Origin of the sequence: Exiguobacterium sp. s152, assembly GCF_018618335.1 — a bacterium.
Taxonomy (GTDB): domain Bacteria; phylum Bacillota; class Bacilli; order Exiguobacteriales; family Exiguobacteriaceae; genus Exiguobacterium; species Exiguobacterium chiriqhucha.
In genome coordinates this window covers 227174-283859 of the sequence record NZ_JACSLX010000003.1, presented here as the reverse complement: position 1 = coordinate 283859, position 56686 = coordinate 227174, and the positions used below count along the sequence as shown (strand labels likewise).

Here is a 56686-nt window from a genome sequence, read left to right as displayed (position 1 = left end):
ATACGAATGAGTCGACGATGTTCAAATTGACGCCAGAGTTGCTCGAGGCGGCCATCACGGAACGGACGAAAGCGGTCATCTTGAACAGTCCGTCGAACCCGACCGGTATGATTTATACCGAGGCCGAACTGTCGGCACTCGCGGACGTCATCAAACGACACGATTTGCTCGTCGTCAGTGACGAGATTTATGAGAAACTCGTCTACGGCGATGCGGAGTTCGTCTCAATCGCGACGCTTCCAGGGATGTTGGAGCGGACAATCATCATCAATGGCGTCTCGAAGTCACACGCGATGACCGGATGGCGCATCGGTTATGCGGTCGGCGATAAGACGATTATTGAGGCGATGACGAACCTCGCATCGCACTCGACATCGAACCCGACGTCAATCGCCCAAGCGGCGGCGGTCGAAGCGTATAACGGACCACAAGACGACGTCGAGATGATGCGTGTCTCATTCGCGGAACGACTCGAGATCGTTTATGAGCGTTTGATTGCCATCCCAGGCATCACATGCTTGAAGCCGCAAGGCGCATTTTACTTATATGCCAACGCCAAAGAGGCGGCATTGATGAGCGGATATGACTCGGTCGACGCATGGTGTGAGGCCGTACTCGGCGAAGCGTTTGTCGCCCTCGTTCCAGGCTCAGGTTTCGGACAGGACGACTACGTCCGCTTGTCTTATGCAACAGAATTGAAACGGGTATTAGAAGCGCTCGATCGAGTAGAAGACTTCATTACACGTAAAGCTCGATAAGCGAAAGGATGGATATGGATATGACAACTATTTCAATCAGCCAATTTAAAGATTACGAAGGCCAGACGGTCCGCGTCGGAGCCTGGATCGCCAACAAACGTTCGAGTGGAAAGATCGCTTTCCTTCAACTTCGTGACGGGAGCGGTTTCGCTCAAGCCGTCGTCGTCAAAGCCGATGTAGCCGAAGCGTTGTTCGCGCTCGCTAAAGGCGTGACGCAAGAAACTTCGGTCTGGGTCACCGGTACGGTCAAATCGGACGGCGGGCGCACGCCGCTCGGCTTCGAGCTCGAAGTGACGGCGATGGAAGTGATTGCAGAATCAATCGACTATCCGATCACACCGAAAGAGCACGGTACCGAGTTCTTGATGGACAACCGTCACCTTTGGCTCCGTTCGCGTCGCCAGCACGCGATCATGAAAGTTCGTAACGAATTGATTCGGGCGACGTATGAGTTCTACAACCAAGAAGGTTTCGTGAAAATCGATCCACCAATCATCACGTCGAGTGCACCGGAAGGAACGACTGAGTTGTTCGAGACAGATTACTTCGGACAACCGGCCTACTTGTCACAAACGGGCCAGCTATACATGGAAGCTGCCGCGATGGCACTTGGCAAAGTTTTCTCGTTCGGACCGACGTTCCGGGCCGAGAAATCGAAGACGCGCCGCCACTTGATCGAGTTCTGGATGATCGAGCCGGAGATGGCATTCTTCGACCACGACATGAGCCTCGAGCTCCAAGAGCGCTACGTCTCGTATATCGCCAAATCGGCGCTCGAAAACTGCCGCAACGAATTGGAACTGCTCGGACGCGACTTGTCGAAACTTGAGAAAGTCCAAGCACCGTTCCCGCGTGTCCGTTACACCGATGCGATCAAGTTCTTAAAAGACGAAGGCTTCGACGACATCGAGTACGGCGACGATTTCGGTGCCCCGCACGAGACGGCCATCGCCAACGCGCATGACCTCCCGGTGTTCATCACACATTGGCCGAAAGACATCAAGCCGTTCTATATGAAAGTCGATTCGGAAAACCCGGAACTCGTCCTCTGTGCCGACTTGATCGCACCGGAAGGCTACGGCGAGATTATCGGCGGTTCGCAACGTGAAGACGATTACGACCGGTTGAAAGAAGAAATCATCAAAGAAGGTCTCGATGAGACGGACGCGTACGACTGGTACCTCGAACTTCGCAAATACGGATCGGTCCCGCACTCTGGCTTCGGTCTTGGTCTTGAGCGTACGGTCGCCTGGATTAGCGGTATCGAGCATATCCGCGAAGCGATTCCGTTCCCACGCCTCTTGAACCGCATTCACCCATAATCGCCAATCGGGGATGACTTCGTCTTCCCCGATTGATTTGTCTAGAAAGGATGTGCGACATGGATGCACATAATCTAATCAAGCTGTTCGAACAAAATCCAGTCGTCGTTCCGAGAAAACTGTTCACGGAGGCGCGTCGCCTCAACTTGAGTCCGGTCGAGTTCAATCTCGTCATCCACTTGCTTGAGATGACAGGGGAAGGTATTGAGATGCCGCTTCCGAGCGAACTCGGAGACCGAATGAACGTGGCCGAAAGCGAGGCTCGTTCCGTTTTGCTCGGCTTGCTCCAAAAAGAGTTGATCGCCATCGATGCGTCGACCGAGGTTGAACGATACAGTCTGCTCCCGTTGTTCCTTGCGCTCGAAGAAGGGGCGACACCTGAAAAATCGGCTCATTCGTTAAATGAGAACATCATTCATACGTTTGAGCGCGAATTCGGGACGATCACTCCGTTCGAGATCGAACAGATTGTCGGTTGGTTGACCGAGGACGGCTTCAGTGAAGAGCTGATTATGGCCGCGCTTCGGGAAGCAAAGCTTCGCAACGTACGCAACTTTAAATATATGGACAAGATTCTCAGAGTGTGGCAAGACCACAACGTCGAGTCACTCGAGGACCTCGTCGATTATCAACGGAGGAAAAAGTGATGTTGACGAGAGCCCAATTGACCGAAGTGTCTGACACGATGCGTCGCATGTTCCCGGACGCCCACTGTGAGTTGACGCACCGTAATCCGTTCGAGCTTGTCGTGGCCGTGGCGTTATCGGCGCAGGCGACCGATGCACTCGTCAACAAAGTGACGCCTGGTCTGTTCGAGACCTATCCGACCGTCGAATCGATGGCCGCTGCTGACGTCGCCGACATTGAGGCGTTAATCAAGCGCATCGGTCTGTATCGGAACAAGGCGAAAAACATGAAGGCGCTCTCGATGCAAATCGTAGAACGTCACGACGGGATCGTCCCGTCGGATCGCGAATCGCTCGAGGCGTTGCCTGGCGTCGGACGGAAGACGGCGAACGTCGTCTTGTCCGTCGCATTTCACGAACCGGCATTCGCCGTCGACACGCACGTCGAGCGTGTCTCGAAACGTCTCGGTATCTGTCGTTGGAAAGATAACGTCCGTCAAGTCGAGGACACGCTCATGAAGAAGTTCCCGCGCGAAGAATGGTCACAGCTCCATCACCAGTTCATCTTCTTCGGCCGGTATCACTGCAAAGCGCAACGTCCTGCTTGCGAGACATGTCCGCTGCTCGATATGTGCCGCGAAGGGAAAAAACGAATGAAGTCCAAGCAAGCGACCGGACAATGAACGAAAAAACTGCCTTGCCGAATAATCGGCAAGGCAGTTTTTAGTGGTTCCACGGATGGTCGCTCCATTCGCGGCGCTTTTTCGTAATCGGTACTTTTTTGAATCCCCAGTTGCGGAAATCTTGGTCAGGACTTTCTTTACGAATGTAAATCTTGTCCTTGATGGCTTTGAAGATGCGGTTCTCATCCCCATAATGGACGAACCGTGGTTTTACTTCGATGACGCCGCGACGCACGCGCGAGAGCGGGAGGCAGACGAGGTCAGCGATTTCGAGACCCGACTGATACACCGTGTTCTGCTTCTCTGAAAAGATGAAGCCTTTGATTTTTTGACGGCTCTTCTCGACGTCGAGATGGACCGTCCCCGAATTGAAGATATCGAAGAACGCTTTTTGGATGAGCAAGTTCTGATAGTCATCCCGTGACTCCAAGACGACGCGGGCGCTGACGGCTTCCGTCTCTTCCAAGAACGCATAAAACGACTTCATCAAGTGAGCGAACGCGACGACGTACGGGTCTTTCGGTGTCGAGTAGAAGTCATGAAGTTTTTGTTTATCGACCTCGACGCTGACGATCGTGCAGTCGATATCGCGCAAGAAATCAGGCAACTTGTTCCAGAAATCACGGAGCATATCGATTGTGATGCCATCCTCTTTCCCGTAAGGGTGCTCAGCCTTTAAAATCTCTTTTAAATGGAGCGGGATATTTTCTGTCTTGAACACGTCGCGTTTGAAGGCATGTAACCGACGCTTCAATTCGCAAGGCATGCCAGCCTCGTCGGCATCAATCGCATATTTATATTCCATCAATACACCGGTCAGGTTGAATTGCGTGTTTCCCTTTGGCGTCCCCGTCTCGTCGACGAACATGACATACTTCTTTTGTGTTTCCATCTTACTCCTCCAACCATGGCTCTACTGCTTATAAAAGCGGGCCTGCTAATTGTTTATCAACCTTGGTTTACACTATTTATTGCACACTTTTTAGAAACTTCCGTCAATCTGCGTTTACTCCGCCCTGATTATGGCTAATAAGTAGAAGACTTATTTCAGAAAAATAAATAGCTTCTCCGTAACAAGGTCGTGTCAATTTGACTACACAATGCACTACATACTAGTTTAACATACGGGAGTTTGGTACGATATGGATTGCGGAAAATCCACACAGGAGTCGAGCGACAGAACTCGACAATCAGACTTCAGACGGAAGGAACGGCTGGGCGAACCTGTTAAACTAGATATTAGGGGTGACGACATTGTTCCACTATCCAAACGGAAAAAAGCCGAAACCTTCGGCTGGACCGGCCCGCTCGAATCCGCAGACGTATGCGAACCGAGGGATGAACCTCGAGACGCTGCTGAACGACACGAACGAGTTTTATCGGCTCCACAGTCGGGCGGTCATCCATAAGAAACCGACGCCGCTGCAAATCGTGAAAGTCGATTATCCGAAACGGAGTGCGGCAAAAGTGACCGAGGCGTATTTCAAGCAAGCATCGACGACCGATTATAATGGGGTGTATCGCGGCAAGTATATCGATTTCGAAGCGAAAGAGACGAACAATAAAACGTCGTTTCCGCTCGGAAACTTCCACGACCACCAAATCCACCACATGCGTGAGTGTGAGCGGCATGGAGGGATTTGTTTTGTCATCATTCGGTTTAGCCGCTATAATACGCAATATGTGTTATCAACGGAGCAATTATTAGTTTGGTGGGAACAGCGCGAATCGGGACGCAAGTCGATTCCGCTCTCCTATATCGAGCAAGAAGCAATTGAAGTTCCAACCCGAGCGATGCCGGCCATCGATTATTTGACGGCGATTGAAGCATGGCTCGATTGAAATAGAAGGAGTGAAGCATGAATGGAACGAAGTCGGATGGCACGTCGGCAAGACACGACGACCAATAAACGTAAACCAGCGGCTAAAAAGCCGAAACTAAAAGCGAAGAAGTCGAAGTTTCGACGCATCATAACGATTTTAGGGATTTTATTCATCATCGGCGTCATCGCCGGCGGCGCATACACCGCGTATGCGATTGCGACAGCACCACCGCTCGATGAAGAGAAATTGGTCGATACGTACCCGATTCAGCTGTTATCGGCTGAAGGTGAGCCGCTTGAAGGCAGCGGTCAAATTCGTGAGTACGTCTCGATTGACGATATCTCGGAAGTGATGCAACAAGCGGTCATCTCGATTGAGGACCGTCGTTTCTATGAGCATAACGGGGTCGACTTGCGTCGCATCGGTGGCGCCGTGCTCGCGAACGTGACCGACGGCTTCGGGGCCGAAGGTGGTTCGACGATCACGCAACAGCTCGTCAAACAATCGTTCTTGTCGACCGACAAGAAATTGAAGCGCAAGCTGCAAGAGCAGTGGCTCGCCATCAAGCTTGAACGCGAGTACACGAAAGAACAGATTTTAGAGATGTACTTGAATAAGAACTACTACGGTTCAGGTGGATATGGGGTCCAAACGGCTTCGAAACGATACTTCAATAAACCGGTATCGGAAGTGAACTATCAAGAGGCGGCCATTTTGGCCGGTCTCCCGCAACGTCCGAGTGCCTACGACCCGATTAACGGGGACCAGGAGCTCACGCGTTACCGTCAAGAGCAAGTGCTCTCGGCGATGAAGCGTGACGGTCACATCACGGAAGAACAATACAACCAGGCGCTTGACGTCGAGATCGCCGACGTCATCTCGCCTGGTGAAGAAACAGAAGAAGAGACGTATACTCGTTCGATTTACGCCCGCGTCCAAGCCGAGCTCGAAGAAGACTACGGTCTCGAGCAGGCAGATATTTACGGGACTGGCTTGAAAGTGTACACGTCAATCAATAAAGACTTGCACACGAAGTTCAATAGCGACATTAAGAACGATAACGTAAACCTTCCGAATGGTGCGTTCCCAGAAGATCTCCGCATGGGGGCGACGGTGTTGAACACGAAGACGGGTGAAATCGTCGCCGTCATCGACAGTGAACAAGCGAAACAAGGCGATAAAACCTACCGCGATTATTCACGGGAGAAACGCCAAATCGGTTCGACGGCGAAGCCGTTCTTCGATTACGGTCCAGGGATCGAGAACGCACAATGGTCGACCGGGAAAGTGTTAATCGATAAAGCGTTTGACGACAGCGATAACTATAAACCTATAAACTATTACACAGGATTCCGCGGTGCCAATACGATGCGCTACTACTTGACGATTTCCGGTAACACACCGGCCGTCCGTGCCTTCTATGAAGTGCGGGACGAGTTCGGTCAAGAAGCGATTCAATCGTTCGTCGAGAACGTCGGCATCGAGCCATCGATGTCAGGCGACGAGATGAACGCCTCGAACGCACTCGGAACGGCGGAAGCAAGTACGACGCAAATGGCAGCCGCTTACGCTGCGCTCGGCACGAACGGGATGTACACGAAGCCGCACTTGATTCAAAAAATCGAGTTCAACGACGGCTCGACGATCAATTCGCCGATCAAGGCGAAGCAGGCGATGGAAGACTATACGGCGTATATGTTGACGGACATGCTCCGTGACGTCGTCAGCGGTTCGAACGGGACGTATGAGCCTGGCGCGTTCCCATGGGACGTCGCCGGTAAGACCGGAACGACGAACGATGATAAAGGCGACGAGAAGGATAAATGGTTCACCGGCTATACGACTGATTACTCGATTTCGGTATGGACGGGCCGTGCAAATGACGTACCAGTATCGTTGTTTAAACCGAACTACGCCCAGTACTACTTCGAGTATATGATGCAGCAAGTGACGAACGCGACGGGTCAACCGGACCGCTTCCAGCAACCGGAGTCGGTGCTCTCGCTCGGCAACGAGCTGTACGTCAAAGGAACGAAACCGAAAGACTTACAGCCGGATAAATTGGCCGCTCCGACCGGCGCATCGATTGACTATGATGTGCCTGCTGGAACGGGTACACTCTCGTGGTCGTATGACACTCAAGGGGTGCAGGCTGCAGGTTACCAAGGACTTTCGTTCACGGTGACCGAAAAACGTCCGGACGGAAGCGAGCGTGTCGTCGGGACAACCGAGGACACGAGCATCGCCATCGCTGATCTCGCTTCAGGGCAGACGACGTTCACGATTGTCGCCAACGCGACGAACGCGCTCGTCGGCGATCAACAATCGAGCCCGCTTCAGACTACGTATACCGTCGAACGAAGCGAGGAGCCTCCGGCCGAAGAGGAAGAAGAGCCAGCCACGGAAGAGACGTCGCCTGAAGAAGAAGGCGATCAAACCGATGGTCAAAATAATGAGAACAACGATAATAATGGCAATAACGGTAATAACAATAATGGTAACAATGAGAATAACGGGAACGACACGAACACCGAAGACGAGAACACGGAACCACCGACCGAAGAAGAACCGCCAGCAGATGAGACTGATGGCGAAACGGATTCGAACGGAGACGTCAGCCGTCAATCGACAGACTCGAATGGCCGAGGTAACGGCAACGGGAATGGCAACGGTGGTCGTGACTAAAACAGATTCACAGGAAACAGGGCGACATCAGCGCCCTGTTTTTCTGTTTCGTTTGCTATAATGAAAAGAAAGCGAATAGGATGGTGACACATGGTACAACTCTCACTGAAACGCAAGATGAAAGTGTTGTTTGTGATCGACCGACTGCAAGACGATGATTTAGGTATTCCGTTACACGGTATCAACGGCTTGAAAATGAGCCGATTGCTCGTCGAGGAGTCGATTCCGTTCGGACGTTTGATTGATGATCAAGCGATAGCCGAGGCCAGTGGCCATCCTTATTTGAAACGAATCGGCGTCGAGACGATGTTCCTCGGCGACGAACCATTCTATCCAGAACTTCTGCGAGGCAAGCGTCAAGCGCTCGCAACGCATGAAGACTACCATAAAGCGGTGCAGCGTTACACGAAACATTTGCAAGCCGTCCATTCGAAATGCACAAAGCTACATACCATCGTCTTGTTCGGACGGTCGACGCAACGGTTGTATGACGATGCGATCATTCGTCTCGAAGAAGAGAATGGACATGTCGCCGACGCCTTCAAAGAAATGGCTGTGCTGCGCTTACCTGCTGTCCATCGGCTCGTACGCGATGAACGAATCGGCGAAGTGAAAGCTATCGTGGAGCGACTCGCACCTTCGAAATCGTAAAGAAGGTGAACCTCATGCGGAAAAAACGTTCCGTGGAAGAAATGATCCATACGCTCAAGACCGACCCGGGCTTTTCTCAAAACGTGACACATTGGCATACGGTCGAGGCGAAACCGGCCCGCTACGCACCGATTCCGTCGAGTCTGCCGCCAGATCTCGTCCGGGTGCTGCATGGCCGGGGAATTGAACAACTGTACACTCATCAAGCCGAAGCAATCGAGCAGACGTCGCGTGGGAACTCGACGGTCATCGTCACACCGACCGCATCCGGGAAGACGCTCTGTTACAACCTGCCCGTCCTGTCGAAAATGATTGAACAACCGAACGCCCGGGCGCTCTATTTGTATCCGACGAAGGCGCTCGCGCAAGACCAAAACAGCGATTTGATGGAGATGGTCGAAGCGCTCGAGGGCGACTTGCGTTGCTTCACCTATGATGGCGACACGGCACCGGCAGCCCGAACGAAAGTACGGGACGCCGGCAATATCGTCATCACGAATCCAGATATGCTACATTCCGGCATCTTGCCGCACCATACGAAATGGATTCGCTTGTTCGAGAATTTAGAGTATATCGTTGTCGATGAGCTTCATACGTATCGCGGCGTGTTCGGCAGCCATGTCGCCAACGTCTTCCGCCGCCTGAAACGGATTTGCGCCTATTACGGGAGTCATCCGAAATGGATTATGACGTCGGCGACGATTGCCAACCCGGTCAAGCTGGCTGAACTGTTGACGGAAGAAGACGTCGTCCTCGTCGACAATAACGGGGCGCCACAAGGCAAGAAGCATTTGATTTTCTATAACCCGCCCGTCGTCAATGAAGCGCTCGGTATTCGCCGGAGTGCCACGCTCGAGACGAAGCGTATCGCTTCCAAACTGGTCGAGGCGGACATCCAGACGATCGTCTTCGCCCGCTCACGCGTCAGGGTCGAAGTGTTGTTGACGTATTTACAAGAATTGACGCGGCGCGAGCTTGGTCCTAAATCGATTGTCGGATACCGGGGTGGTTATTTGCCATCGGAGCGTCGCGAAATCGAACGCCGGCTCCGTAACGGGGAGATTAAGGCCGTCGTCTCGACGAATGCGCTTGAACTCGGCGTCGATATCGGCCAATTGCAAGCGTGTGTGTTGAACGGTTATCCGGGCACGGTCGCCTCGATGTGGCAACAAGCCGGCCGGGCCGGACGCCGTCATTCCGAGGCGCTCGTCATCTTCGTCGCCTCATCGTCATCGCTCGACCAACTCGTCGTCGAACAACCCGATTTGATTTTAGACCGGTCTCCGGAAGCGGCTCGTCTCGACCCGAACAATTTAATCATCCTCGTCGACCATATGAAATGTGCCGCCTTCGAACTGCCTTTCCAGAAAGGGGAGCGGTTCGGCACAGTCGAGACGGAAGAGATTCTCGATTTCTTGACGGACGCCCACATTTTGCACGAACGGGCCGATAAATATTATTGGATGACCGATGCGTTCCCCGCCCATGACATCTCGCTTCGGACGAGTGACCAAGAGAACGTCGTCATCGTCGATCAAACCGCGAAGAACCAAGTCATCGGTGAGATGGATACGTTCAGCGCGATGACATTGCTCCACGACGAAGCCATCTATTTACATGGCGCCGAGCAGTATCAAGTCGAACGTCTCGACTTCGAAGAGAAGAAAGCGTACGTCCGACGCGTCGACGTCGACTACTATACGGACGCCAATTTGGCAGTCGAACTGAAAGTGTTGGAAGAGAACAAGACGACCGGCGTGAAGACGTTTGGGGAAGTGTCGGTCATCGCGATGGCGACCCTGTTCAAGAAAATCAAGTTCGGGACGCATGAGAATATCGGTTCCGGACCGATTCACTTGCCGGAGCGGGAACTTCATACGACCGCGACATGGTTTACGCTCGACGAACGGTTCGCCTATTCAGAGGCCGACATGGAAGACCAGCTCGAGGCGGTCAGCGATCTGTTGCGACGCCTGGCCCCGCTCTATTTGATGTGTGACACGCTTGATCTGTTCACGACGATTCAAATGAAAGCGACCCATACGAATAAACCGACCGTTTATTTATATGACCGTTATCCGGGCGGCATCGGGCTGAGCGAAGCGCTTTATCGCGACGCCGATGAGGTCTTGGATGCGGCCATTCGAACGGTCGACGATTGTCCGTGCGAGAGCGGTTGTCCGCGCTGTGTCGGAATGATTGGCTACGGTGACTTTAAACAGCAGGTCGTCAGACAGTTGCAAGCATTGAAAGGAACGATATGAAAGCAAAACTATCACGACTCATTAAAACGAATGAACCGAAACAGGTGACCGTGACGCCGGACGACGTCGAGCAAGCGAAATGGCGGGCCCGAGGCGGAGAGATTTTGACGTTCGAACAAGAGTGGTGCGTCCGCTTGAAACAGATTTATCCACTCGATGAGACGTATCATGATTATACGTTCGGAGAGGCGAAAGCCTCGCTCGCGACATCGACCCATCCGTTCTTTCAAGTCGATGTGCCATCCGAACAGGTATTGTTCATGGACACCGAGACGACCGGGCTTCGCGGCTCCGGCACCTCAATCTTTTTAATCGGCTTCGCGCGCTTCCAAGACGATCATCTGGAGATGATTCAGTACGTGTTGCCGCACCCGGCATTCGAGACCGCGTTCTACTATCACTTCTTGAATGACATCGGCGACGAGGTTCGTTTCGTGACGTATAACGGCAAGTCGTTCGACTGGCCCCAAATCAAAACAAGGCATACGTTCGTCCGTTCGAAAGTGAAGGCGCTCCCGGCCGTCGGCCACGTCGATTTGTTGCATGCCTCACGTCGTCTGTTGAAACCGACGCTTGAATCGGTCTCGCTCAAAGCGGTCGAGGCCCATTTCGGTCATGCCCGGACGGACGACATGCCCGGCTTTTTGGCGCCGATGCACTATTTTCAATACGTGAAAGAACGGGAACCGGATATCATCCAGCCCGTCATCGAACACCACCATGCCGACTGTTTGAGTCTCGTCTCGCTCTATAAACGGCTCTGTCATCTCGTCGAAGCTGATGAGACGCCGTTCGGGGAAGAGCGGGCCCACTGGTTGAACGATCTCGGTAATGCCGAGGCGGCGCTTCAAGAATATGAGCGGCTTGAACAGCCGACGAAACGTGCCTTGATGCGTCAAGCCCTGCTGTTGAAACGGACCGGCCAGATGGAGCAGGCGTTGCCGCTGTTCGAACAGGTCGGTACGGTCGAGGCATTCGTCGAGCTCGCGAAATATGCCGAACATCATCAAAAAGACATCAACCGAGCCATCACGTTCACCGAGCAGGCGCTGACGCTCTCGGAACGTAAAGAGACGGTACTTCGACAGACCGCCTTGACCGAGATGCGGGCACTCCGTCATCGGATGAATCGGTTAGAAAGGAAGCGGTCATGAAAGTTGTCGCCATCACAGGATATCGTCCACATGAGCTCGGCATCTTCAAAGCCGACCATCCTGGCATCGATATCATCAAAGAAGCTTACGAGCGAAAAATAATGGAAGCAATCGAGCGTGGGGCCGAATGGTTCATCTTTAGTGGCACGAACGGTTGTGAATTGTGGGCTGGAGAAGTATTGTTAGAGTTAAGAGAATCTTATCCAATCAAAATTGCCGTGTTTCCACCTTTTTTACAGATGGAAGAGAAGTACAAGCCGTTTGAACAAGAACTGTTCATCCGCTTGCAGCTCGAGGCTGACTTTTTTGAACCGCTGACCCAACGTCCGTACGAGGACCCGAGCCAATTGCGCGCAAAAACTGCCTTCTTTTTGGACAAAGCAGCAGGATTAATCACGCTGTATGACGAAGAGACGGGGGGAAGCCCTCGTTTTCTCGTCGAAGGGGCTAAACGAAAACACCAGATGGAGTTATTCTTGATTACGCCGGAAGAGTTACGTGTAATCGAAGAAGAAAAACAATGGGAACAACATTGGGAGTGAAAATCATGCAGACCGAACTAACAGCTGAAGCCATTTATAAACAAGAATTCAAGACCGCCCTCCGTGGCTACTCACAAGAAGAAGTCGACCAGTTTTTGGACGTCGTCATCCGCGATTACGAGAAGATGACGAAAGAAATCGAACGGTTGCGCCAAGAGAACGAGTCGCTTCGTCGCGGTTCGAACGAACAAGCAGCAGAACCGGTCAAACCGGCCCAGCCTGTCGCGTCGAACTATGACATGTTGCGACGCATCTCGAATTTAGAAAAGGCCGTCTTCGGAAAACAGGTCGGTCCAAGCGAATAAAGGGAGGAGGTGGAGTAGATGTTACAAGTATTGACGGCCGTCAAGAAAGAACCTGAGAAACGACAGACGAAAGGCTTGTTCCGCACGAAAGAAGAAGTCATCGCACCACCGAAATCGTACACGGACGAGATCGTTGAGATCATTCGTCATACGTGTCGCTTTGATTGGATGATGATTGAACACGTCCAGCTCGGCGATGACGTTCTCGATTATGTGTTGGTCGGACCGAAAGGCGTCTTTTTAGTCCGCATCAACCGGACGACGTCGGCCGTCCATATGACGAACCGGGATTGTCGTCTCGAGACACCGCTCGGTTGGAAAAACATCTATCCGCATCCGATGGAAGAGCTTGAGCGGATGACGAAGCATGCCCGGAGCGTCTTGAAGAGGCAATGCGGACAAGCTGTCCCCGTCACGTCATTTTTAATATTCCCGGAGACACCACGTCTCAAAGTGGAACGCATCAAAGCGAACTGTGCCGAGACATTCGATGTGATTGACGACGTCATCACGAAGACGAAGCTCGAGCTGTTGTCTGAGGCGACGATTAAACACATCGCCTACTATTGCTCGGAGCGGCAAGTACATAAATGAAAATGGCGCTGAAGAGTCAGCGCCGTTTTCATTGTAGGAGGTTTTCTGAATGTTATCTTGGCTGGGGATGACGAAGGGAGAGAAGAAGGGACGTCAATTTTTTGGGAGCACGCAGAAGAGAACGGTGACCCTTGTTCTGCTTACGTCCCTGATGGTGCTGTTCGGTGTGAAATCTCTATTGACTTCCTTAATCCCAGTAGCATATCTGGCTGACTCCATTATTGCTGTTCTGCCAGGTACGTTGGGAATCCTGGTTGCTTTGGTCTACGTATTAATTTTAGAACGATTACTGGAGGACAAAGCCGACAACAAAAAGTTATAGGAAGCGAGAAAGTGGTAAAAATACAAACTCCTTGTGCCCGGTCGGACAAATACAAAGGCTGCAGACGATGTTTATGTCTACAGCCTGACAAAACGGCGCTGTAGTTTCAGCGTCGTTTTCATTTCAATAATTGTCGAGCCTTCTGTTCGTCTTTGCGATGGACGAACAAGGCGACCCGGTCGTCCAAGTTTTTGGCGAGCGGGCGGAACAGGCGGCCGGTCGGCAAACCGTGCTCGACGCGACACGTGATGCCTTGTTCTGTTAAGTACGTATAGTCGTCCAGCAGCGCCTCGCCTTGTTTGCCAAACGCCTCACCGAAGCGGACCCACTGCAAGTTGCGGACGGCGCGGATTGAGACGAGCACAACGAATGTGATGCCTAAGACGATAATTAAAATAGTTTCCAAATTCAAAGCGTTCAACCCCTTCTTTACATAATTTTAAGGGCGCAACCGCTTGAAAGCAACAACGATGGACCGGTATACTCAAAAGAAAGTGGGGGATGACTATGAAAACAACGATTCAATCGCGTCGCGAAGCCGTGACGCTGCTAGAAGACAAGCACGTGCTCTACATCCGCATCCATAATGGACAGACCGGGATGATCAAACAAACCGATGATGGCATCATCGTTGCAATCCCGAATGAAGAGACGGACAAAGTTGATTTTCGCAAGTTGGAAGATATCGAAGCGTTCGAGGCGTTTTATGACTTGACGCTGTCGAAACCAGGGACGCTTTATTACAATCAAGCGTAAACAAAAGCTCCACTCAAATCCGAGTGGAGCTTTTGTCATAGGGACGGCAACCATGCTGCCATTGTCGCTTGTAGCGCTTCCGGGCGAAGATGCCGCTGCTTGTGGAGCAGATAACCGTCCGGACGGATGACGAGGACGCCGCGTTTCATGAACAGCGATTTCGCGAGCTCGTTGCCTTGATCGAAGAAGGGACGGCTCGTCTTCGACAGCGTGATGATTTGGAAGAACGATTGATGATCGTTCAAATAGTCATACAACGCGCTCGCATCCCGTTTATCGTCGTCGAGCACGAGCACTTGGAAGCGACCGTCGGCGACTTCTGAAATCTTCGTGCGGAGTCCGTCGTCCGTCCGGATAATCTCGATCTCCGGGAAGATCTTGCCTTCGGTGACGCGTAAAAACGGGACGCGGGAATGTCCAGGATACGACAAGTGTAGCTGGGCAATCCGTTCCGTGATTTTTTGGTTGATGAGATTGACGCGCGTGAAGACGTCGGCGCCGAGTGCTTGGAACGGCAGGAGGACTGGGAGCGTTGTCTGTAACACTTCGGTCGCCACGTTCGTCGTCTGCAGGACGTTACGGGCCACATGCTCGCGCTCATCGCGATACGAATCGACGACGCGGAACGGGGCACCCGCCTTCAAATGAAGCCACAGCTTCCAGCCGAGGTTGAACGAATCGGCGATGCCGGTATTCATCCCTTGTCCGCCGACAGGTGAATTGATATGGGCGGCGTCACCCATGAGAATGACGCGATTGTGAATGAATGAGTCAACCATGCGGTTATGGACCCGGAACAATGAGAACCATTCGACCTCGTCGATTTCGACATCCATATGGCTGCGCTGTTCGATTAACTCACGCAATTCCGCCTCGCTGAACGACTCATCGCTCGCGAGATTGCCGGTGATGCGAATCGTGTCGTCCGTGAGCGGGAAGACTTCCAATACACCGCGGTCCGAAAAGAAAATATGCACCTCTTCACGCGAGATGTTCCATTTGGCTTTCATGTCGGCGAGCACCCACGATTCCTTGAACGATTTTCCGCTGAACGGCAGAGCGAGCATGCGTCGAATCGAACTGTTCGCTCCGTCGGCCGCCACGACATATTTGGCCTCGATTGTCCGGTTTGAGTCTGACTCCAAATGTGCGAGCACACGAGACGGGTAATGAGTCAGTGACACGAGCGCTTCGCCACGCTGTACGTAATGCCCGTGCTCGTTTAACGCCGCCTCGAGAATTGCTTCGGTCTCGTTTTGACGGAGCAACGTCACGAACGGATAGGGCGTGACGAGACGGGAGAATTCGAGCTTGGCCGTCCATTGTCCTGAAAAATATAGATTTCCTTTCTCGATGGTCCGCGCCCGGTCGAGCACTTCTTTGGCGACATCGAGACGAGAGAAGACTTCAATCGTCCGAGGTTGAATCCCGATGGCGCGGGAGTTGTTCGACGGTGTCGTCTTGCGATCGATGATTTCAAATGAGATTCCATATCTGGCTAACGTCAGCGCGAGCGTGAGTCCGGTCGGGCCCGCCCCGACAATCAATACATCAACTTGTTTGTCCACCACATCTACCATCTCCTATCATTAATAATGATATTTCCGACATTTGATGCGTTTAAACGAGGGGACAACGGTGGAACTGTAGAAACATAGAGAATGAGGTGGAGAACATGAAACAATCGTGGATCACGGAACAACAATTGCGTGACAGTTTTTCGATGGAAGAGAATTATGAACAGACGGCTGCTGTGTTGATTCCTTTGGTCGAGGTCGATGGAGCGTGGCATGTCATCTTTGAAGTGCGCGCCCATACGATGCGGCGCCAGCCTGGAGAAATCTCATTCCCGGGCGGCCGTCTCGATCCTGGCGAGACCCCGGTCGAGGCGGCTATTCGTGAGACGAGTGAGGAGCTATTGCTCGCGATGGAAGAGATTGAAGTGATCGGTCGCCTGCAACCTCTCGCGACGCCACATCGGCAACTGATCTATCCGTTCGTGGGGGTGATTCCGACAATCCCTGACGTCCGTCACACCGATGAAGTCGACCATCTGTTCTCAATCCCGGTCGAGACGTTGCTGTTGCTCGACCCGTTCCACGGCGAAATGGAATGGACGATGAATCCTGATCAAAATATTCCGTTTGACCGGATGGCGAATGCTAAAGCGTACGAAAAACGGGTAATTAAAATGAGAGAACCTTTTTATGAACATGAAGACTACATTATTTGGGGATTGACTGGGAAAATTTTGACACAATTTATTAAACGGCTTAAAGAAAACGTATTCAAACCGATATAATTTCGTTATAATGATAGAAACAAATTTAAGATTGGAAGTGAATGGTTGTGTCTGTAGAATTCGTTGTGGGTGATATCGTCAAGTCAACTCGTGAAGGTTGGGTCGCAGAAGTGACTGCCGTATTGACCAATACGGTCATCGGGGACGTTTCCATCATGGAAGAATTTCAACAGCTTGGTCTCGAATTCGAGAAGCAAGTTTTACTGAAAAAAGATTTGGAATTGATCGAACGCGCCAGCTGACCTTTTAATCGAAAGGGATGATTCAGGTGTCCATTGACAAAAAAGTTCGTGAATGGGAAGAGGCCGGTTTACTGGATGAAGTGACCGGTCAGCGCTTGGTCGAGTATGAACATAAGAAGTTGGCGGTCGGTGACAAACGTGAGCACAAACCGCCTATTCTTGTGATTATCGGATCGATTTTGCTCGCACTTAGTCTATTCAGTTTTGTCGCGGCCAATTGGCAAGCGATTCCTGATCTTGTGAAAGTCGCCATTTTACTCGTGTTTATGGTCGGGATGTATGTGACCGCCGAACGCCTGCAAGTGAAAGCGACACGCTATGTCACGCTATTCCGACTGTTAGGCGTCGCCTTTTTCGTCGCCACGATGATCGTCATTTTCTCGACGTATAATCTTTCCTCGCAAATTCCGTTCTTATTCTGGTTATTCCTTGCCGTCGCCGTCATGCACAAATTGATTTTCAAACATCCGATTTTCACGTTCTTGGCCGCACTCGCTGCTTTTTTGGCAATCACGAATAGTTTTCAAGGCATCGGCATCACGTTGATTGCGTTCGGATTGATCGTGACGTGGGTCTGGTTCCATTATGGGGACAACGAGCTCGATCGCATTTTCGCCTGGTTCGGCTTCTACGGCCTATTGATCACGATTGGTCAGTACGCCGACTATGAAGGCCGCTTTTGGCCGCTATGGGCACTCGCTGCGCTACACGTCTTGTTTCTCGTTTATCGGGAGCGGGCCCAATGGAACTATCTGTACCTTTTCGTCGCAGCCGTCCTATCAATCGGCTATTTGATTAATGCGACGGAAGGCTGGTTGTCTCAACGAACGCCGTCGGTCATCGAGGCGACAATCCTTTCGGTCGTCCTCGTCGCCGTCTATTTGTTGCACCGACGTCCAGATTTGATGTGGGTCAGCCTGCTCGCCGTCATCCCCTTCTCATTGTTCGAGGATTCGGGCATCTTGCTGGCCATCCTGCTTGAAGCGGTCGCCCTCGCTTATCTCGTCTATCAAGACCATAATCGCAAACCGATCGTGCTCGCCTTCATCTATTTCTTGCTCGTTCAAATGACGATCTACTTCATCTATGTTTGGGATAAACTCGATATTTCACTTTTCTTCCTCATCGGAGCATTGATCGTCTTCGCATTGTCGCTCGCCTTGTGGTGGCGCAGCCGTAGTCGTACTACGAGAGGGGATGCTCAGACATGAAACGATTGACGCCTTGGCTAGTACCGATTGTGCAAGTGTTGATAGCCGTCGGGTTTATACTGTTCGTCTATGCGGTGTCCTGGTTCGGTGAGACATATACGTTCAAAGCGACTTCCTACGAACCGTACGACCCGTTTTTCGGAGACTTCGTCTATTTGGAGTATGACTCGTTCGAAGGAAGACAAGATGTCGAGTCAGGGACAGTATACGTTTCATTCAAAACGGGGGACGATGGATATGCGACCATTGACCGGGTCAGTTCACGGCCGTTTTTCGGAGGCACTCGGGCCAACTATTACGACCGCCAAGTATATATTGATGATATGAGTTCGTATCGTGTCGCTGAGGAAGAGACATCAGCAATCGAAGGAGCGAAGACGTTCGAAGTGGACGTCGACGTGGCACCTTGGGGCATGGTAAGACCTCACGATTTGCGCTCGACCGAAGCTGAAACAGAATGACAATCAGATTACAGATTTGTTACACGATATGTTGTAACGAATCTGTAATTTTTTATTAAAACGCTTGGTAGAGCTATGTTTCACGTAAATGTTACAGATTGTAACCGACAGAGAGTCGATGTGTCAGAAATATTTCACTTCATCAAAATCCCTTCTCGGGGTCGGACGGACATGGTAAATTAACTCCTGTTCGTTAGATGACGAGAAAGGTGCTGACCTATTGATTATGCATTCCTTAAAATATATGATGACTGTCCTACTTATGGCGGTGGGAACGTTCGCGTTTGCCGCGACGGCGGATGCCGCCCAAATCGGGATTGGGACGGAACAAAAAATTGTCCAAAACCCACTTGAATTGGAACGAAAAGCGATCGAGCAAGAACGCCAACAAAAGATTGCACGAGAAAAACGACTAGCCGAACAGAAACGGATCGCGGAAGAAAAACGTGTGGCTGAAGCGAAACGGATTGCGGAAGAAAAACGTGCCGCCGAAGAGAAAGCCGAGCGAGAGCAGGCAGAGCGTGAAGCAAAAGCAGAACGTTTGGCCGAAGAAAAACGTGTCGCTACCGAGCAGGCACGACAAGAAGAAGCGAAACGTCAAGCCGCAACTTCGAAAAAGCAATCGACGGTGTCGACAACGACTGCAACTCCAGTCTCGACGACAGGACGCTCCATTCAAGCCGAGTCGACGGCGTACACGAACGATGCAGCCGATAACGGCTCATACGGGGGCCGCGTCTTGACGGCAACCGGTCATGATGTCACGGATTCGATTTTCTATAACGGCATGCGTATCATCGCCGTCGATCCAGCTGTCATTCCACTTGGAACGATTGTTCAAATCGAAGGTGTCGGTCAAGCGATCGCCTTGGATACGGGTGGACGCATCAAAGGAAATATCGTCGACTTGCTCGTCGATACGAAAGACGAGGCCATCAACTGGGGTCGTCGCCACATCACGATTACACTTCCATAACAGCAGGTTCTCCTTCAGGAGGACCTTTTTTTGTGCCTTGTTTCATGATTTTACTTATCGGCAGTGGTCATACGCACCAGATAGCACGTCCGATTGTTTAACAAACGTTGGAAACGGGCAAACTAATATTTGACTTTCATGAAAAAGTTACGAGCCGAGGAGGGGTAGAGTTGATAGAATTTCAAAATGTGTCCAAGCGCTACGAAGACGGGACGCTAGCCGTCAAAGACTTGGATTTGACAGTCCGTAAAGGAGAGATTTTTGTCTTAATCGGGCCATCGGGGTGCGGGAAGACGACGACGATGAAGATGGTGAATCGACTGATTGACCATACAGATGGAAAAATCCTCATCGACGGGAAAGAGATTTATCAATTCGATATATACGAGTTGCGACGCAACATCGGTTATGTGCTCCAACAAATTGCCTTATTCCCTCATTTAACGGTCGAGGAAAATATTTCTGTCGTTCCCGAATTATTGAAATGGCCGAAACAGAAGACGAAGGACCGCGTGACCGAACTCATGAACATTGCAGGGCTGGATCCGATCTTGCGAGTGAAAAAGCCAACGGAACTATCCGGTGGACAGCAACAACGCGTCGGCGTATTGCGGGCGCTTGCAGCCGACCCAGAAGTCATCTTGATGGATGAACCGTTCTCGGCGCTCGATCCGATTAGCCGAGGTCAGCTTCAAGATGATATTAAACGCTTGAACGATGAGCTCGGGAAGACGATTCTGTTCGTGACCCATGACATGCAAGAAGCGATGAAACTAGGGGATCGCATCGCCTTGATGCGTGATGGCGAATTGGTCGTCATCGGTACTCCAGATGAAATCAGAGCGAGTACGGATCCGTTCGTCCTCGACTTTACCCAACGTGGAAGAGGTGAGGTAGATGCTTGAGACATTTCAAAACCGGCGTGGCGAACTCGTCGAGGCGCTGATTGAGCACTTGCAGCTCTCCGTCGTATCACTCTTGATAGCCGTCTTAATCGCCGTTCCGCTCGGGATTTGGTTGACGCGTCGCAAGAAAGTGGCCGAGACCGCAATAGGCGTTACCGCCATCATTCAAACGATTCCTTCTTTGGCGTTACTCGGTCTTATGATTCCGCTCGTCGGGATTGGTGCCTTACCGGCGACGATTGCCCTCGTGCTATATGCCTTGCTCCCGATTTTACGAAATACATTCACCGGGCTGAACGAGGTCGATAAATCTCTCATCGAAGCGGCCCGGGCTTGTGGGATGAAACCGAACCAAAGTTTGATGAAAGTCGAACTCCCGCTCGCGCTACCGGTCATCATGGCCGGGATTCGAACGGCGATGGTGCTGATTGTCGGAACGGCGACGCTCGCCGCCCTTGTCGGCGCTGGTGGGCTCGGGACGTTAATTCTTCTCGGGATCAACCGAAACGACAATTACTTAATTCTGCTCGGGGCAATCCCGGCCGCCATCCTTGCCTTGTTGTTTGATTTCTTGCTTCGCCAAATGGAAGGGGCGACGGCAACCCGGAACAAGACGAAATTGATTGCCGTCTCGACCGTGTTGGCACTCATCGTCGCGGCCCCGCTCGCCTTCGGTCGGACGCAACAGACCGACCTTGTCATCGCGGGGAAACTCGGGCCAGAGCCTGAGATTTTAATGAACATGTATAAGCTGTTGATTGAAGATCAGACTGACTTGTCTGTATCCGTCCGTCCGAACTTCGGAGAGACGACGTTCGTCTGGGGCGCGTTACAATCTGGTGATGTCGACATCTATCCAGAATTCACAGGAACGGTGCTCGCGAGTCTCGTGAAAGAGACACCGAACTCGAACGATGCACGTGAAGTGTATGAACAGGCTCGGGACGCGCTCGCCGATGACGGCTATGCGTTGCTTGAACCGATGCAGTTCAACAACACGTACGCCATCGCGATCCCACGCGACTATGCCGAGCAAGAAGACATCACGACCATCTCGGATTTACGAAACGTTCAATCGGATATTAAAGCCGGATTCACGCTCGAGTTCACGGACCGTGAAGACGGATACCCGGGACTGCAACAAGCGTATGGACTCGATTTCCCGTCGGTCGTCTCGATTGAACAAAAGTTGCGCTATCGTGCTATCGCACGTGGAGACGTCAACCTCGTCGATGCGTATGCGACCGACCCGGATATCGCCGAGAACGAATTGCTTGTCCTCGAGGACGATCAACAGTTCTTCCCACCTTACCAAGGAGCTCCGTTGGTGAAACAAGAGACGCTCGATGAACATCCGGAAATCGAGGATGCCCTCAACCAATTGGGTGGTAAAATTACTGACGAAGAGATGTCTGAATTGAACCGTCGCGTCGCGTACGGGAATGAACGGGCGTATGACGTCGCGAAAGATTTCTTGGAGCAGGCGGGCTTATTATGAGAGCATTGATTATCTCCAATCCCACGTCTGGCGGGAACGAGACGATGCTCGGTGAGGTAGTCGGGACGATTGAATCGTTATACGATGAGATTTTGATTCGGAAGACGCTCGCGCAAGGAGACGCCGGTCGTTTCGCCGAAGAGAGCGGGGCTTACGAGCACTTGATTGTCGTCGGCGGGGACGGGACGCTTCACGAGGTCGTCAATGGCTTGATGAAGCTTCCGCGGGATGAACGGCCGACAATCGGTCTGATTCCGGCTGGCACGTGTAATGATTTCGCCCGTGCCCTCGCTCTACCGGTCGAACCGATCGAGGCGGCCCGTTTGTTCAAGATGAGTTACGCGCAAAAGGTCGATGTGATGCGAGTCAACGAACGGTACGGGCTCAACTTCATCGGGGTCGGCCTGATCGCGGACGCGTCGAGACAAATCGATCCGCTCCAAAAAGAATCACTCGGGTCAATCGGTTACTTTTTAGCGACAATCCGGCAGTTTCGTGAACTCGATCCGTTCGACGTTCGCATCGAACACGGAGGGGAAGTCGTCCACGATGGACCAGTCAGCTTCTTATATGTAGGGAACGGGGCTTATCTCGGGACAGTACCGACAAAGCTCCCGACCCAATCGTTCACGGACGGACTCGTCGAGGTCGTCCATAGTTCCGCCATCGGCTTCCCGATGATTCGTCAATTGTTGACCCAACAGCTCGGGCTCGAACAGTCGTCACCGGAATGGGTGCATCTACAGATGTCTCAACTGACCGTCCATTTGAGTGAATCTCAAATCATCGACGTCGATGGGGAGCACTTCGAGGCTGAACGGTTGGATATCGATGTCTTGCCGGGCGAGTTGTCATTTCTTGTCCCGTCACACTAAAAATCTATAAAAATTGCTGACAGAGAAAAGAATTCAGACTTTTCTCTGTTTTTAGTTGTTCTCATTTCTGAACCGTGTTAGTATTTCACTATTATTATGAAAAAAGATATGAAAACAGGAAGTAGGGATGGTAATGGCGCAAAATTCGTTCGCCTCAAAAATTGGATTCATCTTAGCGGCCGCAGGGTCTGCGATTGGTCTCGGTGCAATCTGGAAATTTCCGTATGTCACCGGCACAAGTGGAGGCGGCGCCTTTTTGCTCATGTTTTTAGCGTTCACGCTCTTACTCGGGTTACCACTATTGATTGGTGAATTCATCGTCGGACGCTCGACACAAAAGACGGCACTGCTCGCTTTCAAAAAATTAGGCCACGGGCGTTGGACACTCGTCGGCTACCTCGGCGTCATCGCATGTTTCTTATTGCTCTCATTCTACAGTGTCATCGGCGGTTGGGTTTTAATCTATGTCGGGCTCGGATTGAGCGGGACATTGAACGGACGTTCTCCCGACGAGTTCGGTGTCGTTTTCGGAGATGTCGTCTCATCTCCAGGCATCGCCGTGTTCGGTCAGTTCTTGTTCTTATTGATTACGCTTTTAATCGTCTTGAAAGGTGTCGAGGCTGGCATCGAGCGCATGAGTAAGATTTTAATGCCGCTCTTATTCGTCAGTTTCATCGTGCTCGTCATCCGTTCGTTGACGCTCGACGGTGCGATGGAAGGGGTTCGCTTCTTCTTGCAGCCTGACTTCTCGGCCTTGACCGGTGAATCGGTTTTGTTCGCCCTCGGTCAAGCGTTCTTCTCGCTATCGCTCGGTGTCGCGGCCATGTTGACGTACGCCTCGTACATTCAGACGAAAGGTACGCTTAATCGTTCAGCGAACATGATCGTTCTCTTGAATATCGCCGTCTCGCTATTGGCAGGCCTCGCGATTTTCCCGGCCGTATTCGCTTCGGGTCTTGACCCGGCAGAGGGACCGGCGCTTCTCTTCGTCGTCTTGCCGGCCGTCTTCAACCAAGTACCGCTCGGTGGATTCTTCATGGTGTTGTTCTTCTTATTGTTCACATTCGCCTCGATCACATCGTCGATTGCGATGCTCGAAGTCGTCGTAGCAGGTGTGACGGACAAGTTGAACGAGAAGAAACAAACGATATCGAAGCGTTACGTCACCCTGTTGTCAGCGGCAATCGTCTTCGCAGTCGGGATTCCATCGGCACTCTCGTTCGGTGTCATGAGCGAGATGCAGTTCTTAGACGGTCGCACGTTCTTCGATTCGATGGATTACATCGTCAGCTACGTATTAATGCCGGTCGGTGCGCTCTTGACGTCGATTTTCGTCGGATATATCGTCGATCAACGCATTTTGAAAGAAGAGATTCAAACGTCAGACATCGGTGTGAAGTTGTACCCGATCTGGCACTTCTTGATCCGGTACGTCATTCCGGTGACGGTCGCCGTAGTTATGGTGACGACGTGGGTCAGATTATAACGGAAGCAACCTCCTGATTCGTTGAATCAGGAGGTTTTTTGTATAGTTATCGGCAATACTTTTCGTTCTTGCGACCGAGAGAGCGCGCGGGAACGTTATGCTAAGCTTATAAAGATGACGAAACTTTTTTTGAAGGGTCACGTAAGGTACAATAGAAGTATCATGAGACGAGGTGAAACGGATGAAAACATGGATGAAATGGGCCCTGACCGGGGCAATCCTATATTTTGCCATAAGCGTTTTTGATTTCTCTTGGTTGTTTATCATCGTCGGGGCGCTCGTATTGAACGAAGTGTGGTCGAACAGCAAACGTCGGAAGCGCTCACCGGCGCCCGTCGCCAAGCGGGCCAAAAAGAAATTGTTGCTCGATGAGGATGAACCGTTCGTCGGTTCACGCATCTTGAAACCGCTCGAAGAAGCGGCACCGGTGCGCCAATTTGAAGCGACAGATGATTTAGAGCTTCAATTTTTACAGCGGACGATTGAACAAGGCTATGAGAAGTTACAACAGATTGACCGCGTCTTGCCTGAGATTAAAGACATCGAGGTGCGGCGTGAGATGAAGGCGGTCTCGAAAGAAGCACACGAACTGTTCGCTGAGCTGTTCGAGAATCCTCAAGATGCCAAGCATGTCCGTGACTTGTTCACGTTCTATTTGGACTCGCTCGTATCGGTCGTATTGAAATTCAAAGAACTAGAAGGAAAACGGGTCGTCATTCAAGAAGAGACACGTGAACAGTTGATGACCAATATGCGGCTCATCGTCGACAAGTTCAAACAACAGCGCAGTCGTCTCCTCGAAGATGACGCGGTCGATTTTGAACGAGAGTTGATCATGATGGAGAGAGTATTGGCCGATCAACCAGAAGGGAGAAAAAAGCATGACTTCATCGAATGAAACGAACTGGCAGTCATGGCCAGAAGAAGAACTTACTTCCCAAACGAAAACGAAGACGGAAACCGATGCGATTTCGGACCCGTCCGTGGACTGGTCAGCGATGACCGAGAAACATGAGGTACCGGCCATTCAAGTGAATGCCGACGTCCCACAAGCGCACCGGGAACGCATCACGCGCATCGCGGAGTCGATTGATATTAAAAAGACGGATTCCGTCATGCTGTTCGGTTCGAACGTACAACGTGAACTATCGCAATTCTCGGACCAAATCTTGACTGAGGTCCGGATGAAAGATGGCGGAGACGCCGGCAAGCTGTTGTCCGACTTGATGCAGAACGTGCGCAAGATGGACCCGGACATGTTGCAACCGGAAAAGAAGAGCTTCATGGACAACCTGCCGCTCATTGGCCGGGCCAAAAAGAAAGCCGAGAACTATAAGTTACAGTTTGAAAAGATGAGCGTCTATTTAGAAGAGGTCATCCATAATCTAGACCGAGCCAAGTTCGGTTTGATGAAGGATATCACGATGCTCGATCAAATGTACGACAAAAACAAACGCTACTTCGAAGAACTAAACGTCTATATCGCCGCTGGGGAGACGAAGCTTGATCACGTACGGAGCTATGAGATTGCCCCGCTTCGTCAAGAAGTCGAGATGTCGAAAGACCAGGTCAAACTGCAACAGTTGAACGACATGATTCAACTCGCAGACCGGTTTGAGAAGAAGTTGCACGACTTGAAACTGAGCCGGACGATCAGCCTACAGATGGCCCCGCAAATCCGGGTCATCCAGCAGAACAACCAGATTCTAGCCGAGAAAATCGAGTCGGCGGTCGTCAATACGATTCCACTCTGGAAAAACCAAGTCGTGCTCGCGCTCAGCTTGACGCGGCAAAAGACGGCGCTCCGGATGCAGCAAGACGTCACGAAGACGACGAATACTTTGCTCGAGCAGAACTCGAAGATGTTGAAAGACTCGTCAATCGAGATTGCCACGGAGAACGAGAAAGGCATCGTCTCGGTCGAGTCGCTCAAAGTGGCGCACGAGAACTTGCTTTCGACGCTCGATGAGACGCTCCGGATTCAACAAGAGGGACGTCAGAAGCGTCGTGAGGCGGAACGTGAACTCGATCGGATGGAGCACGAGTTGAAAGAAAAAGTCATCGAGATTGCTTCGAAAAACAAAGAGTTGCCAAAAGAGACTGGATATTGAACGGGGAAAGTCTGAGCATTCAGACTTTCCTTTTCTTCGAGGAGGATCAACAATGGATAAACAACACCTATGGGACGAGACGTGGTTACAGTTTGCCGATATGATGGCGGTACGTCATTCGAAGTGTGCTTCTAAAAGTGTCGCTTGCGTCATTGTCAAAGATGAGAAGCCGATTTCGATTGGCCTGAACGGCACGCCGCCGGGGCATACGAACTGCAATGAAATCTTCTTAAAGCGGGATGATGGATTTTATAAGCGTGCTGAATACGTATCCGCGAATGCGGTCGACTTGCTCGAGACGCCGGTCTCGTTCATTCATGACGGTGTGACTTATATCAAATGCTCTGACCCGTACGATCATCACAATTGGTCGAAACAACATGAGATTCATGCTGAAATCAACGCGATCGGAAAGCTCGCCGCCGATTCGACGAACGCTTTCGGGGCGACGGCTTATGTGACCCATTCGCCGTGCCACGCCTGCTCGCTCGCTTTGATCGCCTCCCGCGTCGCCCGTGTCGTCTATGCGGTTGGTTATGAACATGGCGACGGTCTCGATTTGATGCGCGAGAGCGGAATTGACGTGGTACATATGCCACTTGAAAAAAGTTTTAAAAACACATTGTAAACGTTTACATTCGGTGTTATATTATTAATGTACTGCCAATGGTGTTTTACTCTTCCATTATTTGTCTCTCCTCGGAGGGACCTTTTTTATGTTCACAACTAGGTGAGACAAAAATTCCACAAAATGTTCAACATTTCACAATCTTTTCGGGGGTTTCTTTCATATAATGAAAGTAGATTAACGAGAGGGGAAATGTTACATGGAAAAACAAGTTCGTTTCACAGATGGTGCCTATGATGTGGAAGCGTTGATCACACTCGAAGAGGTGTGGGAAGATAAGTTCGCGATTGGAACGCATAAAGAGTTGGCAGTCAAAGCACTTAAGATCAATGGAAATGATATTTCAGAAATGAAGCACGTCCGCGCGCTACTCCGTTACTATCCGACGCTAGGTGTATCGGGTATCTTGCTCGCGCTCGACGATGCGGCAGCCGAGATCGTTCGGATGTCGGGCGACAAGGATCCAGCCCTTCAATTCGTCGAACTCGTCGCGTTACAGATGGACGAAGCGGCTACGAATGAATTAAAAGATTTATACGCTGCAATGGCGGTCTAAATAGCAAAGGATGACAATTCCGTCATCCTTTTTTCATTTTTAGGTTGCATTGCCGAATTAGTATGGTATTATTGTCAATAGATGAAGAAATGGAACGCCATATCGTTATCGACAACCAAAAATGGGGATCTAGATAGCTAGATCGCTGTGAAAAAGCCACGTTCATAGGAACGTGGCTTTTTTTTGTATGCTTTCGAATCCGGCACCCACATCTTTGGCAATATGGGCGTCCGAACCGAGCACGAACGGGATGCCGAGTCCGGCCGCATCAGACGCGACCTCGATCGCATACGGCTGTCCGCATTCGGGTTTGCGGAGTCCGGCCGTATTCAAATCGATCCCGAAGCCACGGGCAGCCATCGTCTGGAGCAGGCGCGACTGTTCGGCCTGGACGTTGGACCGGTCCCATACATAGTTGGACTGATATTTGATTGGTAAATCGATATGCCCGATGCGGTCCACTTTCAGGCGCTCCCAAGGGAATGCGAGGCCGGCAGCAAGCGCCGTATAATATTGTTTCATCACGGCCTCGAACGAGCCGATACGTTCGACGAGGACATGAAACGTCTCGAGCGAGAAGTCGACAGGCAGGAGCTCGCCGTCGACGAGTATAAAGTGTTGAGACAAGATTGTTTCATCTAATACGTCGGCATAGGGCTCGAGCAACGCCAACGTCTCAGCTTCATAGCCGGGCAAGTAGTCGATCTCTAAACCGAGGCGAAGGTCGAGTGCCGGATACGTCCGTTTTAACGACTGCAAGGCCTCGATATAATCTGGAAGCAACTCGAACGCCATCGCCGAGTCTTTGTCTGGTGTCGGGTCTTGAAACCGGGCCGGGAGCGGAGCGTGTTCGGTGAACGTGAGTGTCTTGATACCACGGGCTAACGCCTGCTCGACGTACGCCTGGAGCGGGTCTGTCGAGCCATGTGGGCAAAATGGGGTGTGAAGGTGACCATCACGGGTAAAGTCAATCATCATGCGACATTCCTTTCGAGTTCGCCGGTTGACAGCACCGGCTTGGTTTGATAAATTTAACACACTACTTTAGTTTGGTAAAGTGATAATAAGATAAAGGGTGATATCGATGATTTGGTTCAATACAAAAGGATCCATCCCGGAAGGATGGCAAGAATTGCAAGGGGAGGACGTTCTGCGTCCGAAGCAGTGGATGTTATCATTTCTCGAACGAGCCGAATCGAACGGCTACAGCGTGATCGAACCCCCACTCGTAGAATATTATTCGCACTATCAAGACTTGGCCTTGTTTGATGAGTCGGCCTATTATCGTCTGTTCGGGAATGACGGAGAGTTGCTCGTCATGCGTCCAGACTATACGTTACAAATTGCACGGAAACTCGCGGACGGTCATGAGCCGATGCGTGTCGCATATGCCGGTGCCGTCTACCGACGTACCCCGAAGCATTCGGGACAGCCGCATGAACGTCAACAGCTCGGTCTCGAATGGATTGACGGGGACGCTCCTGATATGGAGTTGATCGCCTCGTTCCTCAGTATGACCGAGCGTGTCCTGCCGCAAGACGGACTCCGGATTCAAGTTGGATCGGCTGCCTTGGTCGCTGCAGTGGCGGACGAAGCCGGTATCCCAGAACGGACGTTACGCCAATATTTGGCGCTCCGTAACTTGGAATCGCTTCGAGAACTCGCCGATACGTATCAATACCCGTTAATCGCGAAATTACCGTTCTTGATTGGTGACTCTGCACTTGATGAGTTACGTGAAGTCGCGGAGCCAAGCTTGACGGCTGCAATCGATGAAGTCGAACGGGCGGTCGAACATTTACGGTCCATCGGTTTGAATGTCTCGTACGACTTTGGTCAGACTGGTGATTTTGATTACTATTCAGGATTGACGGTGACAGGAAGCATCGACGGACGGCGCGTCCTCTCGGGTGGTCGTTATGATTCATTATACGGACATTTTGGACAATCTCGACGAGCGTTCGGCCTGTCCCTTGATTTAGAACAGTTAGGTGAGGTGATTTTATGAAGGTAGCCATCGCAAAAGGGCGCATTGAAAAAGCGGCCCGAGACTATTTCGAACAAGTCGGACTTACCGTTTGGCCTGAAAAGCGCGGCCGCGAACTGACGGTCGAAGTCGACGGGCATGAGTTCATCTTCGTCAAAGGGGATGACGTCTACAAATATGTCATGCACGGCGCCGCTGATGTCGGCGTCGTCGGCGGAGACATCTTGCGAGAGAAAACGCCGGGCGTTCTTGAAGTCGTCGACTTGCCGTTCGGCCGTTGCCGCATGGCGGTCTGCGGACCGAAAGAACGGAAGAATGGAACGAAAAAATTGAAAGTCGCGAGCAAATATCCGAATATCGCCATCTCTCATTTCGCTTCGAAACGACAGAACGTCGAAGTGATTGCATTGAACGGATCGGTCGAACTCGCACCGCTCACAGGTCTCGCCGATTGCATCGTCGATATCGTCGAGACGGGGGCGACGCTCCGCGCGAACGACCTTGAAGAATACGAGACGATTTTCACGGTGAACGCCAAGTTCATCACGAGTGAGGCGGCACTCGCCAACAATCCTGATGAATTGAAGGCGTGGATTCGTCGCTTGGGCAAGGAGGATTCTCAATGAGCACTGAAACGAACCGGACCCGGCGGGAAAGCTGGGTTGAAGCGGTCAAACCAATCCTCGAGGCCGTGGAGTCGAACGGGGACGAGGCGCTCCTCGCATTCACGAAGAAATTTGACGGCGTCGACAAAATTGAGACGGTCGATTTGACGACCTTTACGCCGCCTGAAGCATACGCCGAACTGATCGAGGCGTTGACGCTCGCCGCCGAACGCATTCGCACGTTTCACGAACGCCAGCGACGTCAAGATGACGTGTACGAAGACGGCATGTTCCGGCTTGGACGTCGTTTCATGGCGCTCGATTCGGTCGGTGTGTATGTACCAGGCGGGACGGCCGTCTATCCGTCGAGCGTGTTGATGAACATCATTCCCGCGAAAGTGGCAGGCGTGAAGCGAGTCGTCATGGTGACGCCGCCGAAACAAGACGGCATCGATTTGTCGTTATTGATTGCGGCAAAAATCGCAGGGGCGGATGAATGTTATCTCGTCGGCGGGGCGCAAGCCGTGGCCGCCTTGGCGTTCGGCACCGAGACGATTCAACCGGTCGATAAAATCGTCGGGCCTGGGAATGCCTATGTCGCGACGGCAAAATCGCTCGTCTCCCACATCGTCGGCATCGATTCGGTCGCTGGACCGTCCGAGGTACTCATCATCGCCGATGAGACGGCCAATCCGAAATGGGTCGCCGCCGATTTGCTGGCTCAAGCCGAACACGATGTCGAAGCGACGGCACTTGTGCTCGTCACGACTGACGAATTGGCCGAAGCGATTCGACAAGAATTAGAGCGACAATTGGCTGAATTACCCCGGCGTGACATTGCGATAGAGGCGATGAAGCGCGGGGGTGTCCTCGTGAAGACGAAGGATGAGGCGATTCGGTATGCGAACGAGATGGCGGCTGAACACGTCCAACTCGCCGTCGCCGACCCGGAAGATTACATGCAAGCCATCCGTCACGGTGGATCGTTCTTCCTCGGTCATGAAGCGGCGGAGGCGTTTGGGGATTACATCGCTGGACCGAACCACGTCCTGCCGACGAGCGGGACGGCCCGTTTCTCGAGCGGTCTCTCGGTCGATGATTTTTACCGACGCCAGACGTTCCTGCAAATGACAGAACTCGATGAGCGCATCACGCGTGCCGCGATTCGAATCGCGCAACAAGAACAACTTGACGGCCACGCCCGGGCGATGGCGGTCCGATTGGAGGACGTATGAGACTGAACTATGAGACGATTCCACGCTACGTTCCGCATGCGGTCAAAGGGCACGCGTTGAATCAAAACGAAAGCCAATATGTCTTCCCAGAGCGCTTAAAGACGGCTATCCGAGAGCTTCCGCTCGACTTGAGCCATTATCCGGTCGACGAGTTGACGGCGCTTAAACAAAGCTATGCGGCGTATGCCGGTGTGAGCCCGCAGCAACTCATGGTCGGCAGTGGCAGCGATGAATTGCTCGCGATTCTCTGTCAGGCCATTCTCGATGCCGACGATGTCGTCGCCGCACCGATTCCAGACTTTTCGATGTATGGGATTTATACGCACATCGCCCGCGGGAATTTCGTACAGCCGGATACGGACGGATTGTCGTTCGAGGCGCTCATGCAGACGATTGAGGCGGAACGGCCGAAACTTGTCCTCATATCGAACCCGAACAATCCGACCGGAAAGATGTGGTCGCTCGATGATCTTGAGACGATTGCCAGTCGAGTCCCGTATTTGGTCGTCGACGAAGCGTATATCGATTTCACGATGGAAGATTCATTCAAAGACCGCCTAGCGGATCACGCGAACGTCATCATTCTCCGGACGTTATCGAAAGCGTTCGGACTCGCGAATCTGCGCATCGGCTTCATGATTGCCGACGAGCGCTTAGTCGAGAAGATTGACCGGTTCCGCTCGCCGTTCAATGTGAGCGGGCTGAGTGCGGCCGTGGCGACGGTCGTCTTGAACGACTCCGCTTATATCGATGAGTCGATCAACTTCCATCAAACGCAGCGACAAAAGCTTGAGACGTTGCTCGCACCGATTGGGAACGTCTTGCCAAGCCGTGCTAATTTCCTATACGTCGAGACACCGGACAGCGAAGCCTGGGCCGCCCGATTCCTTGAAAAAGACGTGCACGTTCGCGCGTTCGCAGACGGGCTTCGTGTCAGTGCGGGTACGGACGAGGCATACCGCTTGCTTCAACAAACGATAGAAGAGGTGACTTCACTTGAGAACAGCTGAGACGAAACGAGAGACAAAAGAGACGAACATTGAGCTCAAGCTTGATTTGAACGGGACGGGGCAGAGTGACGTTAAGACAGGCGTCGGCTTCTTTGACCACATGCTGACACTGTTCGCGTTCCACAGCCAAATCGATTTGACGGTCCATGTCGAAGGGGATACGTGGGTCGACGCTCACCATACGGTCGAAGACGTCGGAATCGCCCTCGGGCAGATGATCAATCAAGCGCTCGGTGACAAAATCGGTATCCGCCGCTACGGCACGAGTTATTTGCCGATGGATGAGACGCTCGCGCGTGCCGTCGTCGACGTGTCCGGCCGTCCGTTCCTCGTCTACCGGACCGAAATCAAAAATCCGAAACTCGGGGACTTTGATACCGAGCTCGCCGAAGAGTTTTTCCGGGCCGTGGCGATGAACGCCCGCTTAACGCTTCATCTTGAGGTGCTCTACGGGTCGAACTCGCACCATATGATTGAAGGGCTGTTCAAAGCGTTCGGTCGCGCCCTCGCTGAAGCAATCGGGCAAGACGGATCGAATCGACTCCCATCGACGAAAGGACTGATCGAAGGATGAAGGTCGCGGTCATCGATTATGGAATGGGCAACGTATTCAATGTCGAACGGGCGCTCCAAGCCATCGGCTGTTACGTTACCATCACGAACGATCCTGTCGACATCGAGGCAGCTGACGCCATCTTGCTTCCGGGCGTCGGCGCATTCCCGCAGGCGATGCAATCGCTGAACGAGACGGGACTGATTCCGTTGTTAAAGCGCTCGGCACAGGAGAAGCCGTTCCTTGGCATTTGCCTTGGCATGCAACTCTTATTCGAGTCGAGCACGGAAGGGATCCCGACAGAAGGACTCGGTTTGATTGAAGGCCGCGTTGAACGGATGCGTGCGAAACGTCTGCCGCACGTCGGCTGGAACTCGATTTTACGAGACGAGGACGTCTATTTCGTTCACTCGTATCACGTCATGACCGACCCGGTAAATGTAATCGCCTCTGCCGATTATATGGGTGAAGACGTGCCAGCCATCGTGCAAAAAGGGCTCGTCACGGGGATGCAGTTCCACCCGGAGAAGAGCGGCGCGTTTGGACTCAGTTTATTGAAAGAATGGAAGGAGGCGGTCGAACGTGAGATTACTACCGGCCATTGATTTGATTGACGGAAAAATCGTCCGCTTGACAGAAGGCGATTTCAATACAGAAGAACAGTACGGAGACCCGTATGAGAAATTGAAGGAGTGGCAAGGGCGCGTCCCGATGCTTCACTTGATTGATCTCGAAGGGGCGAAAGCCGGTGAACCGAGACATCTCGATGTCGTCCGCTTTGCCAAAACGTGCGGTTTCTTCGTTCAGACTGGCGGGGGCATCCGTTCCGAGGAAGCGCTCGACGCGGTCATGGCGACCGGTGCGGACCGGGTCTTGCTCGGGACGAAAGCGTTCACAGACTCGGATTTCTTGAACCGGGCGCTCGCGAAGTACGGGGATCGTGTCGCCGTCGCCCTCGATGCCTATGATGGCATCGTCGCCGTCAACGGCTGGCAAGAAGCGACCGACTTAAAAGATATCGATGCCGCGAAAGGGCTCGTTGACCGTGGTGTCAAAACGATTCTCTATACGGATATCGGGTCGGACGGGAAGTTGAACGGACCGAATCTCGAGCGGATGAAGGCGCTGCGTGAGGCTGTTTCAGTCACGCTCATCGCTTCGGGTGGTGTGACGACCGAGGCTGATGTCGAAGCACTTCAAGCGGCCGGTATCGACGAAGCGGTCGTCGGGAAGGCACTACTTTCCGGACAAGTCAGCCTCGATGACTTGATTGAGTGGGAGGCGCGCCATGCTTAAACGTCGCATTATTCCGTGTCTTGATGTGAAAGACGGTCGTGTCGTCAAAGGAATCGAGTTCGTGGCACTCCGGGATATCGGCGACCCGGTCGAGATTGCTAAGTATTATGACGCATCCGGTGCGGATGAGCTCGTGTTTCTAGATATCACTGCGAGTACGGAACGCCGCCAGACGATGCTTGACGTCGTCAGTGCCGTCGCCCGGAAAGTGTTCATTCCGCTCACGGTCGGTGGCGGTATTCGGTCGCTGGAGGATATTTCCTCGCTCTTAAAAGCCGGGGCCGATAAAGTGTCGCTCAACACGCTCGCCGTCGAATCACCCGATTTGATTAAACGAGCGGCCGAGCGGTTCGGGTCACAATGTATCGTCATCGCCATCGACGTCAAGTTTGAGGACGATGATTACTTCGTCTATACGTATGGTGGGAAGAACCGGACCGAGTTGCGGGCCGTCGATTGGGCAAAGCAAGTGGCTGCACTTGGGGCGGGTGAACTGCTCGTCACGTCGATGAATCAGGACGGAAAGCAGAGCGGCTACGATTTGCGAATCCTTGATTTGCTCCGGGACGCCGTCGATATCCCGATTATCGCCTCTGGCGGTGCCGGGAACGCGAATCATGTCGTCGACGCGCTCGAGAAGGTCGATGCGGCGCTACTCGCCTCGATTTTGCATGACGGGAAAACGACAGTGGAAGAGGTGAAGAACGTATGCAACGAGCACAACTTGCCGATGCGGTTCGTTACGACGCAAACGGATTGATTCCAGCCATCATCGTGTCGACAGCGGACGACGCCGTCCTCATGTTAGGCTATATGAACGATGAGGCGATTCAAAAGACGCTCGAGACGAACACAGTCACGTTCTGGTCACGTTCGAAAGGGCGACTCTGGATGAAAGGGGAGTCGAGCGGAAATACGCTCGAGCTCGAAAGCATCCACGTCGATTGTGACCAAGACGCACTCTTGGTACGTGTCCGTGCCAATGGACCGACGTGTCATACGGGAAATCGAAGCTGCTTTTTCACGGAGGTGGAAGGATGATTCACGAATTAGAGAAGTTGATTCAAGAACGACAGGCGTCACCGAAAGAAGGGTCTTATACGTCTTATCTATTCGACCAAGGTGTCGACAAGATTGCCAAGAAGTTTGGGGAAGAGTCGTTCGAAGTCGTCATCGCGGCACTGAACGATGAAGATTTAGTCGAAGAGTCGGCCGATCTCTTGTACCACTTGCTCGTCTTGCTCGCCGCCAAAGGCGTATCGTTACAAGACGTCGAGACGCTTCTCGCCAAACGACATGGGACGACGACTCCGGCGAAACCACGCCGTGACGTCACTGACTGGTAACACAAAAAGGAACGAGGCCATAAGCGGCTTCGTTCCTTTTGATTAGCGGTTGACCGAGGCGGCCATGCGGATGTACGTATGACGTCGTCCACGGATGGCGATTGATAACGCCTGAATGTTCTCTGGTGTGGCGATTCCGGACAGCCCAGCATCGCCGATATGGAAGATATCCGTCCCGCCGCGCTTCGAGGACAAGGCGATGTCACGAATCGTCGCTTCATCTGACCCTTCTTGCGACGTACCGATGGCGGCGAGAACGAGTTTATCCAACGCCTGAATCTCGCGCGTGACTTCATAGAATTCATTTTCGCGGACGCCAGGAACGGTGCCGGGCGCTGGAATCAAGATAATGTCGGCCCCGGCCTCAGCAAAGCGGACATACGCCTCTTGATCGAGCACTCGGCCGACACCGGCTTGGTGCATCTTGCCGGCGATGATGACCCCAGCGAACTCTTGGCGCGCGTTGATGATGGCTTGCTCGATTGCCTCATTCGTCACCCCGGTGTTCGGGTTGCCGGTCAAGCAGATAAAGTCGATTCCGAGCTCGGACGCTCTGGCGAATGCCTCCCGTGTCGCGAGCCGTCCTTGTTTCACGTCATACATGTCCTCCGATTTCTCGGAAAAGTCGACTGGTTCGAGGTTGACCCCAATCGGCAAACCGACGAGCCGCTTCAATTCCATTATCGGATTGTCAGACATTGTCTCGCCCGGTACGTTACCGAACAAGGCGTGGCTTTCGAGACCCTTTATGTACGGGTGGAACACGTCGAGCATATTCAATAGAATCATATCGGCTCCGAACGCTCGAGCGAGTTCGGCGTTCGTCACTTCTGGATAGAGCGGCTGCACGGTCGGGATGACCTCGGCGAGGACGGTCCGCCCCTCGGCTTTCCGAATCGATCTAATCAAATCCGAACGATTGAACGTCAAGAAATCACTGGCTCTGCAATCAAGAATTCGTTTCATCTGTCTATTCCTCCTCTAATTCGTCATGTTCCTATTCCCCGTTTGGTCAGAAATTCCTCTATACTAAAAAAAGAAAAGGGGGAGAAGCAGATGACAGAAAAAGAAAAGATGATTCGAGGCGAACTTTATATGGCCGGGGACGACGAGCTCGTCGCCGACCGGCGTCAGGCCAGACGTTTAACGGAACGGTTCAATCGGTCTGGCATCGATGAACTGGATATCCGCAAAGCCTTGTTAGCGGAGCTGTTCGGGTCGACCGGAGGTTCGTTTTATCTGGAACCGACGTTCAAATGCGACTACGGCTATAACATTCATCTCGGAGAACGGTTCTTCGCCAACTTTGACTGCGTATTCCTCGACATCTGTCCGATCACATTCGGTGACGATTGTATGCTCGGTCCAGGTGTGCACGTCTATACGGCGACGCATCCGCTCGACCCGATCGAACGAATCTCGGGCCTTGAATACGGGAAGCCGGTAACGGTCGGACATCGGGTATGGATTGGCGGCGGAGCCATCTTGAATCCAGGGGTGACGGTCGGTGACGATGCCGTTATCGCCTCTGGCGCCATTGTGACGAAAGATGTGCCAGCTCGTGCCGTCGTCGGGGGGAATCCAGCAAAAGTGCTCAAGTTCATACCATGACGAAACGACCCGTCGTGATGTCGGGTCGTTTGTTTATACTGTCGGTTGTGACGCGTAGGTGACTAGTGCCTGACGTGCTGCTTCAAGAGCAGATTCACTGCCGAGGGTGATGCGAATCCCATTCGGTTGCCGGGACGTGTGAACCCCATGCGCGGCGAGGTGAGCCCAAACGGCTTCCGGCTCATCGAGCGTGACGTAAATGAAGTTCGCCTCGGCGGGATGGACGTGTCCAATCGTGGCGAACAAGTCGGTCCACTGTCCACGCATGTCGGCGTGCCAAGCGATGGCCTCATCGAGATACGTCACATCTTGTAAGAACATGTTGGCGATTTTCGCACTGACGCCGCTAATGTTGAACGGCGGAACGAACTGACGGAAGTAAGCGACGAGTTCAGTCGTCGTCACCATGAAACCGAGGCGGACGTTGGCCAGGCCAAACGCCTTCGATAACGTCCGCAACACGATCACATTCGTGAATGAATCAAGGTGAGCCACCATACTCGACGCCGGCGTGAAGTCGATATACGCCTCGTCGACGATCAAGTACGGCACCAGTCCCGCTAGTTCGGTCAATTCAGCGACGCTCCACAATTTTCCGGTCGGATTGTTCGGGTTCGACAACAGCAACAGCTTCGGTGTGTGTTTCGTGATCGCCTGGACGAGTGCGTCATACGACAGGTCATCGGCTTGCACGTGACGACCGTGCGCGATCGTTGTGAAAATCGGATAGAGTGCGAAATCCGGGCTCGGTGACAAGACGACGTCTTCCGGTGCCAACAGCGCCTGGGTGACGACGTGAATCATCTCGTCACTGCCGCAACCGACTAGCAATTGATTCGGCTCGACACCGGCGTAGGCTGCATAACGGGTGAACAACTCGTCAATCGGTTGGACCGGATACTCATGTAAGTCTTGGAACGAGATCGTCGCGAGCTGGTCATACAGGCGGGACGGCACCGGGAACTGACTCTCGTTTTGATTCAAACGGTAACCTTCTGGATAGGTGACTGGATAAATTGGCAACGAGACTGGTCTCATTCCGTCGGCTCCATCGAGAACCATTTTTTGGCGAGTTTGTCGATTTCACCTGAGTCAATCATCTTGTTCAACTCCTCGTTGAACTGATCGCGAAGGTCATCCTCCAATTTAAAGGCGGCTGCAGAACCTTTCTCGCCATCTTCTTTAAGCGCGAACGTATAGAGCCCTGCGTCTTGATCCAAGTATTTTTGGGCGACCGTGTCCTCGATGACCATCGCGTCGATCCGACCCGTATTCAACTCTTGGACGATCTCTGGAATCTTATTCAATGAGACGAGCTCTGCCTCCGGAGCTTGGTGTTTGGCGATGTTTTCTTGAATCGAAGCCGTTTGGACACCGATTTTCTTGCCGGCGAGCGCTTCGATCGATTCGAGTGACTCATCTTTCGTCATGACTAAGTTCGTCGCCGACAAGTAGATATCCGAGAAGGCGGCATTTTCTTTCCGCTCTTCGGTCGGCGTCATACCGGCCATAACGAAGTCGACACGTCCGGCGTTTAGTGCCCCGAGCAGGCTACCGAAGTCCATGTCTTCAATTTTGAGTTCGTAGCCGAGGCGTTCCGTGACCGTTTCGGCAATCTCGATATCAAATCCGACAATCTCGTCCCCGTTCGCCGTATCGACAAACTCATACGGGAAGTAATCGGCGCTCGTTCCCATGACGAGTGTCTTTTTCTCTTCGCCCGTCGTCTCTTGGCTACATCCTGCTAATAATGCATTTGCCACTAATCCCCCTGTAATGACCCACTTTTTCATGTATGAATTCCTCCTTCAAGATATGAGACTAAGTGTATATGTATGATTATTAGTTGTAAAGCATAAAAATACAAAAAAGTTTAAAAAAATGCATCCGGTCAAAAGTCGCAGGATGCATCAGGTGGTCTATCAATCCCTTGAAGATAGGCGATGACGTCAGGCAAGTACGTCTCGAGGGGGCGATTCGTATCGATTGTAAGCGTATGCATATGTGCAGGTCTTTCACTGGCTGTGACAGTCCGATAAAAATCTTCTGGTGACACGCTCCTGATTTGACTGAGCTTTCGCTCGCGCTCGCGCAAGCGACGATTGATTTCATCGACGTCGTCGACGAGACACTCGACGTAACGATACGTGGCTCCGCTATCTGCCGTCATCGCCAGGCCGCGGTCAATCATTACGCCATACAGACAGGGGCTATCTAGAATGACATTCCGTCCTAAAGACAGATGGAACTCGACGAGCGCCCAATCGAGATCATAGGCGACTCTTCCGGCCAGCTCTGGGTCGAGCGAATGTTGTGCGGTTGATTCGAGCAGTGCCGTCTTCGTGACATCGTGATCGACGATGACCGCATCCAGTCGTCGGGCGATTTCCCGAGACAGCGTCGACTTACCTGATCCGGGGAAACCGGACATTTGTAGAAAGAACATGGAGGCCCCTCACGTTTCGTTTGATTTCCCGCGGCTGAATCCGGCGAACAACCGGCCGCTGAACGGGGAGAGCGTCTCATCGACGTAACAGATGAGCGCGTCGGTTTCGTTCGTTTGATAATACGCCTCAAGGGCGTAAGTGAGTTGACGTGCGGCTGACGCATCAAATTGTTCAAGCGAACGATAAGTCCATTTCGATGAACCAATCCATTTTTTGTTCGTACGCAATATGAACTCAGCCGTGAGCTCACCGATTTTTGCGGCGATGAACAGTCCTTCCGAGCGACGGGTACATCCAATCAAGTCATCGAGTGCATCGGTCAGAAAGTATCGTTTCAACTCAATCGTCTCGTCCGACCAAGCCTCCGGCCCGCTGTCGAGCAACGCGTTCGCTTCACGTTTGATGTCTTCGACGATGTCTGTGTCCTTCAAGACGATGCCTTCGGTGACCATTCTCGGTAACGATGGAATGGCACGCTGGCAATCCTGTTCGAAGAACGTACGATACGACGTCAAGTTATGGGCAAACAGTTCGATGGGCCATCCGGACTCGATGAACGATTCTCGATAAGACGAGACAAGGGTGTCGTCGAAGATGATGATGTCTAAATCCGACGTCTCGGTCGCCTCACCACGGACGACGCTCCCGGCGAGCAACGCGGCCTGACAGTAGGGAAAATGTGTGGAGATAAAGTGATGCGCCGCTTCAAGCGGGTCAATTTTAGAAGACATCATGGACTCCTTTCAAGTAGAAGTGCGGCAATCAACAAATGGACGTCCGGCGATAACACGCTGTTCCAATAGGCATTCGCCTCCTCATCGGACAAGCCATTCATGAAACCTACGTAGCCCCCGTCAGCATTGGCACATCATCAGGACGTTTCCATCCGGGTCTTTGAAATTAAACCAATGGTCGTGTTCAATCGGGGTTACAATGTCAATTTGTCGTTGCTCCATGTGCGCATACGCCTGATGAATATCCGTTGTGTTCAAATGAAACAGTGGAGTTTTCAGGACGTTCCTTTCAGAAAATATCTTACTATCCAGCACGAGATTCGGTCCGTCGAGCGGAACGACATAGAGATGACCGAACAAAATCTGCCCATCTGCTGGTAAATCGAATAGCTGACAGTACCAGTCCCGTGACGTCGCAACGTCTCGGACGGGAATAAAGACGGTCCCGATTTCTGCGAGAATTGGATTCATTTATTCGCCTCCAGTTAATTCGCTACGAAACGACGGACTTCGGCCCGTGAACGCAGGACAATGATGTCTTTTTCGGATTCAAGTTTGTGTAAACGTTGCAAAATCGCTGGTCGCTGCGACTTTGGATAATCCCATACCCACTTCAAGAACTTCGGATCAAACCGTTCCTCACAACCAGGGGCCCATGTCCGGACGTGTTTTGCCGTGATAGGACAGCATGCGCTTCAAGACGCGATACGTGCAGACGATGCGCGGCAAATCAAGAAATACGACCGTATCGGAAGCATCTACTCGCAAATCGAGTGTGCCGCCGTAATTGTCGTCGATAATCCACGAATCACGTTCAATCAACTCGGACTGAATGACGATTTGTTCTTATCTCGTGGCGGGTGTCCAATTCGGTTTCCATACCAAGGCAGCCAAATGGTGGACGTCGATGCCGAGTCGAGTTCCTAACTCGCGGGCGAGCGTCGATTTGCCTGAACCACCCGAACCGACGAGAAGTATTTTTTGCATCGAATACCGCCTTTTATAGAGTAATCTTCATAAATTTACTGACGTCAGTGAAGCCGATTTGTTCATACAGGTGCATCGCCGTTTGATTGTGGGCATATACGTTCAAGCGTACGTCGGTATAGCCCATTTGTTTGAACGTATTGAGCGCTTCTCGCATTAACTGTTTCGAATAACCGCGGCCCCGATATGTCGGTTTCACATACAGGTCGTTGATCCAGCCGACCTCCTCGCCAGTCAAATAATCAAATGCTTTGTCGATTTGCGTCCAGCCGATGAGTGTATCGCCATCAACCAGACAGAGAAAATAAGCGCCAAACTTTGCGGAATGCTCGTACGCTTCGATCATCTTTTCCTGATTATCGGGCGAGACGTGAGCAGTCGCTTCTTCGCGATTGGTGCCCGCGAGTGCATAAATTTCGGCTTGTTGTGATTCGGTGGCTCGTTGAAACGTGAGATTCATATCCATTCCGCCTTTAATTAGGAGTCTTTCGATTCAAGGATTCGCCATTTCTCAATGACACCGTCCTCTTCGTACAGGATGCGTACTTCCATCTGGTTTAGGACTAGCCGTTGCTCGCTAGCGAACAGCACAATCGGATAACCGATTGATAGCGGTTCGTCCGCTTCGAAGACTGGGCTATGCGCCTGCATGGCATAATAGCCGTCCGAGCGCGTGTTGGCCGCCCCGGCATCGACTTGAAGCACCGTCTCGAACCCTTGCAGTCGGAGCACATAACTATATGTTGTGCGGGCCCCGCGTTCGAGCCGCCACTCCTCAATGATTGCCTCCCGGCCATCATTCACTTCCTCGAGTAACACTTTTTGGGCTGTGTACTCGCGTTCATACGGAATCATCTCTTGAATGTTGACAGCCGTCATGGTGGCGACTTTTTGTGATTCTTCGGATGGGGGTGTGATTAAAATACCGATAAAAATCAAGATCGGAATGAGCAGATAAATGATGACCCGACTTCGCATATGGTTTCACCTGTCCTTTATCGATTTTTTTCGCCATCTTCCGGCAGAACCCTGCCTGGCGGATGAAATATGTTCATACGACAGGTTGAAATGTCTCGGATTTCGGGAAGGCATGTATGATGAAGGCAGGAGGGGATTACTATGCGAATCGGGATTATCGGTGGGGGAATTGCCGGATTGACGGCGGGTGCGCTTGCGAGCCGAATCGGCCATGACGTGACCGTATACGAGTCGTCACGTGAATGGGGTGGTTGTGCCGGGAAATTCGAACGGGGGGACTATCGATTCCCGGCCGGGGCGACGCTCGGGATGGGATTTGAACCGGGGGGCCTGCATGAGCGAGTCTTATCTTATTTAGGTGAAACGATTGACGTTCGTCCATTACCTGAGGTGATGCAGATTCATCTAGATGGAAAGACGGTCCGCTATCATCAAGACCGGAATCAATTTTTAGCAGAACTCGAGACGATGTTTCCGGAGCTTGCTCCGCAGATTCGAGCCTTCTTGAATGAGGTGTGGGCCGATTTCGAGACGATTCGTCCTTTGTTTGAGACGCTACCGGCCTTGCCGATTCGGACGATTCGTGACGCCACGCTCGCGATACGTGCGTTTCGACCGGAACAACTTCGGGCGTTCCGGAAGTTGTATCGACCGCTCGGTACAACGTTAAAACGGCATCGATTAAACGGAACTACGTTCGAGCGGGTCATCGATGGGATTTTGCTCGACAGCTTGCAGACCGGTGCCCGTGAAGCGAGCCACTTGCTCGCGGCCGTCGCGTTATCGATTTATCATGAGGGCGCGTATTACGTCGATGGGGGCTTGTATACGCTCGGCCACGCCTTGGAACGAGCGATTCGGCAAGACGGGGGGATGACGCTCCTCGGCCGGCAAATCGTGAAAGTCGAGCAAGTCGCGGACGGCTGGTTGTTAACCGATCGCCGTGGTCGGCTCGACCTCGTCGATGTCGTCGTGTCGGCAATCCCGCTCGAGGCGACCGCTCAGTTGGTCACGGGACAAGCGGAACGACAGTTTAAAAGACAGTACGGCCGTCAATTAAAACGGATGCAATGGGGAACGTTCAGTCTGTATATCACGTTACCGGAAGCGGCGTGTACGGGACGTCCGCTCTTCCAACAAGTGTATAGTGACGATTTGCCGTCAGGTCACGCCTTCATTTCAATGTCGGCTGCGGACGATACACGCCGGACCGAACTGCCGGAACGAACCTTGACCGTCTCGACTCATATCGACTTGTCGGAGTGGCAGGCTTGGAAGGACAAGGCAACCTATGAGAAACTAGAGGCAGAATGGACCGAGCGCCTCGTCAAGGCAGTGCGACGGGCGTTCCCGAGTTGGACCGGCACATCGTCGGTATTGCTTCCGGGTGGACCGGGGGCGTGGGTGAAATATACGAAACGTCCGCACGGTGCGGTCGGTGGATATGCCCAAACACCGCAACAAGCATTATTCCATGCGGCGAGCTATCGGGCGAACCTAACGAATTTTTACGTTTGCGGCGACACGGTGTTTCCAGGTGCCGGGACGATCGGGGCGATGACGAGCGGGCTCCACGTCGCCAGAGCGCTCGGTTCGACGTTATAAGGGGGACAAGTTTAGATGCAGAAAAAACGGTTTGACGAATTGACGACGAGAGAGCTCTATGAGTTATTGGCGCTCCGCACTGAAATCTTCGTCGTGGAACAAGATTGCCCGTACCAAGAAGTCGATGGGAAAGATGTGACGGCCGTCCATTACTGGATTGAGGCAGACGGTCGCCCGATCGCGGCGTTACGTGTCCTCGAGGATGAATCGCCAATCGCCATCGGTCGTGTCGTCACAAAATCGACGCATCGGGGACAAGGCCATTCGCGGCGCTTGATGCAAGAAGCCGTGGCCGACTTTGGGGATCGCGATTTGTATTTGCAAGCGCAAACGTACGTGGAGCCGTTCTATGCAAGCTTTGGGTTCACACGAACGAGCGAGGAGTACTTAGAGGATGGGATTCCCCACGTCGATATGGTTCGGACGGCGACCGTCTCGAAGTGAATCGATGCAGTACCGTTTGCCATAAGTTCGTGGTAGAATGATGAGGAATACTTGCGTGCGTCAAGACGTGCGTTCAATCATAGAGAGCAAAGGGGTTTACGATGGTGACTGATCAAACTGTGATTCAAAAAGCGAGAGAATTAGCCGACTTATTGGCGAGCACGCCGGAAGTGGCCCGCTTCAAAGAAGCGGAAACGAAAGTGAACGAAAGTGAGCGCGTTCAAACGTTAATCAAACGGATCAAATACTTACAAAAAGAAGCCGTCAACTGCAAGCACTACGGGAAGACGGAAGCACTCGCCAAAGTCGAGCTAAAAATCGACAAGGCGATGGACGAACTCGATTCGATTCCGGTCGTCCAGGCGTTCCAAGAGACGCAAGTCGAAGTGAACGATTTGCTTCAATACGTGACGGTCACACTCGCCAACTCGGTGACAGATCGCATTATCGAGTCGACGGACGGTGACGTTCTCGCCGGCAAAACAGGTAGCGGCATGGCAGCGGAGAAATCACGCGGCGGCTGCGGATACTAACAAACAGACAGCTGGCCTTTGGTCAGCTGTTCTAATTTCTAGAGGTGAACACGAATGGAAACGATACATCAAACCCCGATGATGAAACAATACTTTTCAATCAAGGCCGATTATCCAGACGCCTTTCTCTTCTACCGGCTCGGTGACTTTTACGAGCTGTTTTTTGAAGATGCTCAAATCGTCGCCAAAGAGCTCGAATTGACATTGACTGCGAAAAACGGAAAGAACGCCGAGCACCCGATTCCGATGTGCGGGGTCCCGCATCATTCCGCTGCGATTTATATCGAGCAACTTATTGAAAAAGGGTTCAACGTGGCGATTTGTGAGCAGATGGAAGATCCAAAAGCGACGAAAGGACTCGTCAAACGGGAAGTCATTCAAGTCATCACGCCGGGTACATATATGGCCGCGCTCGGTGAGAAAGAGAACCGGTATTTACTATCGGTCGTGAACGTCGCAGGCCGTTTTGGGATTGCCCGCGGCGACGTGACGACAGGTGAATCATGGTTGACGACCTTACCGTCGCGCGAGGCCGTCCTACGCGAAGTCGAAGGACTGGTCCCGAGCGAGATCATCGTTGATGACGCCGAGTTGGCAGACCATCTCTCATCACTCGGCATCCCGCTGTCGGTACAGACGGAGCGATTGTCGAGCACGTTGTCGAGCGGTGCCCGCGACGAGGCGCAAGTAAGTGCGTTCGAACTCCTTTTCGCCTACTTGACGCGGACGCAAAAACGAGCCCTCGATCACCTGCAGCCCGCTGTCGCCTACGAGGTTGAGGCCCATATGCAACTCGATGCGAACACGGCCCGGAACTTGGAGCTGTTCCGTTCGGCCCGGTCCGGGGAACGGAAAGGATCACTCCTCGCCCTGCTCGATGAGACGACGACGGCGATGGGGGGACGACTATTGAAACGTTGGCTCGAACAGCCGCTCTATACGGAACAGGCGATTCGTGAACGCCAAGATGCCGTCGAAAATTTAGTCGATGATTTCATGCTCCGCGATCAATTACGGGAGCAGTTACGTCACGTCTACGATATCGAACGGTTCGTCGCGAAAGTAGGATACGGGACGGCCAACGCACGTGACCTCGTTCAGTTGCGGAACACGCTTGAACGCATTCCAGCGGTACGAGAGTTGCTCGCGAATGTCACGGCAACACGATTGCATCACATCGATGCGACACTCGACACGTTCGACGCGCTATCGGAACGACTTCAGGCGGCGCTCGTCGAGACACCACCCATCTCGATTAAAGAAGGTGGCATGATTCGTTCAGGCTATTCGACAGAACTCGATGAACTGCTCGAGGCGAAAGCGAACGGGAAGATGTGGATTGCCAATCTCGAGCAACAAGAGCGGCTCGCGACCGGCATCAAGTCGCTGAAAATCGGCTATAACCGAGTCTTTGGCTACTATTTGGAAGTGACGAAAGCGAACGCGCGCTTACTCGAAGAGGGGCGGTATGAACGGAAACAGACGCTTACGAACGCCGAACGCTATGTCACGCCTGAGTTAAAAGAAAAAGAAGCGCTCATCCTCGGTGCCGAGGAGAAGAGCTGTACGCTTGAATATGACTTGTTCGTCACGTTACGTGAAGAAGTCAAACAAGAGACGAAACCGCTCCAACAACTGGCCCGCTCATTAAGTGAACTAGATGTCCTGCTCGCGCTCGCCATTGTCGCCGAAAAACGGGACTATGTCCGGCCGACAACGTCAAACAATGTCCAAATCGATCGTGGGCGCCATCCGGTCATCGAAACGGTATTGCCTCGTGGTGAATACGTGGCCAACGACTTGACGCTCGATGACACGCGGCGCATGCTGTTGATCACCGGACCGAACATGTCCGGTAAATCGACGTATATGCGCCAGTTCGCACTGATTGCCATCCTGCATCAAATCGGTTCGTTCGTGCCGGCCGAAGCGGCCGAACTTCCATTGTTCGATCGCATTTTTACCCGCATCGGGGCAGCCGATGATTTGGTGAGCGGTCAGTCGACGTTCATGGTCGAGATGACGGAGACACGGCAGGCGGTGACGGAAGCAACAGCAGATAGTCTCATCCTCCTCGATGAGATTGGACGAGGAACCTCGACGTATGACGGCATGGCGCTCGCGCAGGCCATCGTCGAATATATCGCGGCCACCATCGGCGCGAAGACGTTGTTCTCGACCCATTATCACGAGTTGACCGTGCTCGAGGACACGATTCCTGCCCTTGAGAACGTGCACGTCCGTGCCATCGAACGGGACGGGCGCGTCGTCTTCCTGCATGAAGTTCACCCGGGACGGGCCGACAAGTCGTACGGGATTCATGTCGCCGAACTCGCTGATTTGCCGCCTGATTTGATTGAACGGGCGCGAACGATTTTGTCTGAGCTCGAGACGGAACCGAAACCGGCCCGCACAGTCGTGGAACATCCGGTGCCAGCCGAACCTGTGGCCCAACTGTCACTATTTGAGGCGGAAGACGATATCAAACGACAACTGCTCGGCCTCGATTTACTGGCGATGAACCCGATTGAGGCGATGCAGGCGCTCTATGCGCTCCAACAATCTGCGAAGAAGGGGTGAGTCGATGGGAATCATTCAAGAGTTACCGGAGCAACTGGCCAACCGAATCGCGGCCGGCGAGGTCGTCGAACGCCCGGCCTCGGTCGTGAAAGAACTCGTCGAGAATGCGATTGATGCCGGTGCCACGAAAATCGAAGTCGACTTGGAGGAGGCGGGGATACGTCTCATTAAAGTTCGGGATAACGGGCACGGGTTTTATGAAGAGGATGCTCCGCGCGCCTTTTTGCGTCATGCGACGAGCAAAATTCGGGACGAGCACGACTTGTTCCGGATTCGCACGCTCGGCTTCCGTGGAGAGGCCTTAGCGTCCATCGCCTCGGTCAGTCATGTGACGCTGAAGTCACGCCGGACCGAAGAGGACGGATTTGAGATGACGCTCCAAGGGGGTGTCGTTACGGCGCAAACACCGGCCGCAGCCAACGTCGGAACAGAGATAGCGGTCAGTCAATTGTTCTACAATACACCGGCCCGCCTTAAATACTTGAAGACGTCGGCGACCGAACTCGCGAGCATCACCGATACGTTGAACCGGATCGCCTTATCCCACCCGGAAGTTCGCCTCACGGCGTTCCATGAAGACAAGGAACTCCTGCGGACGAGTGGCAACGGCGACATCAAGCAAGTCATGCTCGCCATTTACGGACGTCAAGTCGCGGCGCAAATCGTCACCGCGTCAAGCAAGACGAACGACTATAGCTTGAGCGCCCATCTCGTCCGTCCGGAAGTGACCCGGTCGAACAAGCAGTATGTGACGCTCATCTTGAACGGACGGAGCATCAAAAACTTTGCGCTGACCCAAAGTGTGCTCGAGGGCTACCACACGCTACTCCCGATTGGTCGTTATCCGATCGCCGTCCTCGAAGTGAAGATGGACCCGATGTTGATTGACGTTAACGTCCATCCGACAAAACGGGAAGTCCGACTCTCGAAAGAGAAAGAGCTGTGCCAGTTGATTCGCGAGACGGTCCAACTGACGCTCCGGGAACAGCGTTTAATCCCATCGGTCAAACCGAAAGAGCGACCGGTTAATCGGACCGAACAAGAACGACTTGATTTCACGGTCGAACGGACACCTGTCATGGATGAACCGCCGACGTGGAACTATCCGATTCCCCGTGAACCTGTCACGTCACCAAGCCGATGGTCGCCGACCCCGCTCGTCAATGAAGCGCCTGCACCGACCGACCCGATTATCGAATCGGACAAAATTGAGACGAAAGGAGAGCGGTTGCCGCCGCTCGACGTCATCGGCCAATTGCATGCGAGCTATATCGTCTGCGGTTCCGAAGACGGCATGTATGTCATCGACCAACACGCCGCTCAGGAACGGATCAAATACGAATTGTTTTATGAGCAACTCGGGAATCCGGACAAGGAATATCAATTGTTGCTGCTCCCGCTCACGCTCGAGTTCACGCAAGAAGAGACGCTCGCGATTGAAGAAGTCGCTCCGCTCTTGAAAGAAGCGGGTCTCGAATTGGAGCCGTTCGGTGGCAACACGTTCCTCGTCCGGGAGATTCCGACGTGGTACCCGCAACACGATTTAGAAGGAACGGTCCGCGATTTGATTGAGATGGCGATTCGGGACCGCTCTGTCAATCTCGCCAAATATCGGGAAGACGCGTCAATCTTGATGGCGTGCAAGCGGTCGATTAAAGCGAACCATCCATTGAACTACGAAATGATGCGGCAATTGCTGAATGACCTCAATCAGACGACGTCCCCGTATACATGTCCGCACGGGCGACCGATCTTGGTGAAATGGAGCACGTACGAACTTGAGAAGTTGTTCAAACGGGTTATGTGACACGCTTGTAATCTTTTTTTAACCGGCTGTAACGTTTATGTCCGGGTGCCTATGGGAACAATATACACATGTCACTCAACGCATCGAGGTTGAGAGGTGGCTTTTTCACTGCCTCACCCTCAAGATGTAGACATGATCGATAAACCAGTAGGGGGAAAAGATTATGGCAGACACGCTTAAAGTAACGAAACGAGAATTACGACCACGTTCGGTCCGCGCAAACTTGCGTAAAGAAGGTAAAGTACTAGGTGTCGTATACGGCTATAAAGTCGAGAGCACACCAGTTGCATTCGAGGAGATGGCACTTCGCAAGATTCTCCGCGAACACGGTGACAACGCGTTAATCGAGTTGAACATCGACGGCAAGAAAGTGAACACGCTCGTTCACGGGACAGAAGTTGACCCGTTCACGAACGAATACAAGCACGTTGAGTTCATGGCTGTAAAGATGGACGAAGCGACGGAAGTCGAAGCGGACGTCACACTCGTCGGCGACGCTAAAGGTGTCAAAGAAGGCGGCTTCTTGGCGCAAACGCTCTATAAAGTAACGGTATCGGCGACACCGGCCAACATTCCTGAACGCATCGAACTCGATGTGTCTGAACTCGGTATCGGTGATTCGGTCACGGTAGCTGACATTCCAGAGAATAAAGACTATGAAATCGTCTCGGATGGTGAGCTTCAAATCGCATCTGTGAACGAGCCGGTCTCGCTTGAGGAGCTTGAAGCAGACACAGAGACAACGACAGAAGGTGAAACCGAAGCGACTGAAGAGTCAGCTGACGAAACTTCTGAAGCGTCTGAAGAGAAGTCTGAAGGCAAAGAATAATCATGATCGAACGACCCTTTGCGAAGGGTCGTTTTTTTCGTCACAAATCCGACATATGTAAACGATTACGATGTGAAAAATGTGTCAACATGGTCCAAGGTCGATTGCAATTTATTGGATTCGGGCTTATATTGTTAATGATTTCACATGTTCGTTCTTATTATATGGGTTCATTCAAACAGAAAGAAGGGTTTGTGACATGGCATCAATGGAAATCCATGCACTCGAATCATTACGGAAAAAAGCTCAGGCATCTTCGCAAATGATTCATTATCGGCCAATGGAATACTTTTTACGGGCAATGCTCGCGGGGATCTTTATCGGATTCGCTTCAATCTTCACACTTAAAGTCGTCAACGGGATGTACTTGATCGATTCGCCGTTCACGACACTCATCGGCGGGTTCTCATTCGGGATCGCCCTTGTCATGATCATCTACGGCGGAGCCGAACTGTTCACGGGGAACACAATGTACTTCACGACGTCGACGTTACGCGGCTATACGACGCTCAGCGACACGATGCTCGTCTGGTTACTTTGTTTCGTCGGGAACGCGCTCGGTGGCGTCTTGTTCGCCTTGTTGCTCGCCCCGACCGGCGTCATCCAAGAACTCGGGATGGATAACTGGTTGTTCGCGGTCGTCGAGAGCAAGATGCATCATACGACGGTCGAGATTTTCTTCCGTGCCATCTTCTGTAACTGGATGGTCTGTCTCGCGATTTTCTTACCAAAACAGATGAAAAATGAGTTCGCTCAAATCTTCTCGATGATTTTCCTCGTCGCCGTCTTCTTCGCGTCAGGATTTGATCACGTCATCGCCAACTTCGTCTTATTTGCGCTCACGCTCGTCGTCCCACACCCTGAGGCGATTAGCTTTGCCGGCGCCATCCACAACTTGATTCCGGCCACGTTCGGTAACATCATCGGCGGCGCCTTGTTCATGGGTGCGATCTATACGTGGTTGAACGCGAAAGGCTTGCGCGAAGCTCAAGAGTCAGAGGAAAAAGAAGAAGTTGAATTAAAAATCGTGAAACCAGCTAAAGAATTATAAGTTGGGTCACTTGAAAGAACGGTCGAGTCCATATGCGGGCTTGGCTGTTTTTGCGTTTATATCACAACCAACGCTCACAATTTAGACTCCACATCTCCATGCTCAAACATGACATAATCTATATATGGAATTGAATCGAGTTCATAACTCGATTCATATCAATATATAGTGAGGTGATGCGGAGTGAACATGCTCCAGCTTTATGAAGATGTCTGTGTTCTCCCAGATCAAGATCTCGTACAAGAGAACGCCAACGTCGACGGGAAATCACCACTTGGCAAACTGGCACGATTATCCTCGGAAGTATCGAAACAGCTGTCGACAACGTATTTGTTGTCAGAGAGGACACGTCAGGCCGTCGCAGACAACTTTTTGTACATCCACGACGCCGACTATTACGTGACGGGATCGACGACGTGTTGTCAAATCCCGCTCGGCGAGTTGTTGACGAACGGATTTCATACCGGTCACGGGACGATTCGACCACCCCAGGACATCCGTTCGGCGATGGCACTCGCTTCGATCATTCTTCAAGCGAACCAGAATATGCAACACGGGGGTCAAGCGTTCCCGATGTTCGATGTCGATTTAGCGCCATACGTCGAAAAGACGTATGAACGTCAACTGGAGCGTCTCAAGAAGCTTCCGGTCGAATGGTCGACCGAGCAACTTCTCGAAGTCGCTGAGACCGAGACAATCACAGCGACCTATCAAGCGTGTGAAGCGTTCATCCATAATGCCAATTCGATGCATTCGCGAGGAGGCGGCCAAGTGCCATTCGTCTCCATCAACTACGGGACCGACACGAGCCGTTGGGGCCGGATTTTCATCCGCGAGTTGTTGCATGCGACCGAACGAGGGCTCGGTAACGGGGAGACGCCGATTTTCCCGATTCAAATCTTTAAAGTAAAAGAGGGTGTCAACTTTCATGAAACCGACCCGAACGTCGACTTGTTCCGACTCGCCTGTCGCGTGACGGGCAAGCGTCTATTCCCGAACTTCTCCTTCGTCGATGCCCCGTTCAACTTGCAATATTATGATGGGAGCCATGACTCAGAAGTCGCTTATATGGGGTGTCGGACACGAGTGATGGGGAATCGTCACGGCGCCGAGACATCGATTGGACGAGGTAATTTATCGTTCTCGACCTTGAACTTGGTCAAGATGGCGCTCGTCGCTCCGGACATCCATACATTTTATGAGACGCTCGACACCTACGTCGACGTCGCCATCGATCAATTGCTCGAACGGTACGACTATCAAGCGAAGCGTCATGCCGACGAATTCCGCTTCCTTTACGCTCAACACGTCTGGAGGGGCAGCGAGAGACTCCAACCGGAAGAAGAGCTACGGGATGTACTGAAGCAAGGGACGTTGTCCGTCGGTTTCATCGGTCTCGCCGAAGCGCTACGCGTGCTCACAGGCGGCACGCATGCCGATTCACGGGAAGCGGAACGTCTCGGACTCGATATCGTCACTCATTTACGTGATCGGATGAGACAGGCGGCAGAGCAGCACGATTTAAATTTTTCGCTCTTGGCCACGCCGGCCGAAGGATTGTCTGGGAAGTTCGTATTGAAGGACCAGCAGGCGTTCGGGATGATCGAGGGTGTCACCGACCGCGCCTTTTATACGAACTCGTTTCATGTGCCGGTATACAAGTCAGTGTCGATTCGTGACAAGATTCGGTTGGAGGCACCGTACCATGCGCTCTGTGACGCGGGTCATATCACTTATGTCGAAGTCGACGGGTCGCTCGCCCATAACCCGGAAGCGGTCGAAGCGATCGTCCGGCTCATGCGAACCGAAAACGTCGGCTACGGATCGATTAATCATCCCGTCGACCGGTGCGGTAACTGCGGCCTCGAGGGAACGATCGATGCCGCGTGCCCGACGTGTGGCGAGGAAGAGCAGATTGAACGGATTCGTCGCATCACCGGCTATCTGGTCGGCACGATGGACCGATGGAATTCGGCGAAACGAGATGAAGAACGAGCGAGGGTGAAGCATCATGCGCGTCCTATCCGTACTTGACGAATCGGTTGTCGACGGTCCAGGCATTCGCACGGTCATCTTTACGGCGGGATGCCCTCATCGCTGTCTTGGATGTCACAATCCGGAATCATGGAACCCGCGAGGTGGGGAAGACGTACCAGTCGAGGACCTGCTCACCCGAATCGAACAATCCGGTTGGGACGGTGTCACCGTCTCGGGCGGAGAGCCGTTCCTGCAACCGGAAGCACTAGCCCGGCTCGTCGACGGGTGCAAGGCACTTCAGAAAAATGTGTGGGTGTATACAGGCTATACGTTCGAACAGTTACAAGGTATGGACGATGAGTACGTCACGAGCGTGCTCGATCGTGCCGATGTACTTGTCGACGGTCGTTTCGAACAGCCGCTCATGGACCGGTCGCTCCGATTTCGGGGGTCGAGCAATCAGCGAATTATTTTCTTGAACAAAGCGTAATCGGGACCGTCGCGTCCCGATTTTTTGTATACTAGCAAAAAAGGGGGAATTTTGATGAAATGGTGTAGTTTTCAAGTTGAAGGAGAGCAAAGGGTCGGTGTCGTGGCAGGGGAGTTTGTTTATGACGTCAGTGACCAATTACATACGACTTCGTTGTTAGAGGTCATCGCGCGGGAGTTTAAACCGGATGTCGATTTGGACGTCGCACCTCGGATCCCATTGACCGACGTCACGCTCGTCGCGCCATACCGACCACTCAAAAACGTAATCTGTATCGGCAAGAACTATGAAGAACACGTGAAAGAGATGGATACGGCGGGAGCCGGCAAACTCGTCATCTTCACGAAAGCTCCGACTTCGGTCGTTGGACCAGGGGCTGTCGTCGAACGTCATCCCGAACTGACCGACCAACTCGATTACGAAGGCGAGCTCGCCGTCATTATCGGAAAATCAGGGCGGGACATCGACGACGTCGACGCCCATATTTTCGGCTATACGATTTTGAACGATATCACGGCCCGGGACGTTCAAAAACAGCACGTCCAATTTTTCCGCGGTAAATCGTTCGACACGTTTTGTCCGCTCGGACCGTATATCGTCACACCGGATGAGCTCTCGTTTCCACTTGTGATTCAAACGGTCGTGAACGGTGAGACACGCCAAAACGGGTCGACAGCGGACATGATTCGTCCAATTGAAGAGTTGATTCGGACGTTGTCGAAAGGGATGACGCTAGAAGCTGGTGATATCATCGCCACCGGTACGCCGGCGGGGGTCGGCCATGGGATGAAACCGCCCGTCTATCTCCAATCTGGGGATACAATCGAAGTGAGCATCACGGGACTCGGGACGTTAAAAAACGTTATCGTCTGACCCAATTGACGCAAATTGTGAAGAATCTTGTAATCGATGTCTCATTTCCGCACAACGATGACTATGCCTCTTATACTAAGGGTATAACAAAAGAGGAGACATCATATAGGAGATGATTACACATGGAACGCAACGATCGTCCAACAGAATCAAATGAACCAAATCGCCGCGAGGATTGGCTCGACACCGAGCTTGGCTCGTCCGAACAACGACACGAGCCGTCGCGCGCAACACAACCGGCCCGACCTTCATTCGTCGGTCGGATGTTCCCTGGGTTTGTAGGTGGGGTAATCGGTGCTGTCTTGACTGGGGCCATCGCCTTCCCGTTCATCGATCAAGTCCCAACGAACGTGTCTGATACGAACGTGACGTCGGAAGGGTCACCGGTCCAGACGACATCGACGACGGCGGACAGCTCGGTCATCGATGCGGTCGCGACCGCACAACCTGCCGTCGTGACGGTAAACAATTTTGCTTCGAACGGATTATCGAATGAATCGGTCGAAGCTGGTGTCGGCTCGGGTGTCATCTATAAGAAAGACGGTGACTCGGCTTACATCGTCACGAACCATCACGTCGTCAACGGTGCTGACCGTTTGACCGTGACATTCAATGACGGATCGACAGCGGACGCCAAGTTGATGGGCAGTGACGCCACGTACGACTTGGCGGTGCTCGAAGTCGATGCGGACAAAGTCTCATCCGTCATCACGATGGGGAAGTCGAGTGAACTGAAGCCTGGACAGACTGTCATCGCCATCGGCAATCCGCTCGGCCAGTTTGAGAACTCGGTCACGCGCGGCGTCGTCTCGTCGACGTCCCGTCTCGTTCCGGTCGATACGGATGAGAACGGACAAGCCGATTTCAATGCCGAGGTCATCCAGACGGATGCTGCCATCAACCCAGGTAACTCCGGTGGCGCCTTGATTAACGAATCGGGCCAATTGGTCGGAATCAACTCGATGAAAATTGCGACCGATTCGGTGGAAGGGGTCGGCTTCTCGATTCCAGTCGATATCGCCTTGCCGCTCATCAACCAAATCGAACAGACGGGCGAAGTGAACCATCCATCGCTCGGCGTGTCGCTCCGTGACGTGTCCGAGTTTCCACCCGGGTACTTGACCGAGCAAATCAACTTGCCGGAGTCGGTGACGGCCGGTACGATTATCGTCGAAGTGCAGACGAATAGCTCGGCCGCACGGGCCGGACTCGAAGCACGCGACGTTATCGTGAAAATTAACGATCAAGCCGTCTCGTCGTTCATTGACCTTCGGAGTGAATTGATTCGCGATACGGACGGAAAGGTCAAAATCGAATACGTTCGTGACGGCAAGACCGAGACGGTCGATGTCGAGATTCAAAATGCGAATGGGGATGCATTGTAAAGATGGGCACGTAGCCCATCTTTTTTGTTATGCTTAGAAAAAAGGAGGGGATTCCATTGATTCGCACACTATACGGTGTTTTATTTTTAGGAGCCGGCATCATGCACTTCGTTCAAGAACGGGCGTTCATGTCGATCATTCCGAAATCATGGCCGTTCAAACGGTTCATGGTCCAGGCGAGCGGGGTTATCGAAGTCGTCTATGGCGCACTGTTGCTCACGAACAAGGGAACACGGTTTGTGAAGGGAACGTTACCGGCATTTTTGATTGCCGTCTTCCCGGCCAATATCAATATGGCGCTCAAACCGTCGAAACTCGGCAAGATGCCGCTCCCGAAATGGGTGACGTGGGCCCGATTGCCGCTGCAATGGGTATTGATTAAAGGGGTCAAAAAAATATAAGTACATATGGGGGATCGATCATGACGAACGTATTGAACTGGTTTGAGCATTTTCATGCCCATCCCGAAGTGAGCTGGAATGAATTCGAGACGACGAAGACGATTGCCGATATTTTGACGTCATGGCAAGTCCGTCACGAAACGTTTGCCGACGTCACCGGCGTCATCGCCGAGATTGGTGAGGGA

At 52.4% G+C, this 56686-nt stretch carries 62 protein-coding genes and 2 pseudogenes (2 of these 64 cut by a window edge); 51 read left to right on the top strand and 13 right to left on the bottom strand.

The window, feature by feature from the left end:
* The 4 genes in view from KNP72_RS08225 to nth are tightly spaced (at most 59 nt apart) and all read left to right on the top strand, a layout consistent with a single transcriptional unit that may run on beyond the window.
* Positions 1-758 carry the 3' portion of a pyridoxal phosphate-dependent aminotransferase gene (locus KNP72_RS08225; protein WP_214832825.1) on the top strand. It extends 430 nt beyond the left edge of the window, so 758 of the gene's 1188 nt are visible here — the last part of the coding sequence; its start codon lies off the left edge, out of view; the stop codon is at positions 756-758.
* Between the two features lie 20 nt (positions 759-778).
* Positions 779-2080, top strand: a complete 1302-nt coding sequence (gene asnS, locus KNP72_RS08220; RefSeq protein ID WP_214719751.1) for an asparagine--tRNA ligase — start codon at positions 779-781, stop codon at positions 2078-2080.
* A gap of 59 nt (positions 2081-2139) precedes the next feature.
* Entirely contained in the window at positions 2140-2727 is a 588-nt protein-coding gene (locus KNP72_RS08215) for a DnaD domain-containing protein (RefSeq protein WP_021067227.1), read from the top strand.
* Positions 2727-3389 carry an endonuclease III gene (gene nth / locus KNP72_RS08210; protein WP_214832823.1) on the top strand — a complete coding sequence of 221 codons (663 nt, stop codon included), beginning with the start codon at positions 2727-2729 and terminating at the stop codon, positions 3387-3389. Before KNP72_RS08215 ends, nth begins: the two co-directional genes overlap by 1 nt.
* A gap of 40 nt (positions 3390-3429) precedes the next feature.
* On the opposite strand, the gene KNP72_RS08205 is transcribed toward nth, so the two are convergent.
* Positions 3430-4281, bottom strand: a complete 852-nt coding sequence (locus KNP72_RS08205) for a DUF3800 domain-containing protein (protein WP_021067230.1) — start codon at positions 4279-4281, stop codon at positions 3430-3432.
* Between the two features lie 353 nt (positions 4282-4634).
* Here KNP72_RS08205 and recU point away from each other — a divergent pair, with 353 nt between their 5' ends.
* The 9 genes from recU to KNP72_RS08160 all read left to right on the top strand — a co-directional run bounded on the left by recU (position 4635) and on the right by KNP72_RS08160 (position 13730).
* Positions 4635-5231, top strand: coding sequence for a Holliday junction resolvase RecU (recU, locus tag KNP72_RS08200; RefSeq protein WP_214752161.1), 597 nt, complete (start codon positions 4635-4637; stop codon positions 5229-5231).
* Positions 5232-5252: 21 nt separating this feature from the next.
* Complete coding sequence (locus tag KNP72_RS08195) at positions 5253-7898, top strand: transglycosylase domain-containing protein (RefSeq protein WP_214832820.1); 2646 nt, start codon at positions 5253-5255, stop codon at positions 7896-7898.
* 90 nt (positions 7899-7988) lie between these two features.
* Entirely contained in the window at positions 7989-8549 is a 561-nt protein-coding gene (locus tag KNP72_RS08190; protein ID WP_251128934.1) for a hypothetical protein, read from the top strand.
* A 14-nt stretch (positions 8550-8563) separates the two neighbouring features.
* Positions 8564-10813 (top strand): DEAD/DEAH box helicase, encoded by a 2250-nt coding sequence (locus KNP72_RS08185; RefSeq protein ID WP_214832819.1) that lies wholly within the window; start codon positions 8564-8566, stop codon positions 10811-10813.
* Positions 10810-11967, top strand: coding sequence for a ribonuclease H-like domain-containing protein (locus KNP72_RS08180; protein WP_214832817.1), 1158 nt, complete (start codon positions 10810-10812; stop codon positions 11965-11967). Before KNP72_RS08185 ends, KNP72_RS08180 begins: the two co-directional genes overlap by 4 nt.
* Positions 11964-12509 carry an SLOG family protein gene (locus tag KNP72_RS08175; protein WP_214719747.1) on the top strand — a complete coding sequence of 182 codons (546 nt, stop codon included), beginning with the start codon at positions 11964-11966 and terminating at the stop codon, positions 12507-12509. The genes KNP72_RS08180 and KNP72_RS08175 overlap by 4 nt, the downstream gene beginning before the upstream one ends.
* 5 nt (positions 12510-12514) lie before the next feature.
* Positions 12515-12814 (top strand): cell division regulator GpsB, encoded by a 300-nt coding sequence (gene gpsB / locus KNP72_RS08170; protein WP_021067237.1) that lies wholly within the window; start codon positions 12515-12517, stop codon positions 12812-12814.
* Positions 12815-12832: 18 nt separating this feature from the next.
* Entirely contained in the window at positions 12833-13408 is a 576-nt protein-coding gene (locus tag KNP72_RS08165; protein ID WP_214719746.1) for an NERD domain-containing protein, read from the top strand.
* Positions 13409-13457: 49 nt separating this feature from the next.
* Positions 13458-13730 (top strand): hypothetical protein, encoded by a 273-nt coding sequence (locus KNP72_RS08160; protein WP_214719745.1) that lies wholly within the window; start codon positions 13458-13460, stop codon positions 13728-13730.
* 118 nt (positions 13731-13848) lie between these two features.
* On the opposite strand, the gene KNP72_RS08155 is transcribed toward KNP72_RS08160, so the two are convergent.
* Positions 13849-14142, bottom strand: coding sequence for a hypothetical protein (locus KNP72_RS08155; RefSeq protein ID WP_021067239.1), 294 nt, complete (start codon positions 14140-14142; stop codon positions 13849-13851).
* Between the two features lie 95 nt (positions 14143-14237).
* Here KNP72_RS08155 and KNP72_RS08150 point away from each other — a divergent pair, with 95 nt between their 5' ends.
* Entirely contained in the window at positions 14238-14486 is a 249-nt protein-coding gene (locus KNP72_RS08150) for a hypothetical protein (RefSeq protein WP_021067240.1), read from the top strand.
* Positions 14487-14521: 35 nt separating this feature from the next.
* Here KNP72_RS08150 and KNP72_RS08145 read toward each other — a convergent pair whose 3' ends face one another.
* A complete protein-coding gene (locus tag KNP72_RS08145) occupies positions 14522-16054 on the bottom strand; it encodes an FAD-dependent monooxygenase (RefSeq protein WP_286038183.1) in 1533 nt (510 codons plus the stop codon).
* Positions 16055-16209: 155 nt separating this feature from the next.
* Here KNP72_RS08145 and KNP72_RS08140 point away from each other — a divergent pair, with 155 nt between their 5' ends.
* The 13 genes and pseudogenes from KNP72_RS08140 to KNP72_RS08080 all read left to right on the top strand — a co-directional run bounded on the left by KNP72_RS08140 (position 16210) and on the right by KNP72_RS08080 (position 27737).
* Positions 16210-16788, top strand: coding sequence for an NUDIX hydrolase (locus KNP72_RS08140; RefSeq protein WP_380081934.1), 579 nt, complete (start codon positions 16210-16212; stop codon positions 16786-16788).
* A 65-nt stretch (positions 16789-16853) separates the two neighbouring features.
* A complete protein-coding gene (locus KNP72_RS08135) occupies positions 16854-17030 on the top strand; it encodes a DUF2187 family protein (RefSeq protein ID WP_232939448.1) in 177 nt (58 codons plus the stop codon).
* Between the two features lie 17 nt (positions 17031-17047).
* Positions 17048-18241: a DUF2157 domain-containing protein gene (locus KNP72_RS08130; protein WP_214832815.1), complete on the top strand. Its 1194-nt coding sequence runs from the start codon at positions 17048-17050 to the stop codon at positions 18239-18241.
* Complete coding sequence (locus KNP72_RS08125; RefSeq protein ID WP_214719742.1) at positions 18238-18702, top strand: GDYXXLXY domain-containing protein; 465 nt, start codon at positions 18238-18240, stop codon at positions 18700-18702. Before KNP72_RS08130 ends, KNP72_RS08125 begins: the two co-directional genes overlap by 4 nt.
* Before the next feature lie 244 nt (positions 18703-18946).
* The gene (locus KNP72_RS08120; RefSeq protein ID WP_251128933.1) at positions 18947-19678 is read left to right on the top strand and encodes a 3D domain-containing protein; all 732 of its coding nucleotides are present in this window, start codon (positions 18947-18949) and stop codon (positions 19676-19678) included.
* Between the two features lie 170 nt (positions 19679-19848).
* Positions 19849-20565, top strand: a pseudogene (locus tag KNP72_RS08115) (ABC transporter ATP-binding protein); the annotation flags it as partial.
* A 10-nt stretch (positions 20566-20575) separates the two neighbouring features.
* Complete coding sequence (locus tag KNP72_RS08110) at positions 20576-22081, top strand: ABC transporter permease/substrate-binding protein (RefSeq protein ID WP_214832808.1); 1506 nt, start codon at positions 20576-20578, stop codon at positions 22079-22081.
* On the top strand, positions 22078-22956 hold the full coding sequence (locus tag KNP72_RS08105; RefSeq protein WP_214832806.1) for a diacylglycerol/lipid kinase family protein: 879 nt from the start codon (positions 22078-22080) through the stop codon (positions 22954-22956). Before KNP72_RS08110 ends, KNP72_RS08105 begins: the two co-directional genes overlap by 4 nt.
* A gap of 133 nt (positions 22957-23089) precedes the next feature.
* Positions 23090-24442: a sodium-dependent transporter gene (locus KNP72_RS08100; protein ID WP_214719738.1), complete on the top strand. Its 1353-nt coding sequence runs from the start codon at positions 23090-23092 to the stop codon at positions 24440-24442.
* 181 nt (positions 24443-24623) lie between these two features.
* Positions 24624-25340 carry a 5-bromo-4-chloroindolyl phosphate hydrolysis family protein gene (locus tag KNP72_RS08095; protein WP_214832804.1) on the top strand — a complete coding sequence of 239 codons (717 nt, stop codon included), beginning with the start codon at positions 24624-24626 and terminating at the stop codon, positions 25338-25340.
* Positions 25324-26553, top strand: a complete 1230-nt coding sequence (locus KNP72_RS08090) for a toxic anion resistance protein (RefSeq protein ID WP_021067252.1) — start codon at positions 25324-25326, stop codon at positions 26551-26553. Before KNP72_RS08095 ends, KNP72_RS08090 begins: the two co-directional genes overlap by 17 nt.
* 52 nt (positions 26554-26605) lie before the next feature.
* Entirely contained in the window at positions 26606-27181 is a 576-nt protein-coding gene (locus KNP72_RS08085; protein WP_029595628.1) for a deoxycytidylate deaminase, read from the top strand.
* Positions 27182-27380: 199 nt separating this feature from the next.
* A complete protein-coding gene (locus tag KNP72_RS08080) occupies positions 27381-27737 on the top strand; it encodes a hypothetical protein (RefSeq protein WP_214832803.1) in 357 nt (118 codons plus the stop codon).
* A 162-nt stretch (positions 27738-27899) separates the two neighbouring features.
* Here the strand turns inward: KNP72_RS08080 and hisJ are convergent, their stop codons facing one another.
* Entirely contained in the window at positions 27900-28712 is an 813-nt protein-coding gene (gene hisJ / locus KNP72_RS08075; protein WP_214832801.1) for a histidinol-phosphatase HisJ, read from the bottom strand.
* Positions 28713-28821: 109 nt separating this feature from the next.
* Between hisJ and KNP72_RS08070 the strand changes: the two genes are divergently transcribed.
* Genes KNP72_RS08070 through hisE form a run of 10 tightly spaced genes read left to right on the top strand, consistent with a single transcriptional unit; the run spans position 28822 to position 35769 of the window.
* Complete coding sequence (locus tag KNP72_RS08070; protein WP_214832799.1) at positions 28822-29745, top strand: ATP phosphoribosyltransferase regulatory subunit; 924 nt, start codon at positions 28822-28824, stop codon at positions 29743-29745.
* Entirely contained in the window at positions 29742-30350 is a 609-nt protein-coding gene (gene hisG, locus KNP72_RS08065; RefSeq protein WP_214832797.1) for an ATP phosphoribosyltransferase, read from the top strand. The genes KNP72_RS08070 and hisG overlap by 4 nt, the downstream gene beginning before the upstream one ends.
* Positions 30347-31564, top strand: a complete 1218-nt coding sequence (gene hisD, locus KNP72_RS08060) for a histidinol dehydrogenase (protein ID WP_214832795.1) — start codon at positions 30347-30349, stop codon at positions 31562-31564. The genes hisG and hisD overlap by 4 nt, the downstream gene beginning before the upstream one ends.
* Positions 31561-32574: a pyridoxal phosphate-dependent aminotransferase gene (locus tag KNP72_RS08055; RefSeq protein WP_214832793.1), complete on the top strand. Its 1014-nt coding sequence runs from the start codon at positions 31561-31563 to the stop codon at positions 32572-32574. The genes hisD and KNP72_RS08055 overlap by 4 nt, the downstream gene beginning before the upstream one ends.
* Positions 32561-33148, top strand: coding sequence for an imidazoleglycerol-phosphate dehydratase HisB (hisB, locus tag KNP72_RS08050; RefSeq protein ID WP_214719730.1), 588 nt, complete (start codon positions 32561-32563; stop codon positions 33146-33148). Before KNP72_RS08055 ends, hisB begins: the two co-directional genes overlap by 14 nt.
* On the top strand, positions 33145-33732 hold the full coding sequence (gene hisH, locus KNP72_RS08045; protein WP_214719729.1) for an imidazole glycerol phosphate synthase subunit HisH: 588 nt from the start codon (positions 33145-33147) through the stop codon (positions 33730-33732). Before hisB ends, hisH begins: the two co-directional genes overlap by 4 nt.
* On the top strand, positions 33710-34423 hold the full coding sequence (gene hisA / locus KNP72_RS08040) for a 1-(5-phosphoribosyl)-5-[(5-phosphoribosylamino)methylideneamino]imidazole-4-carboxamide isomerase (RefSeq protein WP_214719728.1): 714 nt from the start codon (positions 33710-33712) through the stop codon (positions 34421-34423). The genes hisH and hisA overlap by 23 nt, the downstream gene beginning before the upstream one ends.
* Positions 34416-35183 (top strand): imidazole glycerol phosphate synthase subunit HisF, encoded by a 768-nt coding sequence (hisF, locus tag KNP72_RS08035; RefSeq protein ID WP_214832791.1) that lies wholly within the window; start codon positions 34416-34418, stop codon positions 35181-35183. The genes hisA and hisF overlap by 8 nt, the downstream gene beginning before the upstream one ends.
* A complete protein-coding gene (gene hisI / locus KNP72_RS08030) occupies positions 35132-35464 on the top strand; it encodes a phosphoribosyl-AMP cyclohydrolase (RefSeq protein WP_214719726.1) in 333 nt (110 codons plus the stop codon). Before hisF ends, hisI begins: the two co-directional genes overlap by 52 nt.
* Complete coding sequence (gene hisE / locus KNP72_RS08025; RefSeq protein ID WP_214719725.1) at positions 35461-35769, top strand: phosphoribosyl-ATP diphosphatase; 309 nt, start codon at positions 35461-35463, stop codon at positions 35767-35769. The genes hisI and hisE overlap by 4 nt, the downstream gene beginning before the upstream one ends.
* Positions 35770-35811: 42 nt before the next feature.
* Here the strand turns inward: hisE and KNP72_RS08020 are convergent, their stop codons facing one another.
* Positions 35812-36735 (bottom strand): DUF7916 family protein, encoded by a 924-nt coding sequence (locus KNP72_RS08020; protein ID WP_214719724.1) that lies wholly within the window; start codon positions 36733-36735, stop codon positions 35812-35814.
* Between the two features lie 90 nt (positions 36736-36825).
* Here KNP72_RS08020 and KNP72_RS08015 point away from each other — a divergent pair, with 90 nt between their 5' ends.
* Positions 36826-37380 (top strand): maltose acetyltransferase domain-containing protein, encoded by a 555-nt coding sequence (locus KNP72_RS08015; protein ID WP_214832789.1) that lies wholly within the window; start codon positions 36826-36828, stop codon positions 37378-37380.
* Positions 37381-37413: 33 nt separating this feature from the next.
* Here KNP72_RS08015 and KNP72_RS08010 read toward each other — a convergent pair whose 3' ends face one another.
* From KNP72_RS08010 to KNP72_RS07975, 8 genes and pseudogenes are all read right to left on the bottom strand, one after another.
* Complete coding sequence (locus tag KNP72_RS08010; RefSeq protein ID WP_214832787.1) at positions 37414-38418, bottom strand: pyridoxal phosphate-dependent aminotransferase; 1005 nt, start codon at positions 38416-38418, stop codon at positions 37414-37416.
* The gene (locus KNP72_RS08005; protein ID WP_214832785.1) at positions 38415-39173 is read right to left on the bottom strand and encodes a transporter substrate-binding domain-containing protein; all 759 of its coding nucleotides are present in this window, start codon (positions 39171-39173) and stop codon (positions 38415-38417) included. Before KNP72_RS08005 ends, KNP72_RS08010 begins: the two co-directional genes overlap by 4 nt.
* A gap of 98 nt (positions 39174-39271) precedes the next feature.
* Positions 39272-39826: a P-loop nucleotide/nucleoside kinase family protein gene (locus tag KNP72_RS08000; RefSeq protein ID WP_214832783.1), complete on the bottom strand. Its 555-nt coding sequence runs from the start codon at positions 39824-39826 to the stop codon at positions 39272-39274.
* Positions 39827-39835: 9 nt separating this feature from the next.
* Positions 39836-40558: a nucleotidyltransferase domain-containing protein gene (locus tag KNP72_RS07995; RefSeq protein ID WP_214832781.1), complete on the bottom strand. Its 723-nt coding sequence runs from the start codon at positions 40556-40558 to the stop codon at positions 39836-39838.
* A gap of 123 nt (positions 40559-40681) precedes the next feature.
* Positions 40682-41032 carry a VOC family protein gene (locus tag KNP72_RS07990; protein WP_214719719.1) on the bottom strand — a complete coding sequence of 117 codons (351 nt, stop codon included), beginning with the start codon at positions 41030-41032 and terminating at the stop codon, positions 40682-40684.
* 14 nt (positions 41033-41046) lie between these two features.
* Positions 41047-41548 (bottom strand): annotated as a pseudogene (locus KNP72_RS07985) (DNA topology modulation protein).
* Between the two features lie 13 nt (positions 41549-41561).
* Positions 41562-42008: a GNAT family N-acetyltransferase gene (locus KNP72_RS07980; RefSeq protein WP_214832779.1), complete on the bottom strand. Its 447-nt coding sequence runs from the start codon at positions 42006-42008 to the stop codon at positions 41562-41564.
* Positions 42009-42025: 17 nt separating this feature from the next.
* Complete coding sequence (locus tag KNP72_RS07975; RefSeq protein WP_214832777.1) at positions 42026-42526, bottom strand: hypothetical protein; 501 nt, start codon at positions 42524-42526, stop codon at positions 42026-42028.
* A 141-nt stretch (positions 42527-42667) separates the two neighbouring features.
* Here KNP72_RS07975 and KNP72_RS07970 point away from each other — a divergent pair, with 141 nt between their 5' ends.
* The 13 genes from KNP72_RS07970 to KNP72_RS07910 all read left to right on the top strand — a co-directional run.
* The gene (locus KNP72_RS07970) at positions 42668-44131 is read left to right on the top strand and encodes a phytoene desaturase family protein (RefSeq protein WP_214832775.1); all 1464 of its coding nucleotides are present in this window, start codon (positions 42668-42670) and stop codon (positions 44129-44131) included.
* Between the two features lie 15 nt (positions 44132-44146).
* Positions 44147-44575 carry a GNAT family N-acetyltransferase gene (locus KNP72_RS07965; protein WP_029595612.1) on the top strand — a complete coding sequence of 143 codons (429 nt, stop codon included), beginning with the start codon at positions 44147-44149 and terminating at the stop codon, positions 44573-44575.
* A gap of 101 nt (positions 44576-44676) precedes the next feature.
* Positions 44677-45108: a YlbF/YmcA family competence regulator gene (locus KNP72_RS07960; protein ID WP_021067281.1), complete on the top strand. Its 432-nt coding sequence runs from the start codon at positions 44677-44679 to the stop codon at positions 45106-45108.
* Positions 45109-45162: 54 nt separating this feature from the next.
* Complete coding sequence (gene mutS, locus KNP72_RS07955; RefSeq protein ID WP_214832773.1) at positions 45163-47688, top strand: DNA mismatch repair protein MutS; 2526 nt, start codon at positions 45163-45165, stop codon at positions 47686-47688.
* 4 nt (positions 47689-47692) lie between these two features.
* A complete protein-coding gene (gene mutL, locus KNP72_RS07950; RefSeq protein ID WP_214832771.1) occupies positions 47693-49495 on the top strand; it encodes a DNA mismatch repair endonuclease MutL in 1803 nt (600 codons plus the stop codon).
* Positions 49496-49658: 163 nt separating this feature from the next.
* Entirely contained in the window at positions 49659-50324 is a 666-nt protein-coding gene (locus tag KNP72_RS07945) for a 50S ribosomal protein L25/general stress protein Ctc (protein ID WP_214832770.1), read from the top strand.
* A 208-nt stretch (positions 50325-50532) separates the two neighbouring features.
* Positions 50533-51375: a formate/nitrite transporter family protein gene (locus KNP72_RS07940; RefSeq protein ID WP_029595608.1), complete on the top strand. Its 843-nt coding sequence runs from the start codon at positions 50533-50535 to the stop codon at positions 51373-51375.
* 189 nt (positions 51376-51564) lie between these two features.
* The gene (locus KNP72_RS07935) at positions 51565-53409 is read left to right on the top strand and encodes an anaerobic ribonucleoside triphosphate reductase (RefSeq protein WP_214832768.1); all 1845 of its coding nucleotides are present in this window, start codon (positions 51565-51567) and stop codon (positions 53407-53409) included.
* Positions 53387-53842 carry an anaerobic ribonucleoside-triphosphate reductase activating protein gene (nrdG, locus tag KNP72_RS07930; protein ID WP_021067287.1) on the top strand — a complete coding sequence of 152 codons (456 nt, stop codon included), beginning with the start codon at positions 53387-53389 and terminating at the stop codon, positions 53840-53842. The genes KNP72_RS07935 and nrdG overlap by 23 nt, the downstream gene beginning before the upstream one ends.
* Before the next feature lie 54 nt (positions 53843-53896).
* Entirely contained in the window at positions 53897-54715 is an 819-nt protein-coding gene (locus KNP72_RS07925; RefSeq protein WP_214832766.1) for a fumarylacetoacetate hydrolase family protein, read from the top strand.
* 122 nt (positions 54716-54837) lie between these two features.
* Positions 54838-56100: a S1C family serine protease gene (locus KNP72_RS07920; protein ID WP_214832764.1), complete on the top strand. Its 1263-nt coding sequence runs from the start codon at positions 54838-54840 to the stop codon at positions 56098-56100.
* 56 nt (positions 56101-56156) lie between these two features.
* Positions 56157-56501, top strand: coding sequence for a DoxX family protein (locus KNP72_RS07915; RefSeq protein ID WP_198922698.1), 345 nt, complete (start codon positions 56157-56159; stop codon positions 56499-56501).
* Between the two features lie 20 nt (positions 56502-56521).
* Positions 56522-56686, top strand: the beginning of a protein-coding gene (locus KNP72_RS07910) for an amidohydrolase (RefSeq protein ID WP_214832762.1). 930 nt of this gene lie beyond the right edge of the window; the window shows 165 of its 1095 coding nt (coding positions 1-165); its start codon is at positions 56522-56524; the stop codon falls past the right edge of the window.

Excerpts from the sequence above, each read along its gene's own strand:
- asnS (WP_214719751.1), top strand. The coding sequence starts at position 779 with ATGACAACTATTTCAATCAGCCAATTTAAAGATTACGAAGGCCAGACG.
- KNP72_RS08215 (WP_021067227.1), top strand. The coding sequence starts at position 2,140 with ATGGATGCACATAATCTAATCAAGCTGTTCGAACAAAATCCAGTCGTC.
- nth (WP_214832823.1), top strand. The coding sequence starts at position 2,727 with ATGTTGACGAGAGCCCAATTGACCGAAGTGTCTGACACGATGCGTCGC.
- KNP72_RS08205 (WP_021067230.1), bottom strand. The coding sequence starts at position 4,281 with ATGGAAACACAAAAGAAGTATGTCATGTTCGTCGACGAGACGGGGACG.
- KNP72_RS08195 (WP_214832820.1), top strand. The coding sequence starts at position 5,253 with ATGGAACGAAGTCGGATGGCACGTCGGCAAGACACGACGACCAATAAA.
- KNP72_RS08190 (WP_251128934.1), top strand. The coding sequence starts at position 7,989 with ATGGTACAACTCTCACTGAAACGCAAGATGAAAGTGTTGTTTGTGATC.
- KNP72_RS08185 (WP_214832819.1), top strand. The coding sequence starts at position 8,564 with ATGCGGAAAAAACGTTCCGTGGAAGAAATGATCCATACGCTCAAGACC.
- KNP72_RS08180 (WP_214832817.1), top strand. The coding sequence starts at position 10,810 with ATGAAAGCAAAACTATCACGACTCATTAAAACGAATGAACCGAAACAG.
- KNP72_RS08175 (WP_214719747.1), top strand. The coding sequence starts at position 11,964 with ATGAAAGTTGTCGCCATCACAGGATATCGTCCACATGAGCTCGGCATC.
- gpsB (WP_021067237.1), top strand. The coding sequence starts at position 12,515 with ATGCAGACCGAACTAACAGCTGAAGCCATTTATAAACAAGAATTCAAG.
- KNP72_RS08165 (WP_214719746.1), top strand. The coding sequence starts at position 12,833 with ATGTTACAAGTATTGACGGCCGTCAAGAAAGAACCTGAGAAACGACAG.
- KNP72_RS08160 (WP_214719745.1), top strand. The coding sequence starts at position 13,458 with ATGTTATCTTGGCTGGGGATGACGAAGGGAGAGAAGAAGGGACGTCAA.
- KNP72_RS08150 (WP_021067240.1), top strand. The coding sequence starts at position 14,238 with ATGAAAACAACGATTCAATCGCGTCGCGAAGCCGTGACGCTGCTAGAA.
- KNP72_RS08140 (WP_380081934.1), top strand. The coding sequence starts at position 16,210 with ATGGAAGAGAATTATGAACAGACGGCTGCTGTGTTGATTCCTTTGGTC.
- KNP72_RS08130 (WP_214832815.1), top strand. The coding sequence starts at position 17,048 with ATGATTCAGGTGTCCATTGACAAAAAAGTTCGTGAATGGGAAGAGGCC.
- KNP72_RS08125 (WP_214719742.1), top strand. The coding sequence starts at position 18,238 with ATGAAACGATTGACGCCTTGGCTAGTACCGATTGTGCAAGTGTTGATA.
- KNP72_RS08120 (WP_251128933.1), top strand. The coding sequence starts at position 18,947 with ATGATGACTGTCCTACTTATGGCGGTGGGAACGTTCGCGTTTGCCGCG.
- KNP72_RS08110 (WP_214832808.1), top strand. The coding sequence starts at position 20,576 with ATGCTTGAGACATTTCAAAACCGGCGTGGCGAACTCGTCGAGGCGCTG.
- KNP72_RS08105 (WP_214832806.1), top strand. The coding sequence starts at position 22,078 with ATGAGAGCATTGATTATCTCCAATCCCACGTCTGGCGGGAACGAGACG.
- KNP72_RS08100 (WP_214719738.1), top strand. The coding sequence starts at position 23,090 with ATGGCGCAAAATTCGTTCGCCTCAAAAATTGGATTCATCTTAGCGGCC.
- KNP72_RS08095 (WP_214832804.1), top strand. The coding sequence starts at position 24,624 with ATGAAAACATGGATGAAATGGGCCCTGACCGGGGCAATCCTATATTTT.
- KNP72_RS08090 (WP_021067252.1), top strand. The coding sequence starts at position 25,324 with ATGACTTCATCGAATGAAACGAACTGGCAGTCATGGCCAGAAGAAGAA.
- KNP72_RS08085 (WP_029595628.1), top strand. The coding sequence starts at position 26,606 with ATGGATAAACAACACCTATGGGACGAGACGTGGTTACAGTTTGCCGAT.
- KNP72_RS08080 (WP_214832803.1), top strand. The coding sequence starts at position 27,381 with ATGGAAAAACAAGTTCGTTTCACAGATGGTGCCTATGATGTGGAAGCG.
- hisJ (WP_214832801.1), bottom strand. The coding sequence starts at position 28,712 with ATGATTGACTTTACCCGTGATGGTCACCTTCACACCCCATTTTGCCCA.
- KNP72_RS08070 (WP_214832799.1), top strand. The coding sequence starts at position 28,822 with ATGATTTGGTTCAATACAAAAGGATCCATCCCGGAAGGATGGCAAGAA.
- hisG (WP_214832797.1), top strand. The coding sequence starts at position 29,742 with ATGAAGGTAGCCATCGCAAAAGGGCGCATTGAAAAAGCGGCCCGAGAC.
- hisD (WP_214832795.1), top strand. The coding sequence starts at position 30,347 with ATGAGCACTGAAACGAACCGGACCCGGCGGGAAAGCTGGGTTGAAGCG.
- KNP72_RS08055 (WP_214832793.1), top strand. The coding sequence starts at position 31,561 with ATGAGACTGAACTATGAGACGATTCCACGCTACGTTCCGCATGCGGTC.
- hisH (WP_214719729.1), top strand. The coding sequence starts at position 33,145 with ATGAAGGTCGCGGTCATCGATTATGGAATGGGCAACGTATTCAATGTC.
- hisF (WP_214832791.1), top strand. The coding sequence starts at position 34,416 with ATGCTTAAACGTCGCATTATTCCGTGTCTTGATGTGAAAGACGGTCGT.
- hisI (WP_214719726.1), top strand. The coding sequence starts at position 35,132 with ATGCAACGAGCACAACTTGCCGATGCGGTTCGTTACGACGCAAACGGA.
- hisE (WP_214719725.1), top strand. The coding sequence starts at position 35,461 with ATGATTCACGAATTAGAGAAGTTGATTCAAGAACGACAGGCGTCACCG.
- KNP72_RS08020 (WP_214719724.1), bottom strand. The coding sequence starts at position 36,735 with ATGAAACGAATTCTTGATTGCAGAGCCAGTGATTTCTTGACGTTCAAT.
- KNP72_RS08015 (WP_214832789.1), top strand. The coding sequence starts at position 36,826 with ATGACAGAAAAAGAAAAGATGATTCGAGGCGAACTTTATATGGCCGGG.
- KNP72_RS08010 (WP_214832787.1), bottom strand. The coding sequence starts at position 38,418 with ATGAGACCAGTCTCGTTGCCAATTTATCCAGTCACCTATCCAGAAGGT.
- KNP72_RS08005 (WP_214832785.1), bottom strand. The coding sequence starts at position 39,173 with ATGAAAAAGTGGGTCATTACAGGGGGATTAGTGGCAAATGCATTATTA.
- KNP72_RS08000 (WP_214832783.1), bottom strand. The coding sequence starts at position 39,826 with ATGTTCTTTCTACAAATGTCCGGTTTCCCCGGATCAGGTAAGTCGACG.
- KNP72_RS07995 (WP_214832781.1), bottom strand. The coding sequence starts at position 40,558 with ATGTCTTCTAAAATTGACCCGCTTGAAGCGGCGCATCACTTTATCTCC.
- KNP72_RS07990 (WP_214719719.1), bottom strand. The coding sequence starts at position 41,032 with ATGAATCCAATTCTCGCAGAAATCGGGACCGTCTTTATTCCCGTCCGA.
- KNP72_RS07980 (WP_214832779.1), bottom strand. The coding sequence starts at position 42,008 with ATGAATCTCACGTTTCAACGAGCCACCGAATCACAACAAGCCGAAATT.
- KNP72_RS07975 (WP_214832777.1), bottom strand. The coding sequence starts at position 42,526 with ATGCGAAGTCGGGTCATCATTTATCTGCTCATTCCGATCTTGATTTTT.
- KNP72_RS07970 (WP_214832775.1), top strand. The coding sequence starts at position 42,668 with ATGCGAATCGGGATTATCGGTGGGGGAATTGCCGGATTGACGGCGGGT.
- KNP72_RS07965 (WP_029595612.1), top strand. The coding sequence starts at position 44,147 with ATGCAGAAAAAACGGTTTGACGAATTGACGACGAGAGAGCTCTATGAG.
- KNP72_RS07960 (WP_021067281.1), top strand. The coding sequence starts at position 44,677 with ATGGTGACTGATCAAACTGTGATTCAAAAAGCGAGAGAATTAGCCGAC.
- mutS (WP_214832773.1), top strand. The coding sequence starts at position 45,163 with ATGGAAACGATACATCAAACCCCGATGATGAAACAATACTTTTCAATC.
- mutL (WP_214832771.1), top strand. The coding sequence starts at position 47,693 with ATGGGAATCATTCAAGAGTTACCGGAGCAACTGGCCAACCGAATCGCG.
- KNP72_RS07945 (WP_214832770.1), top strand. The coding sequence starts at position 49,659 with ATGGCAGACACGCTTAAAGTAACGAAACGAGAATTACGACCACGTTCG.
- KNP72_RS07940 (WP_029595608.1), top strand. The coding sequence starts at position 50,533 with ATGGAAATCCATGCACTCGAATCATTACGGAAAAAAGCTCAGGCATCT.
- KNP72_RS07935 (WP_214832768.1), top strand. The coding sequence starts at position 51,565 with ATGCTCCAGCTTTATGAAGATGTCTGTGTTCTCCCAGATCAAGATCTC.
- nrdG (WP_021067287.1), top strand. The coding sequence starts at position 53,387 with ATGCGCGTCCTATCCGTACTTGACGAATCGGTTGTCGACGGTCCAGGC.
- KNP72_RS07925 (WP_214832766.1), top strand. The coding sequence starts at position 53,897 with ATGAAATGGTGTAGTTTTCAAGTTGAAGGAGAGCAAAGGGTCGGTGTC.
- KNP72_RS07920 (WP_214832764.1), top strand. The coding sequence starts at position 54,838 with ATGGAACGCAACGATCGTCCAACAGAATCAAATGAACCAAATCGCCGC.